General features: G+C 70.9%; 48 protein-coding genes, 1 tRNA gene and 1 other RNA gene (1 of these 50 cut by a window edge). 12 read left to right on the forward strand and 38 right to left on the reverse strand.

What is annotated here, in order from left to right; all coding sequences use genetic code 11:
- Positions 1–85: 85 nt before the first annotated feature.
- A complete protein-coding gene (locus B0675_RS05080; protein WP_081217531.1) occupies positions 86–1,888 on the reverse strand; it encodes a DEAD/DEAH box helicase in 1,803 nt (600 codons plus the stop codon).
- A gap of 264 nt (positions 1,889–2,152) precedes the next feature.
- On the reverse strand, positions 2,153–3,931 hold the full coding sequence (locus B0675_RS05085; protein WP_081217532.1) for an MFS transporter: 1,779 nt from the start codon (positions 3,929–3,931) through the stop codon (positions 2,153–2,155).
- 223 nt (positions 3,932–4,154) lie between these two features.
- On the opposite strand from B0675_RS05085, the gene B0675_RS05090 reads away from it, so the two are divergent.
- The 3 genes from B0675_RS05090 to B0675_RS05100 all read left to right on the forward strand — a co-directional run bounded on the left by B0675_RS05090 (position 4,155) and on the right by B0675_RS05100 (position 5,938).
- Positions 4,155–4,226, forward strand: a tRNA-Cys gene (locus B0675_RS05090).
- 188 nt (positions 4,227–4,414) lie between these two features.
- Complete coding sequence (locus B0675_RS41305; RefSeq protein ID WP_179165249.1) at positions 4,415–4,879, forward strand: hypothetical protein; 465 nt, start codon at positions 4,415–4,417, stop codon at positions 4,877–4,879.
- Positions 4,880–5,236: 357 nt separating this feature from the next.
- Positions 5,237–5,938, forward strand: a complete 702-nt coding sequence (locus B0675_RS05100) for a hypothetical protein (protein WP_081217534.1) — start codon at positions 5,237–5,239, stop codon at positions 5,936–5,938.
- 49 nt (positions 5,939–5,987) lie between these two features.
- On the opposite strand, the gene B0675_RS05105 is transcribed toward B0675_RS05100, so the two are convergent.
- From B0675_RS05105 to B0675_RS05160, 12 genes are all read right to left on the reverse strand, one after another.
- Positions 5,988–7,154: an SUKH-4 family immunity protein gene (locus tag B0675_RS05105; protein ID WP_081217535.1), complete on the reverse strand. Its 1,167-nt coding sequence runs from the start codon at positions 7,152–7,154 to the stop codon at positions 5,988–5,990.
- 392 nt (positions 7,155–7,546) lie between these two features.
- Positions 7,547–7,753: a hypothetical protein gene (locus B0675_RS40395; RefSeq protein ID WP_107482561.1), complete on the reverse strand. Its 207-nt coding sequence runs from the start codon at positions 7,751–7,753 to the stop codon at positions 7,547–7,549.
- Positions 7,750–10,059 carry a molybdopterin cofactor-binding domain-containing protein gene (locus tag B0675_RS05115; RefSeq protein WP_081217537.1) on the reverse strand — a complete coding sequence of 770 codons (2,310 nt, stop codon included), beginning with the start codon at positions 10,057–10,059 and terminating at the stop codon, positions 7,750–7,752. Before B0675_RS05115 ends, B0675_RS40395 begins: the two co-directional genes overlap by 4 nt.
- Positions 10,056–11,648: a (2Fe-2S)-binding protein gene (locus B0675_RS05120; RefSeq protein WP_107482562.1), complete on the reverse strand. Its 1,593-nt coding sequence runs from the start codon at positions 11,646–11,648 to the stop codon at positions 10,056–10,058. Before B0675_RS05120 ends, B0675_RS05115 begins: the two co-directional genes overlap by 4 nt.
- Positions 11,645–12,538 carry an FAD binding domain-containing protein gene (locus tag B0675_RS05125; protein ID WP_081217539.1) on the reverse strand — a complete coding sequence of 298 codons (894 nt, stop codon included), beginning with the start codon at positions 12,536–12,538 and terminating at the stop codon, positions 11,645–11,647. Before B0675_RS05125 ends, B0675_RS05120 begins: the two co-directional genes overlap by 4 nt.
- Positions 12,539–12,829: 291 nt before the next feature.
- Positions 12,830–14,479: a beta-N-acetylhexosaminidase gene (locus tag B0675_RS05130; RefSeq protein ID WP_081221596.1), complete on the reverse strand. Its 1,650-nt coding sequence runs from the start codon at positions 14,477–14,479 to the stop codon at positions 12,830–12,832.
- 8 nt (positions 14,480–14,487) lie between these two features.
- Positions 14,488–15,342, reverse strand: a complete 855-nt coding sequence (locus B0675_RS05135) for a carbohydrate ABC transporter permease (protein WP_081217540.1) — start codon at positions 15,340–15,342, stop codon at positions 14,488–14,490.
- The gene (locus tag B0675_RS05140; RefSeq protein ID WP_081217541.1) at positions 15,339–16,328 is read right to left on the reverse strand and encodes a sugar ABC transporter permease; all 990 of its coding nucleotides are present in this window, start codon (positions 16,326–16,328) and stop codon (positions 15,339–15,341) included. The genes B0675_RS05135 and B0675_RS05140 overlap by 4 nt, the downstream gene beginning before the upstream one ends.
- 4 nt (positions 16,329–16,332) lie before the next feature.
- Entirely contained in the window at positions 16,333–17,646 is a 1,314-nt protein-coding gene (locus B0675_RS05145) for an extracellular solute-binding protein (RefSeq protein ID WP_081217543.1), read from the reverse strand.
- A 149-nt stretch (positions 17,647–17,795) separates the two neighbouring features.
- Positions 17,796–18,305: a hypothetical protein gene (locus B0675_RS05150; RefSeq protein ID WP_081217544.1), complete on the reverse strand. Its 510-nt coding sequence runs from the start codon at positions 18,303–18,305 to the stop codon at positions 17,796–17,798.
- A 212-nt stretch (positions 18,306–18,517) separates the two neighbouring features.
- Positions 18,518–18,817: a DUF3039 domain-containing protein gene (locus B0675_RS05155; protein ID WP_081217546.1), complete on the reverse strand. Its 300-nt coding sequence runs from the start codon at positions 18,815–18,817 to the stop codon at positions 18,518–18,520.
- A gap of 85 nt (positions 18,818–18,902) precedes the next feature.
- On the reverse strand, positions 18,903–19,475 hold the full coding sequence (locus B0675_RS05160) for a YqgE/AlgH family protein (protein ID WP_081217547.1): 573 nt from the start codon (positions 19,473–19,475) through the stop codon (positions 18,903–18,905).
- Between the two features lie 281 nt (positions 19,476–19,756).
- Here B0675_RS05160 and murA point away from each other — a divergent pair, with 281 nt between their 5' ends.
- A complete protein-coding gene (gene murA / locus B0675_RS05165; protein WP_081217549.1) occupies positions 19,757–21,097 on the forward strand; it encodes a UDP-N-acetylglucosamine 1-carboxyvinyltransferase in 1,341 nt (446 codons plus the stop codon).
- A gap of 157 nt (positions 21,098–21,254) precedes the next feature.
- On the opposite strand, the gene B0675_RS05170 is transcribed toward murA, so the two are convergent.
- From B0675_RS05170 to B0675_RS05195, 6 genes are all read right to left on the reverse strand, one after another.
- On the reverse strand, positions 21,255–21,536 hold the full coding sequence (locus B0675_RS05170; protein WP_007382399.1) for an HU family DNA-binding protein: 282 nt from the start codon (positions 21,534–21,536) through the stop codon (positions 21,255–21,257).
- A gap of 375 nt (positions 21,537–21,911) precedes the next feature.
- Entirely contained in the window at positions 21,912–23,345 is a 1,434-nt protein-coding gene (locus tag B0675_RS05175; RefSeq protein ID WP_081217550.1) for an NAD-dependent malic enzyme, read from the reverse strand.
- A gap of 422 nt (positions 23,346–23,767) precedes the next feature.
- Positions 23,768–26,185: a UvrD-helicase domain-containing protein gene (locus tag B0675_RS05180; RefSeq protein ID WP_081217552.1), complete on the reverse strand. Its 2,418-nt coding sequence runs from the start codon at positions 26,183–26,185 to the stop codon at positions 23,768–23,770.
- An 84-nt stretch (positions 26,186–26,269) separates the two neighbouring features.
- Positions 26,270–27,052, reverse strand: a complete 783-nt coding sequence (locus tag B0675_RS05185) for a zf-HC2 domain-containing protein (RefSeq protein WP_081217554.1) — start codon at positions 27,050–27,052, stop codon at positions 26,270–26,272.
- 38 nt (positions 27,053–27,090) lie between these two features.
- On the reverse strand, positions 27,091–27,621 hold the full coding sequence (locus B0675_RS05190; RefSeq protein WP_037619265.1) for a sigma-70 family RNA polymerase sigma factor: 531 nt from the start codon (positions 27,619–27,621) through the stop codon (positions 27,091–27,093).
- Between the two features lie 225 nt (positions 27,622–27,846).
- Positions 27,847–28,434 carry an ABATE domain-containing protein gene (locus tag B0675_RS05195; RefSeq protein ID WP_081217556.1) on the reverse strand — a complete coding sequence of 196 codons (588 nt, stop codon included), beginning with the start codon at positions 28,432–28,434 and terminating at the stop codon, positions 27,847–27,849.
- 238 nt (positions 28,435–28,672) lie between these two features.
- On the opposite strand from B0675_RS05195, the gene B0675_RS05200 reads away from it, so the two are divergent.
- Positions 28,673–29,278 carry an anthrone oxygenase family protein gene (locus B0675_RS05200; RefSeq protein WP_347108071.1) on the forward strand — a complete coding sequence of 202 codons (606 nt, stop codon included), beginning with the start codon at positions 28,673–28,675 and terminating at the stop codon, positions 29,276–29,278.
- Here the strand turns inward: B0675_RS05200 and B0675_RS05205 are convergent.
- The 11 genes from B0675_RS05205 to B0675_RS05260 all read right to left on the reverse strand — a co-directional run bounded on the left by B0675_RS05205 (position 29,227) and on the right by B0675_RS05260 (position 43,694).
- Positions 29,227–30,396, reverse strand: coding sequence for a uroporphyrinogen-III synthase (locus B0675_RS05205; RefSeq protein ID WP_081217557.1), 1,170 nt, complete (start codon positions 30,394–30,396; stop codon positions 29,227–29,229). The genes B0675_RS05200 and B0675_RS05205 overlap by 52 nt on opposite strands.
- A 289-nt stretch (positions 30,397–30,685) precedes the next feature.
- Positions 30,686–31,702 (reverse strand): hypothetical protein, encoded by a 1,017-nt coding sequence (locus B0675_RS05210; RefSeq protein WP_081217558.1) that lies wholly within the window; start codon positions 31,700–31,702, stop codon positions 30,686–30,688.
- An 823-nt stretch (positions 31,703–32,525) separates the two neighbouring features.
- A complete protein-coding gene (locus B0675_RS05220; RefSeq protein ID WP_081217560.1) occupies positions 32,526–33,155 on the reverse strand; it encodes a hypothetical protein in 630 nt (209 codons plus the stop codon).
- A gap of 88 nt (positions 33,156–33,243) precedes the next feature.
- Positions 33,244–34,452, reverse strand: a complete 1,209-nt coding sequence (locus B0675_RS05225) for a hypothetical protein (RefSeq protein WP_241539698.1) — start codon at positions 34,450–34,452, stop codon at positions 33,244–33,246.
- Between the two features lie 128 nt (positions 34,453–34,580).
- Positions 34,581–34,859, reverse strand: coding sequence for a hypothetical protein (locus B0675_RS05230; protein ID WP_241539699.1), 279 nt, complete (start codon positions 34,857–34,859; stop codon positions 34,581–34,583).
- Between the two features lie 91 nt (positions 34,860–34,950).
- A complete protein-coding gene (locus B0675_RS05235) occupies positions 34,951–35,994 on the reverse strand; it encodes a hypothetical protein (protein ID WP_081217564.1) in 1,044 nt (347 codons plus the stop codon).
- Positions 35,982–36,638: a hypothetical protein gene (locus B0675_RS05240; RefSeq protein WP_081217565.1), complete on the reverse strand. Its 657-nt coding sequence runs from the start codon at positions 36,636–36,638 to the stop codon at positions 35,982–35,984. The genes B0675_RS05235 and B0675_RS05240 overlap by 13 nt, the downstream gene beginning before the upstream one ends.
- 273 nt (positions 36,639–36,911) lie before the next feature.
- Positions 36,912–38,336: an acyltransferase gene (locus B0675_RS05245; protein ID WP_241539700.1), complete on the reverse strand. Its 1,425-nt coding sequence runs from the start codon at positions 38,334–38,336 to the stop codon at positions 36,912–36,914.
- Positions 38,333–40,567 carry a glycosyltransferase gene (locus B0675_RS05250; RefSeq protein ID WP_081217569.1) on the reverse strand — a complete coding sequence of 745 codons (2,235 nt, stop codon included), beginning with the start codon at positions 40,565–40,567 and terminating at the stop codon, positions 38,333–38,335. Before B0675_RS05250 ends, B0675_RS05245 begins: the two co-directional genes overlap by 4 nt.
- Before the next feature lie 539 nt (positions 40,568–41,106).
- Complete coding sequence (locus B0675_RS41855) at positions 41,107–41,940, reverse strand: hypothetical protein (protein WP_241539701.1); 834 nt, start codon at positions 41,938–41,940, stop codon at positions 41,107–41,109.
- A 701-nt stretch (positions 41,941–42,641) separates the two neighbouring features.
- Positions 42,642–43,694: a LysR family transcriptional regulator gene (locus B0675_RS05260; RefSeq protein WP_081217571.1), complete on the reverse strand. Its 1,053-nt coding sequence runs from the start codon at positions 43,692–43,694 to the stop codon at positions 42,642–42,644.
- Positions 43,695–43,777: 83 nt separating this feature from the next.
- Between B0675_RS05260 and B0675_RS05265 the strand changes: the two genes are divergently transcribed.
- From B0675_RS05265 to B0675_RS05290, 6 genes are all read left to right on the forward strand, one after another.
- The gene (locus B0675_RS05265; RefSeq protein WP_241539702.1) at positions 43,778–45,127 is read left to right on the forward strand and encodes an MFS transporter; all 1,350 of its coding nucleotides are present in this window, start codon (positions 43,778–43,780) and stop codon (positions 45,125–45,127) included.
- 120 nt (positions 45,128–45,247) lie between these two features.
- The gene (locus B0675_RS05270; RefSeq protein ID WP_081217573.1) at positions 45,248–46,540 is read left to right on the forward strand and encodes an extracellular solute-binding protein; all 1,293 of its coding nucleotides are present in this window, start codon (positions 45,248–45,250) and stop codon (positions 46,538–46,540) included.
- Positions 46,537–47,505, forward strand: coding sequence for a sugar ABC transporter permease (locus tag B0675_RS05275; protein WP_081217574.1), 969 nt, complete (start codon positions 46,537–46,539; stop codon positions 47,503–47,505). Before B0675_RS05270 ends, B0675_RS05275 begins: the two co-directional genes overlap by 4 nt.
- Positions 47,502–48,323, forward strand: a complete 822-nt coding sequence (locus B0675_RS05280; protein ID WP_081217576.1) for a carbohydrate ABC transporter permease — start codon at positions 47,502–47,504, stop codon at positions 48,321–48,323. The genes B0675_RS05275 and B0675_RS05280 overlap by 4 nt, the downstream gene beginning before the upstream one ends.
- A gap of 11 nt (positions 48,324–48,334) precedes the next feature.
- Positions 48,335–50,590 (forward strand): alpha-xylosidase, encoded by a 2,256-nt coding sequence (gene yicI, locus B0675_RS05285; protein WP_081217579.1) that lies wholly within the window; start codon positions 48,335–48,337, stop codon positions 50,588–50,590.
- Positions 50,590–51,603, forward strand: coding sequence for a LacI family DNA-binding transcriptional regulator (locus B0675_RS05290; protein ID WP_179165250.1), 1,014 nt, complete (start codon positions 50,590–50,592; stop codon positions 51,601–51,603). Before yicI ends, B0675_RS05290 begins: the two co-directional genes overlap by 1 nt.
- A gap of 179 nt (positions 51,604–51,782) precedes the next feature.
- Here the strand turns inward: B0675_RS05290 and ssrA are convergent.
- The 5 genes from ssrA to ftsE all read right to left on the reverse strand — a co-directional run bounded on the left by ssrA (position 51,783) and on the right by ftsE (position 55,815).
- Positions 51,783–52,171: a transfer-messenger RNA gene (gene ssrA, locus B0675_RS05295) on the reverse strand.
- A gap of 154 nt (positions 52,172–52,325) precedes the next feature.
- Complete coding sequence (gene smpB, locus B0675_RS05300; protein ID WP_081217580.1) at positions 52,326–52,871, reverse strand: SsrA-binding protein SmpB; 546 nt, start codon at positions 52,869–52,871, stop codon at positions 52,326–52,328.
- A 69-nt stretch (positions 52,872–52,940) separates the two neighbouring features.
- Complete coding sequence (locus B0675_RS05305) at positions 52,941–54,107, reverse strand: S41 family peptidase (RefSeq protein WP_081217583.1); 1,167 nt, start codon at positions 54,105–54,107, stop codon at positions 52,941–52,943.
- Between the two features lie 67 nt (positions 54,108–54,174).
- Positions 54,175–55,092, reverse strand: a complete 918-nt coding sequence (gene ftsX / locus B0675_RS05310) for a permease-like cell division protein FtsX (RefSeq protein WP_081217586.1) — start codon at positions 55,090–55,092, stop codon at positions 54,175–54,177.
- A gap of 33 nt (positions 55,093–55,125) precedes the next feature.
- Positions 55,126–55,815 (reverse strand): cell division ATP-binding protein FtsE, encoded by a 690-nt coding sequence (gene ftsE, locus B0675_RS05315; protein ID WP_081217588.1) that lies wholly within the window; start codon positions 55,813–55,815, stop codon positions 55,126–55,128.
- A gap of 323 nt (positions 55,816–56,138) precedes the next feature.
- On the opposite strand from ftsE, the gene B0675_RS05320 reads away from it, so the two are divergent.
- On the forward strand, positions 56,139–56,330 hold the full coding sequence (locus tag B0675_RS05320; RefSeq protein ID WP_081217590.1) for a hypothetical protein: 192 nt from the start codon (positions 56,139–56,141) through the stop codon (positions 56,328–56,330).
- Positions 56,331–56,431: 101 nt separating this feature from the next.
- On the opposite strand, the gene B0675_RS05325 is transcribed toward B0675_RS05320, so the two are convergent.
- Both B0675_RS05325 and prfB read right to left on the reverse strand, forming a co-directional pair.
- Entirely contained in the window at positions 56,432–57,022 is a 591-nt protein-coding gene (locus B0675_RS05325; RefSeq protein ID WP_081217592.1) for a hypothetical protein, read from the reverse strand.
- 339 nt (positions 57,023–57,361) lie between these two features.
- Positions 57,362–57,671 carry the 3' portion of a peptide chain release factor 2 gene (gene prfB, locus B0675_RS05330; protein WP_081217594.1) on the reverse strand. 797 nt of this gene lie beyond the right edge of the window, so only the last 310 of its 1,107 coding nucleotides appear in the window; its start codon lies beyond the right edge, outside the window; its stop codon occupies positions 57,362–57,364.

Below are 57,671 nucleotides of genomic sequence, written 5' to 3' on the forward strand. Positions count from 1 at the left end.
CACGGGGGTCCGGTGTTCGGCGGCGCGGATGTCCGGTGTTCGGCGGCGCGGATGTCGGGTCTCCGGCGATCTCCGCGACCGCGGATCACCGCATCCGGGTGGCCCACTCCTGGACCTTGGCGATCCGCTGGCGCAGTTGCCCGGCCGTGGCCTCCGCGCTCGGCGGGCCGCCGCAGACGCGGCGCAGCTCGGTGTGGATCACACCGTGCGGCTTGCCGCTCTGGTGGACGTACGCGCCGACCATGGTGTTGAGCTGCTTGCGCAGTTCCAGCATCTCCTTGTGGGAGACCACCGGACGCCGCTCGGCGGGCAGTTCGAGGAGGTCCGCCTCGTCGTCCGGCTTCTTGCGGCTGTGCGCGATCTGGCGGGCCTGTCGCTTCTGGAGCAGCAACTGCACCTGGTCGGGTTCGAGGAGCCCGGGGATGCCGAGGTAGTCCTGCTCCTCCTCGCTGCCGGGGTGGGCCTGCATGCCGAACTCGGCGCCGTCGTAGAGGACACGGTCGAAGACGGCCTCGGACTCCAGCGCCTCGAAGGAGAACTGCTCCTGCTCGCCGGTGTCCTCGTCCTGCTCCTTGTTCGCCTCCTCCATCTCCTGCTCGGACTCGGCGTACGGGTCCTCCTCGCCCTCCTTCTTCGGCTTGTCGAGCGCGTGGTCGCGCTCGACCTCCATCTCGTTGGCGAAGGTGAGGAGGTCGGGAACGGTCGGCAGGAACACGGACGCGGTCTCGCCGCGCCGCCGGGACCGCACGAAACGGCCGACGGCCTGCGCGAAGAACAGCGGCGTCGAGATGGTGGTCGCGTACACGCCGACGGCGAGGCGCGGCACGTCGACGCCCTCGGACACCATGCGGACGGCGACCATCCACCGGTCCTCGCTCGCGGCGAAGTCGTCGATGCGTTTCGAGGCTCCGGTGTCGTCGGACAGGACGACGGTGGCCTTGGAGCCGGTGATCTCCCGGATCAGCTTGGCGTAGGCGCGGGCCGAGTCCTGGTCGGTGGCGATGACGAGGGCCCCGGCGTCCGGGATGCCCTTGCGGACCTCGGTGAGCCGCTGGTCGGCGGCGCGCAGCACGCTCGGCATCCACTCGCCGCGCGGGTCGAGCGCGGTGCGCCAGGCCTGGCTGATCGCGTCCTTGGTCATCGGCTCGCCGAGGCGCGCGGCGATCTCGTCGCCCGCCTTGGTGCGCCAGCGCATGTTGCCGCTGTAGGAGAGGAAGATGACGGGCCGCACGACCCCGTCCCCGAGCGCGGAACCGTATCCGTAGGTGTAGTCGGCGGAGGACCGGCGGATGCCGTCCCTCCCCTCCTCGTACGTGACGAAGGGGATGGGGTTGGTGTCGGAGCGGAACGGCGTACCGGTGAGCGCGAGCCGGCGGGTGGCGGGCTCGAACGCCTCCAGGCAGGCCTCGCCCCAGGACTTGCTGTCACCGGCGTGGTGGATCTCGTCGAGGATGACGAGGGTCTTGCGCTGCTCGGAGCGGTTGCGGTGCAGCATCGGCCGCACACCGACGCCCGCGTACGTCACCGCCACGCCGTGGTACTCCTTGCTGAGCGGCCCGGCGCTGTACTCGGGATCCAGCTTGATCCCTATCCGCGCGGCCGCCTCGGCCCACTGCTTCTTCAGGTGCTCGGTCGGCGCGACCACGGTCACCTGCTGGACCACGTGGTGGTGCAGCAGCCAGGACGCGAGCGTCAGCGCGAACGTCGTCTTGCCGGCGCCGGGGGTGGCGACGGCGAGGAAGTCGCGCGGCTGCTCCTGGATGTACCTCTCCATCGCCCCCTGCTGCCAGGCGCGCAGCTTGTTGGCGGTGCCCCAGGGGGCGCGGCCGGGGAAGGCGGGTGACAGGTGGTGCGAGTGCGAGGAGGCGCTGGCGGCGGTGGTAGTCACGGTCTCCGGTCTGGGTGGCGATGGGGAGCGTCCGGGTCCGCGCGCGACGCGTCGGTGTGGCGGTGACGGCAGACGGGCGGTCGGCTCGGCTCGGCTACGTATGACAACCGGGCCACCCTACCGGCGCCCGCGGCGTGTCACCGCGCGGACGACGCCGGGTCCGCCGTGGATGGGACTGACGTCACATGACGGTCCGCGGTCGCTCCCGCACCCGGCCCGCCGACGCCGCCGCGTGACGCGCGGCAGCCCCCGCGGGCCGCGGCCTCAGCCTTTCCGGCCGGTCCCGGCCGCGGGTCGCCGCTCCCTGACACGTGTCGTCACCCACGCCCCGACCAGCGCCACGGCGGCCATCGGAAGGAACACGGCCGCGAAGGCGGCCGGGTGGGACGCGGGGGCGCCGGAGGCCGTGCCGGCCGCCGCATGGGCCATCGCGCCGCCGCCGAGCGCCGCGAAGGCGGCTCCGCCGAAGGCGAGCAGCAGGACGTTGCACAGGGCGTCGGAGATCTGGAGGGCGGCCGAGTTCGTACCGGCCTCGTGCGGGGCCGAGAGCTGGAGCAGCAGCACGCTGGTGGAGGCGACCACGAGCCCCATCCCGAAGCAGCCGAAGGCCCAGGCGACGGCGACGGTCCACACGGGCACGGCCGGGAGGAGCACGCTGGGCGCGGTCGCGACGGCCGCCGCGACCAGCAGCATGCCGAGGAACATCAGCCGCTCCCGGTACGGCTCCACACCGGGCCGTGCCTGCAGCCAGGAGCCCAGCGCCCAGGTGGCACCGCCCACGGCGAGCGACAGCCCGGCGAGCGTCGGGGAGAGCCCCCGCTGGGTGACGAGCATCAGCGGCACGAAGGACTCGGCGGCGACGAAGGATCCGGCCGCGACGCCGCGCAGGAGCACGACGGACGGCAGCCCACGCGCGGCCCGCCAGGTGCCGCGCGGCAACAGCCCGCGCACGGCCGGGACGAGCAGGGCGACCCCGGCCAGAGCGGGCAGCAGCGACAGGAGCCGCAGATCCTGGGCCGCGTACTGCAACAGCCCGGCCCCGAACGCGATCCCGAACGCCAGCCGGATACGCCGCCGGTCGAGGGGGGCGCGACGGAGGGGTTCCGGGGGGAGCGTTTCGGCGGCGAGTGCCTCGACGGCAAGAGGCGCGCGGTCGAGGGGGCCGGCACCGAGGGGGTCGGGGGCGAGGGGGTCGGCGGGGGCGTGCTCGAAGGGGTGGGCGCCGGTGAACCCGTCGGTGCCGGGGCGGGGAGCCTTTTCGCTGCCGGTGCCGACGTGAGCACGTCCGTCGCCGTCGGTGCCGGTGCGGGCGAACCCGTCGGTGCCGGTGCCGACGTGAGCACGTCCGTCACCGTCGGTGCCGGTGCCGCCGACGAGGGGGGTGTCGGCGGGCTCCCCGGCCGTCGCGGGCCCCCCGGCCCGCCGGCGTATCTGGGGCAGGGCGAGGGCGAGGGGGACGCCGACGAGGGCCGGGATGCCGAGGAACACCCAGCGCCAGCCGAGGTGTTCGGTGACCGCTCCGGCGGCGAGGGGGCCGACGACGGACGGCACCACCCAGGCCGCCGCGAACGCCGCCATGATCGCGGGCCGCAGCCGCTCCGGGTAGGCCCGTCCGACGACGACGTAGAGCGCGACGATGACGAGCCCGCCGCCGAGCCCCTGGACGGCACGCCCGAGGACGAACAGCCACATGCCCCCGGCCGTCCCGGACAGCAGCAGCCCCCCGGCGAACGCGCCGATGCCGACGGTGAGGGACGCCAGCGGCCCGTCCCGGTCGGACCACTGTCCGGCGAGCACCATCCCGAACAGGCTGGTCGTGAAGTAGCCGGAGAAGGCGAACGCGTACAGCGCCACCCCGTCGAGTTCCCGGGCGGCGACGGGCATCGCCGTCCCCACGGCGGTCGCCTCGAAGGCGATGACCAGCACCACGGAGACGATCCCGATGCTCAGCGCGCGATACGCCCGCCCGAGCACACCGTCCTCACCGTCGCCCTCGACTTCGGGGGGAACGGTCGTGACGTCGGAGGTCTCCAGTGGTGCCATGGCCGTCAGCGTAAGGTGCGCAGCCCTCACTGACTCCTGTCGGAAGTCGGTGATCATCCGGTCCTTTGGTCCTACGACCACGCCCCGCGCCGCCACCTCCCGTTCATGAACGGCGTGTGGCAGTCCCGTTGCAGCGCCTCCGGCCCTCTTGAGCCGGCCACCCCACGGGCCTACGGTCGACCCATCAGGTTCGGAACGAGTGAGCCGTGCCGCACCTGAGAACGGCCGTGTGCCCGAGTGGTTCAGGGACTCGCCTGCAAAGCGAGTTACGCGGGTTCGATTCCCGCCACGGCCTCTGCCTGCCTGACCGGGCGCAGAAAGGGCGGCACCCCTTCGGGAGTGCCGCCCTTAAGTCGTCCGTCGCAGTTTCCGTCTCAGTTGACCCGCGCCGGCGCCTCAGCCGGACCTCTCACCAGAACCGTGCGCCCTGGAACCAGGATCGCCCCCTAGGCCCAGATCTACGGCGCCTCTACGATGTGCCCCGTGGACTGGGGGACTCTCGCGGGTACAGCAGTCGGCGCCGTTCTTGGCGTCAGCACAACCCTTCTTGGTGAACGATCACGATGGCGCCGGGAGAACACCTCTCGCGAGCGCGCCGCAAAGCAACAGCTCTACGGCGAATACCTCGCGGCACTCTGGCTCACGAGACACCGCTTGCGCGACCTAAAGAGGAGCATCGGGCTGAGCCGGGAGGAACGCATCAAGCAGGCTGGAGAAATCCTCGGTTCCGCCAACGCCTTTCAACTCCTCTATCAGATACACATCATGGCGCCCGCACCTCTAGGCGCCGTTGCCGATCAGACCTTCCTGAGACTCCGACACCTGCGGGACCGCTTCGATGAGCCTGACGTGAGCATCGATCCAGAGTGGTCAGCGACCCAAGGGGCACTAGGCGAGGCTCTGGAGGCTCTCCAGAGCGCAATGCGTTTGGACCTCAGGTCCCTCTGAGGGATCTCCCGACGGCCTGTGTCGAGCCTCCAGATGAGGCCGTCGATCTGCTTTGCGATGTCCGTCCGTACGACGTCCACCATGTGCTGATACCGAGCAGTCATGGCCGTGGCTGACCACCTACGGGTTCGACGAAAGCGTTGAGGAGGTGTGGCAGTCGGCACGTCCGAGCCCGTCGCCGACCGACTGGACCGGGCGAACCGGAGGGGCGGCACCGCGGATGCGGTGCCGCCCCTTCGGCGTATCTCCGTCACGGCTCCGCGGAGCAGGACGCACGGGGACGGAACCGCGGGGCTCGCGCGGTGCGTGTCCTCGTACGGATGAGCGATCGGCCGGGCGGGCTTCGCGGGGGGGATCATGCAGATCATCGAGGTGACCGGACATGCCGTCCGATCTGCTGTGATCACCATGCGGCGGACAGGGACCCCGCTCGAATTCGTGATCTTCCCGATGCTGCACGTGGCATCGCCGACCTTCTACTCACAGATCCGCGTCAGGCTCAGGGAGTGCGACCTCGTCGTCGTCGAGGGGATCCGGGGCCGGTCGGCGGGAGTGAGTGCCCTCACGCTCGCCTACCGGTTCGCCCCGCGCCGGCGGCGCAACGGTCTGCAGGAGCAGGGGGACGCACGGCTCCTGCCCGAAGGAGTCCCGGTCATCAACCCGGATGTGACCGCGGCGGAGGCGATCGCGGACCTGAGGGAGCTGCCGCGGTGGACCTACGCGCTGCTCATGGTGGCGGCGCCGGTGATGGGCCTGGTGTTCGCGCTGCGGGGGCCGCGCGCCTTCCTGGACGAGGATCTGGCGGTCGAGGATCTGCCGCCGACCCTGCGGGCCGAGTTGATGGCCGACGATCCTCTGGAGCACGCGCTCACCGACCGGCGGGACCGGCGCTTGCTCGACGCGCTCAGCGAGATCCACGCGGAGCGCGGCGACGAGCCGCTCCGGGTGGCCGTCGTCTACGGGGCCGGCCACGTGCCCGCGATCGTGCACGGGCTGCGCAACCGGCACGGTTACCGGCCGCGCGAGGCGGACTGGCTCACCGTCCTCGTCCCGGCGTAGGCCGTCGGGTGGACCGGCGCGCCCCGCGGGTACCGCTCGCGCCGGGGCGCTACGCGTACAGCGAGCCGCTCGCGCGGTCCTCGAATATCTCGGGCCAGTGGCGCAGGCCGTCGTCGCCCGGGAGGGTCGGGGTCCGGTCGCAGGCGACGGGGTCCACCGTGGCGAGGGTTTCCGTCAGGGTGGCCGCGAGGTGTTCGTAGGAGTCGCTCAGGCCGTGGACCGCGTCCAGGGTCCGCTCGCGGTGCAGGAGCCAGAGGGTGAAGGCGAGCGTGGAGATGTCCGCGTTGAGCGGGCGCAGGGTCAGGTCCGGTTCGCTCCAGGCGAGCACCGCGCCCGTGGCGCCGTCGACGACCAGGCTCGTGTCCTCCACGAGGCCGCCGAGGCGGATCAGACGGCAGGCGGTCACCGGGAGATGGCCGGCGGCGAACGCGTCGGGGCGCTCGTCCGCGTAGTACTCGGTGAGGGCCGGCAGCGGCACCTCCGTGTCCAGCTGGAAGAGGAGACCGTCCTCGGGCAGGCCCGTCTCGCGCAGGAAGCGGCGAGTCGGCTCGTGCGTCAGCGCGCGCGGGAAGTCGACGTCCTCGAAACGCATGATCCCGCCCGCCCCGAACTCCTCGTCGAGCAGCCGCTTCGGCAGACCGAGGACGAGTCCCTCGCCGGGTCCGGCGATCCGGGCCAGCGGGCGGATCAGCGCGGCCATCCGCCAGTACGGCGGCACGTCCGCGCCCGCGGTGTCCTCGAAGACCGCGCCCAGCCGGTCCGCCGTCTCCGCGACGGCCTTCGGGCCGAACGGGCCCGGACGGTCGGCGGGCGCCGTCAGTTCCTCGGTGGCCGCCGCGAAGCGCAGCAGGGCCTCCAGGGAGGGCGCCAGCGGTGACAGGTCCAGGTGCGCGGGATCCCGCGGGACGTGCGCCGAGGAGACCTCACCCGTCGTCCCGTCGAGGACGAGCGACTCCAGGTCCCGGTCCAGGTTCCGCAGGGCCCCGATGACGACCCGGTCGCGCAGCTCCTCGGCGAGCCTGTCGGCGCCGCCGGTCAGATCGGCCAGGGTGCGCAGGCCGTGCTCCCGCAACGCGTCGAACCCCAGCAGCGCGCTCGCGGCGGGCAGGCCGGCGCCCGTGAGGAGATGCCGGGTGGACGCGTGCGTGACGTACGGATCCAGCTCGTGGTCGGTCAGTGTGATCGCGCCGCCGACATCGGTGTCAGTCGTGCTCATGGCTCCCCCGCGCATGTGAACGCTTGTGCTTCCCCCGGTGAGAACGGCCGGTCGTGCCACGGCAGTTCCCCATTGAGCGAGAACCATACGCCGCCCCACTGACAACGCAGGGGGGTCTTGGGAACGGGTCCCCCGGGGACCGGGGACGGGCAGGTCAGCCCATGATCCGCACCGCGGGAGGAGGCCGGCTGGAGCGTTCCTCGAGTGATGCCGGGGCTGCTCGCGAGCGAGGTCCGAGGGGCGGGCGAGGCCCGAGGGGCCGGCGAGACTCTCTGCCTGCCGGTGTCCTGTCGGCGGGCCGTCGGTGAACTGCGGGAGGCCCACGGCTCACCCGGGGGGTCCTCGAGCTCGGGCTCCGCGGCCGCCGGGACCGACGCCCCGGGCTCCGAGTCTCAGGTGAAGTAGACGCCGCCCACGACGACGACCACCGCGGCCAGGACGAAGAGCAGCACCCAGAAGAACAACTTCCCGACGCTGGGCGGGGGTTCGTAGCGCGGCTGTTCGTCGGCGGTGGCCCGGGTGGCCGGGACTCCGGTGTCCGGTGCGGCGGGACCGGTGTCGGGTGCCGTGCCGTCGTGAGCGGGCTCGTGCGCGGTCACGACGCCGTCACCACCGCTGCCTGCGGGCGGATCGGTAGGCGGTTGACGGGGCGGCCGGTGGCGGCACGGACGGCGGACGCGACGGCCGCGGGGGACGTCACGACCGGCACCGCGCTGGCCGCCTTGGCCCCGAAGGGGGCGACGACGTCCCGCTCCTCGACCAGCTTGACGATGCGGATGTCGGGGGTGTCCAGGGCCGTCGGGAGGGCGTAGCCGGTGAGGTCGGGGTGGCGGACCAGGCCGCGGGCGGTGCGGAGGTTCTCGGTCAGCGCGGCGCCCACGCCCTGGGTGACGCCCGCCTCGATACGGGCCGTCAGCTGGGCCGGGTTGAGGATCCGGCCGACGTCCTGGGCGAGCGCCAGCTCCACGACCCGGACGGAGCCGAGTTCGATGTCGACGTCCACCACCGCGCGGATGGCGCAGAAGGCGAGGCCCACGAAGGCGTCGCCCTGACCGGCCTCGTCGAGCGGTTCGGTCGGGTGCGGGCGGCACTGCGCGGTCGCCCACAGCTCCTTGCCGTCCATCGCCTCGGTGACGGTGGTCGACAGGACCCCGTCGTACGAGGTGATCTTGCCGTCGGTGATCTGGAGGAGCTCGGTGGACATGCCGAACTTGTGCGCGAGCGGCTGGAGCAGCTGCGTACGGACCATCTTCGCGGCGCGTTCGACGGCTCCCCCGGAGACCCAGGTGTGCCGGCCGCGGCAACTGGGACCCGCCGGGGGCTGGTCGGTGTCGACGGGCGCCACGTGCACCTCGTCGATGCCGAGGGTCTCCTGGACGATCTGCCGGGCCAGTGTGGTGAAGCCCTGTCCGGTCTCCACGGCCGCGCAGAGCACGGTGGCGACGCCGTCGTGGACCTTCACGGTGGCGGTCGAGACCTCGTCGGCGCCCTCGGCTCCGAGCATGTGGACCATGCCGAGGGCGTAGCCGACGCCGCGGCGCACGGCGCCGGGCTCGCCGGCGCCCTCGGGACCGCCGGGCAGCAGCCACTCGTCCTCGGGGGTGTCCTTGGGGAGGGCGGGCAGCGGGAAGTCGCGTACGGCCTGGAGCAGTTCGGCGACGGGCGCCGGGCAGGTCACCGTCTGGCCGGTGGGCAGGACGTCCCCGGTGGCCATGACGTTGCGCAGCCGCAGTTCCGCGGGGTCGACGCCGAGCTTCTTGGCCAGTTTGTCCATCTGGGCCTCGTAGGCGGCGCAGACCTGGAGGGCGCCCTCGCCGCGCACGTGTCCGGAGGGGGGGTTGTTGGTGCGGACGGCCCAGCCCTCGATGAAGGCGTTCGGGACGACGTACGGGCCGCAGGCGAAGGAGACCGCGGCGGCGAGTGACTCGCCCGAGGTGTCGGCGTAGGCGCCCGCGTCGAGCAGGATCTGCGCCTCGACCTTGACCAGCTTGCCCTCGGCGTCGGCGTGGTGCCGGTAACGCAGCAGGGTCGGGTGCCGGTGGGCGTGGCCGAGGAAGGACTCCTCGCGCGTAGCGGTGAGTTTCACCGGGCAGCCGGTGGTCAGTGCGAGCAGGCCGAGCGGCAGCTGGAAGCCCTGGTCCTCGCGGTCGGCGGTGGCTCCGGGGACGCCGGTGACGACGACCTTCACGCGCGCGGGGTCGAGGCCGTAGCAGGCGGCGGCGGTGTCGCGGTCGGTGTGCGGGTCGGTGGAGGCGACGTAGAGCTCGACGCCGCCGTCGGGGCGGGGCACGGCGAGTCCGGCCTCGGCGCCGACGGGGGCGGGGTCCTGGCGGCCGATGCGGTACAGGCCCTCGACGACGATGTCGCCGACGGCGTCCGGGTCGCCGTGGCGCAGCGGGATGTGCCGGATCAGGTTGCCGTCGGGGTGCAGGGGTTCGGCCTCGAAGGCCTGCTCCGGGTCGGTGACCGGTTCGAGCACCTCGTACTCGACGATGACGGCGGCGGCGGCCATCCGGGCGGTGTCGGGGTGGTCTGCGGCGACGGCGGCGATGGGCTCGCCGTGGTGGCGTACGACCTCGGAGGCGAACACCGGCCGGTCGGCTCTTCCTCGGCCGTGCAGGGCGCTGCCGGGGACGTCCTCGTGGGTGATGACGGCGCGCACGCCGGGCATCTCGCGCGCGTGCCGGGTGTCGATGGAGACGATGCGCGCGTGCGGGTGGGGCGAGCGGAGCACGGCGGCCCACAGCAGTCCCTCGGCCCACAGGTCGGCCGCGTACGGGAAGGTGCCCTCGGTCTTGGCGCGGGCCTCCGCGGTCGGCAGGGAGACGCCCAGTCCGTGCGGCAGGGGCTCGGGGCCTGTCTCCGGCGACGCCGGTGTCGTCGCGGTCGCGGCTTGGTTGGTCACGCCTGGCCTCCGTCCTGGCCGTACGGCTGTTCGTGCGAGGCCTGGGAGCCGTAGGCGTCGCCGTCCTCGTAGGCGGACGGATGGACGCCGCCGGCGCCGGGGCCCGCCTGGTGCGGGATGCGGGCCTCGTCCGTGTCCGGGCCGTCGTCGGGTGCGGACGACGCGTGCTCGCGTTCGGCGACGACCTCGCGCACGGCGTCCAGGACACCGCGGTAGCCGGAGCAGCGGCACAGGTTGCCGCACAGCGCCTGGCGGGTCTCCAGTTCGGTGGGGGCGGGGTTGCCCTCCAGGAGGTCGTGGAGGGTCATCGCCATGCCGGGGATGCAGAAACCGCACTGCACGGCGCCGCACTTGGCCAGGGCGCGCTGGACGTCGGAGGGCTGTCCCTCGGTGGCCAGGCCCTCGACGGTGCGCACCTCGCTGCCGGCGGCGGTGACGCCGGGCACCAGGCAGGAGGCGACGAGCCGGCCGTCGACCTGGACGTTGCAGGCGCCGCACTCGCCCTGTGAGCAGCCGTCCTTGGCGCCGGCGAGGCCGAGCCGCTCGCGCAGGACGTAGAGCAGGGACTCGCCGATCCAGGCGTCGGTGACGGGCCGGTCGGCGCCGTTGACGCGCAGGACGTAGGAGGCGAGGGGGTGTTCGTCGTGCGGGGCGGTGGCCGGGTGGTCCGCGTCCGGGGTCTCGTCGTCGGCGTCCGCCACGAGAGCGTCGCCGTGCGTCTCCGGGCCGACGGGGGCGTGCGTCCCGGCGTCGTCGGACGGGTCGTCCCCGGCACCGTCGGACGTCTCGTAGGCCGGGTCCCGCTCCGGCGCCTCGGGCGCGTGGTCGGCCGCGGGTTCGGGGGCGGCGAACCCGGCCGCCTCGTGGGCGGGCTCGGCGGGCTGCTGGGGGGCCTGGGAGTGCGGGGGCGGAGGTGACTGCGGTTCGGGGTCCGCGGGGCCCTCAGAGGGCGCCTCGTGGGGTTCGGCGCTCCAGGCCTGGCCGATCTCGGCCTGGCCGATCTCGCTCGCCCAGGGCGCCGAGGCGCCGCCCGGCAGCGTGGCGGGCGGTGTGCCGCCCCACTGCTCGACGAGCGCCGATGTGGTGAACTCGCCCGATTCGTCCGGAAGATCACCTACGGCGACGGGGATCGACCACTGCCCGGTCACGTCGTGCCCGGCACCGTGTCCGCCCTCGTGGGCCGCGCCGCGTCCGTCGTCGTAGCCGGTGCCCTCGGGAGGGGTCTCGGCGTATTCGGCGTACTCCCACTGCCCGGTGGCGCCCGGCTGGTAGGCGAACCGGTCGTCGTGCGCGCCGGCCCCCTGCTGCGTGGCGTGCGGGTCGGGCCAGGAGCCGCCGCCCTGCGCGCCCCACGTCCCGCCGGCCGCCGGGTCACCGGCGTCGGACTGGGCGGGCGTCCCGTCGATCTGCGGGGGGACGTATCCGTGTCCGGGCGCCGCGAGCGGCTCCCGGGAGGCGAGGAGGGCCTCGATGCCGCCCTCAGGGAGCTTGACGAAGGCGGTCGCGCCGTCGTCGTAGTCGCCCTGGGGCAGCGGGTCCCAGCGGCCGCCGTTGCTGCGGGCGCCTTCCTCGTGCTGGTCGTCGGTCACGACAGCGCCCTCCCGAGTGCTCGTCGGGCCAGCGCGGCGACGGTGCGCCGCAGGTGCAGTACTGCGGGCGGAAGCGGTTGCACGGAGCCGTCCTCGGCGGGGACGGGGTCGGGGATGCAGGCCGCCGCGACGTACTCCCCGAACGCGGTCAGCGCCTCGGGGACGATCGTGCGGCTGTTGTCCCAGTCGATGAGCTGGGCCACCCACGCCTCGGCGTCCAGGGGCCGCAGCGGCATCGGCGCTATGGCGCCGACGGCACACCGCACCCCGCGCCGGGCCGGGTCGAGGACGAGCGCCACGGAGGCGATCGCCCGCCCGGGTCCGGTGCGTCCGGTGGCCTTCAGGAAGACCTGCGGGGCGTGCAGCAGCGGCACGCGCACGTAGCCGATGAGTTCGCCGCCGCGGAGCATGTCCACGCCCGCGAGCAGGTGCGACACCGGGATCTCGCGGCGGGCTCCGCCGGGCCCGGCGATGATCAACGTGGCTTCCAGGGCCGCCAGTACGGGCAGCGCGTCGCCGGTGGGCGCGGCCGAGGCGATGTTGCCGCCCAGGGTGCCGGCGTTGCGGATCTGGGGCGGTCCGGCCGCCCGGGCGGCGGCGGCGAGCGCCGGGATCAGGGCGGCGAAGTCGGGGCGGCCCATCCGGGCGTGGGTGAGTCCGGCGCCGAGCAGCGCGTGTCCGTCCTGGTACTGCCAGCCGCGGATCTCGCTGATCCGGCCGAGGCCGACCAGCGCGGCCGGCCTGAGCTGCCCGGAGTTGACCGCGGTCATCAGATCGGTGCCGCCGGCGACGGGAACGGCGGCGGGCATGGCGGACAGTGCCGCGACCGCCTCGTCCAGCGAGACGGGCAGCGTCACGGCCTGCGCCGCCTGCGGTGCGTGCGTGGTCAAACCGGCTGCCCCTTCCCGCTGCCCCACCTGGTCCCACCTGTGCTGCCGTACGGTACGTGCTGACAGGGCGGACGTGGCAACTCTGGCACATCTTCCCCGGCACTCGGCGCGGGGGTCCGCTAGGAGGCATTCGCCCCTGTCGTCAGCGAGATGGTCTGTTTTCGCACGGCATCACCGGTGAGCGCGCATTGCCACTCTTCGGTGACCCCTAGGGCCTTTCTCCTTTTGGGGTCACCGGCCCGAAGAAGGCGGGCGGGAGCGGGGAGCGGGGCATGCCGGTCCGCTGCCGCCTCACACGTTCGGAGGCGCTCCCTCGATCGGGCGTCCGAGGACCCCGGGCCGGCGCTGCCACGGCAGCGGTCCGGCCGGCGGCCGGTAGCCCACCCCGAGGGCGTCGAGGCGCGCGTAGTGGTCGGTCATCCGCTGCTCGAACCCGGCGAAGTCCCGTTCGGCGGACGCCGGGAGACGGCTCCAAGCGACCTCGGCGAACGCGGCGAGCCGCGGGAACGCCTGGTAGTCCACGCGGGTGTGGTCCTCCATCACCTCGGTCCACAGGTTGGCCTGCGTGCCGAGCACGTGCCGCGCCTCCGCCTCGGTGAGCTGCGAGGGAACGGGCTCGAAGCGGTAGACGTCCTCCAGGGTGCGTACGTACGCGATGGGGACCGGCTCGTCCTCCCCCGCGGCCTGGCGGTAGTCCAAGTACACGTGCTGCTCGGGGCACATGACGACGTCGTGGCCCGCGCGCGCGGCCGTGACCCCGCCCTGGTAGCCGCGCCACGAGGAGACCGCGGCGCCCGGCGCGAGCCCGCCCTCCAGGATCTCGTCCCAGCCGATGAGCCGACGCCCGCGCTCGGAGAGCCACGTGTCGAAGTGCCGGATGATCCAGGACTGCAGGGCGTTCTCGTCGGCGAGCCCGAGTTCCTTGATGCGGGCCTGCGCGGTGGGCGACTGCTTCCACTGGTCCTTGGGGCACTCGTCGCCGCCGACGTGGAAGAAGCCCGAGAACTCCGGGAAGCGCGCCGGGTCCGCGGGGAACAGGTCGAGGAGTTCCTCGAAGACCCCTTCGTAGAAGCGCAGGGTGTCGTCGGTGGGGGCGAGTACGTTTTCGGCGATGCCCCAGTTGTCCCAGACGGTCAGCGAGGCCGTGTCGACGACGTCGGTGTTGCCCAGTTCCGGATACGCGGCGATGGCCGCCTGCGAGTGCCCGGGGATGTCGATTTCCGGGACGACGGCGATATGCCGGTCGGCCGCGTAGGCGACGATCTCGCGGATGTCGTCCTGGGTGTAGAAGCCGCCGTGCGGCTTGTCGTCCCACAGCGGTGAGGCGCGGTGGCCGAATTTGGTGCGGGCCCGCCAGGAACCGACCTCCGTCAGCTTCGGGTAGCGCTTGATCTCGACACGCCACCCCTGGTCGTCGCTGAGGTGGAAGTGGAAGACGTTGAGTTTGTGGGCGGCCAGCAGGTCGAGGTAGCGCAGGACGCCTTCCTTCGGCATGAAGTGCCGTGCCACGTCGAGCATGAGACCGCGCCAGCGGAATCGGGGGGCGTCCTCGATGGTGCGGGCCGCGATTTCCCGGGACGCCACCGGGCCGACGGGGGCGCGGCGAAAGGCGTCGGGGCCGAGGAGCTGACGCAGCGTCTGCGCGCCCCAGAACACACCGGCCGCGTCGCCGCCCCGGATCTCGGCTCCGGCCTCCCCGACGTCGAGCCGGTACGCCTCCGCTCCGAGCGTGTCGTCGAGGAGCAGCCGCACCTCGCCGGGTGCGTCCTGCGGCGCAGGTCGCAGGGGCAGTCCGAGGGCGGCGCCGAGCGTCGAGCGCAGCCAGCGTTCGGTGCCCTCGGTGCCGGGGGCCGCGGACAGCGTGGTGTCCACGCCGAGGGTGAACGCCCCGCGCTCGCCGCCCTCGACGGCCAGGGGCGCCGGAATCAGGCCCGTTTCCATCATGTCCATCAGTCCTTTACCGCTCCGCCGAGGCCGGAGACGAGTCGTCGCTGTACGAGAACGAAGAAGATCAGCACCGGAATCGTCATCACCGTGGAAGCGGCCATCACACCGCCCCAGTCGGGTTCGTCCGGCTTGTAGAAGACGAGAAGAGCCATCGGCAGGGTGGACTGCGAGGTGTCGCTGATGATGAAGGACTTGGCGAACAGGAAGTCGTTCCAGGCCGAGATGAAGGAAAACACACTGGTGGCCACGAGGCCGGGGAGGACGAGCGGGAAAAGGATCTGCCAGAGGAATCGAGCGCGGCTCGCGCCGTCGATGGAGGCGGCCTCCTCCAGCGCCTCCGGAACGGCCTTCACGAAACCGCGCAGCATCCAGATCGCGAAGGGCAGCGAGAAGGCGATGTGCGGCAGGATCAGCGAGCCCAGGGTGTTGAGCTGGCCGGCGTCACGCATGACGAAGAACAGCGGGATCGTCAGGGCCTCGACGGGCACCATCTGGGCCACCAGGAACATGATCAGCAGGGTGGTCCGGAATCGGAAGCGGAATCGCGTGACGGCGGTCGCGGCGAGAAACGCGATGAGTGCCGACGCGATCACCACGGAGCCCGCCACGACGAGGCTGTTGAGGAAGTAGCGGCCGAATTCCTGCTGTCCGAAGACGCGGCGGAAGGAATCCAGGGTGGGCGAGGCCGTCCAGGGCCGGGGCGTGCTGGACTCGATCTCCCCGGCCGGCTTGAAGGCGCCGAGCACCATCCAGTAGAGGGGGAAGGCGACCACGACGGCGACGAGCAGGGCGGTCGTCTCGGCCGCGAGCCGCCAGGGACGCCGCGGGCGCCGGACAACACCCTTGAGCAGGCTCACAGTTCCTCCCCTTGTCGGCGCAGCAGCCGCAGGTAGACCAGCGTGACGGCGAGCAGCAGCACCAGCATGACGACGCCGATGGCCGAGCCGAGGCTGTACTGGGAGGCGGCGAACGCCTTCTGGTAGGCGTAGACGTTCAGGACGAGGTTCTGCCCGGCGATGCCGCCGCCGCCCGTCATGACGTAGATCTGGGTGAAGACCTTGAAGTCCCAGATGACCGACTGGATGGTGACGACGACCAGGATCGGCCGGAGCATCGGCGCGAGCACCGAGCGCCAGATCCGCCACGGCGAGGCTCCGTCCAGGGCGGCCGCCTCCAGGACCTCGGACGGTACGGCGCGGATGCCCGCGTAGACCGTGACCATCACGAACGGGAAGGAGCACCAGACCACTTCGAGCAGGACGAGGGCGAAGGCACTGAGGCGGCCGTAGGTCCAGGAGTGGTCGCCGAGTCCGAACACCCGGTTGACGGGGCCGAAGTCGGGGTCGAAGAGGAACAGCCAGACCGTGGACCCGGTGACCGCGGGGGTCGCCCAGGCGCCGAGGGCGGCCAGCATCAGCGCGAGCCGCGGCAGGGCCCGTACGCGGGTGAGCAGCACGGCGAGGGCGCATCCGGTGGCCAGGGTCGACACCACGCAGGCCGCGGCGAACAGCACGGTGGCGAGGAGCACCTGCCAGAACTGTTCGTCGGCGAAGAGTTCGGTGTAGTTGCCGAAGCCCACGAAGGTGGTCGGCTGTCCTCCGCTGACCTGGGCCTGTGTGTACTCCAGGAAGGAGATCAGGCCGAGTTGGTAGATGGGGTAGACGAGCAGGCCGCCGAGGACGACCAGGGCGGGCGCGAGGTAGAGCCAGGGGGTCAGGCCGGCCCGCCCGCGCGGGGAGGGGCCGGACGCGGGTCCGCGGCCACGGCGCCCGGCGGGGCGGGGGACGGCCGTGGTGGCCGCCCCCCGTCCGGGGCGCTCGGCGAGGGTGTCGGGCGTCGCCATCCGCTCAGCCCGCGGAGCTGAACGCGTCGTTCATCTTCTTCGCCGCGTCGTCGGAGGCCTTGGCCACGTCCTTCTTGCCGCTGACGATCTCCTGGAACATCGTCGGCAGGACCAGCGAGGCGTCGATCTGCGCCCAGGCGGGCGAGGCCGGCACGAACTTGGCGCCGGACGCGAGGGTCTTCACGAAGGGCGCGACGAAGGGCTCGCGGTCAGCGACCTGTTCGCGGACGTCGGTGTAGGTCGGCAGGAAGCCCATCGCGTCGAAGAGTTCGCTCTGTGTCTTCTTGGACGCGAGCTGTTCCATCAGGTCGACGGCGAGTGTGCGGTGCGCGGTGCTCTTGAGGACACCGAGGTTGTTGCCTCCCGCGAAGGCGGGCGCGACCGAGCCGGCCTTCACCCCGGGCAGCGGTACCACCGCGTACTTGCCCTTGACGGTTCCGGCCTCGACCGCCGCGTGGCTGAAGTCGCCGCCGATCGCCATCGCGGCCTTGCCCGAGGCGAAGGCGGTCACCGTGTCGTTGCCGCCCATGCCCGCGCACTTGGCGGCGGGACAGTTGGTGTCACCGAAGAGCGAGGTGTAGGCCTTGATGCCCTTCCGGGCCTCGGCGCTGTCGATGGCGGAGGCGTAGGAGCCGCCCTTGCCCTGGGCGAGTTCACCGCCGTTGGCCCAGATGAACGGCATCGCGCCGTACGTGTAGGCGCCGCCCACGGCGAGCCCGTACAGGCCGGGTTTCGCGGCGTGGATCGTGCGTGCGGTCTCGGCGAGTTCGGCCTGCGTCTTCGGGACGGGGAGGTCCAGTTCCTTGAAGACGTCCGTGCGGTAGTACAGGGCGCGGACGCCGACGAAGTACGGGGCGCCGTAGACCTTGCCGTCCACGGTGACCGACTGCCGTGCGGTCGGGTCGGTGTCCTTGGCCTCGTCCCATGCGGCGAACTCCCCGGAGATGTCGGCGAGTCCGCCGTCCTTCACGTATCCGGCCGTGTCCGTGTTGCCGTACTCGATGACGTCCGGGGCGCTCTTCGGGTCGTTGAAGGCGGCCTTGATGCGCTGGGCGCGGGTCTCCACGGGGATGTACTCGATGTTCACCCGCGCGCCCTTGTGGGCCTTCTCGAAGGCGGCGACGGCCGCGTGGACCACCTTCTCCTTGGGCTTGTTGCCGACCTCCTGGAAGAGCCAGACACGCAGGGTGCCGCTCTTCTCGTCCTTGCCGGACGAGGAGTTGTCGGAGGTCTGGGGAGCGCAGGCGGTGGCGACGACCAGGGCCGCGAGGGCGGCTGCCGTCCGGGCGGCGCGAATTCCGGGAGCAGAGAGTTTCATCGAGCGTCCTCCGGTGGGGGGTGCGCGCGTTGCAACATGCGCAATGGCGGTTTTGCTCTGCACAACACCCCGGAGGCTATGGAGTACATGAACATGCCCACAAGAGGTCTCAACCACTCTGTGACCACGCGACGCACTCCGTGCAACGCTCAGCCCTCGGCCCCCTCCACGTCGCCCGTCCTCTCGCGCTTCTCCTCACGGCCCTCGCGCAGGGTCCGCCCCGCGGCCCGCTTGCTCACCACGGACAACGCGCGGATCGACGCGACGAGCAGCCACGCGTGACCACCCAGCGACAGCACCCCCCACTGCCGCTCGGCCGCGGGTCCGGTCGCCAGCAGGACGGCCCCTGCGAACAGGGCGCCCGCGGCGGCGCACTCGAGCTTCACCAGCGGGTGCGGCAGCAGCACTTCCCTCAGGAACCGCTCCCCGTACCACCACCGGAGCAGGCCGCCGGCCCCGACGAACGCGAGGGAGGCGCACAGGGGCGCGGCGAGCACCACCGTCCACGTCGGCAGCGGGTGACCGGCCTCGCCCTGCCGCGCGAGCACGACGCCGCAGGCCCCGGTCACCGCCCCGCACAGCGCGACGGCCAGCTCGGCCAGGTTCTCGGCCTCCGGGCCCCGGTCGCCGTACACCCCGTCGTTGACGGCGCGCCTCACGGCGACCCGCCTCCGCAGACCGGGACCGCATCGCCCGGCCCTCGGGCCCTGGCCCCCTCTGCCGAGGGCCGCGCCCAGGACACGCAGCAGCAACTCCACACCCCACCCCTTCGCTCCGGCCTCGCGCACGACAAGGCCGCGGCGTCCCTCGTCAGGGACACCGCGGCCTCGCGCGGTCCACGCGGCGTACTGCGCCGGGGAGAGCCGTGGCGTTACTTCTTGTCGCCGCCGCCCTTGCCCTGGTCGCCGCCGGCGCCCATGGACTCGAAGATCTCCTTGCACATGGGGCACACGGGGTACTTCTTCGGGTCGCGGCCCGGCACCCACACCTTGCCGCACAGCGCCACGACGGGCGTGCCGTCCAGCGCGCTCGCCATGATCTTGTCCTTCTGGACGTAGTGGGCGAAGCGCTCGTGGTCCCCGTCGCCGTGCGACACCTGCGGCGTCGGCTCCACGAGGGTCCCCGTCCCCGTGCCTCGCTGGGGCTGGGTCTCAGGCTCAAGAGTGCTCATGCAGCCAAGGGTACTGGGGCCGGAGGCCATCGGTTGAGGGAAGGGTCGCGTGCCACTCCGAGGAGCCGCGGGGGCCCCGCCGGGGTCAGTTCAGGGAGGGGTCGTCCGGGTACGTCGCCACCATCGCCAGTTCACTGCGCTGGCGGCGCAGGACCTCGCGCCACAGCCCTTCCGGGGCCGGCGAGGAGACGTCCCCCGGCTCGGACTCCACGACGTACCAGGCGCCCTCGCCCAGCTCGTTCTCCAGCTGGCCCGGGCCCCAGCCGGCGTAACCGGCGAAGATGCGCAGGGAACCGAGCGCCGAGGCGAGCAGCTCCGGCGGGGCCTCCAGATCGACGAGACCGATCGCTCCGTGCACCCGCCGCCAGCCGAGCGGCGCCCGCTCGGCCGACGCCCCGCCCGGGATGACAGCGACGCCGAGCGCCGAGTCCAGCGAGACCGGGCCGCCCTGGAACACGACACCCGGCTCACCCGCGAGGCCGGCCCAGGCCTCCAGGATGTCCCCGACGCCCACGGGGGTCGGCCGGTTGAGGACGACGCCGAGGGAGCCCTCCTCGTCGTGGTCGAGGAGCAGCACCACCGCGCGGTCGAAGTTCGGGTCCGCCAGGGCGGGCGTGGCCACGAGCAGCCGCCCTGTGAGCGAGGACACCTCGGTCATGCGAGACATGATCCCGCACATTCCCGTCGCGTGGGGAGCCAATACCCGTACGCGAGTGAATGCAGCTCAGGGCGCAACGGAGCGCCGACCGCGCACGCCGGGAGCGGTGACCCCGTGTGCCCGTTTCGGAACGGTTCGTGTTGTGGCAAAGCTATGACGCACCTGAGGCGTCCGTGGGCTTACAGAGGGGGGGTGGGCGGCCATTACCCTTGCTGTTCGGCTCCCGTACGACCGGCCTGCCGACGACTCACACCTGCCCAACTCATCGGAACGCGAGATACATGACCGTCAACGACGATGTCCTGCTTGTCCACGGCGGAACCCCGCTTGAGGGCGAGATCCGTGTCCGCGGTGCGAAGAATCTCGTACCGAAGGCCATGGTCGCCGCCCTCCTGGGCAGTGGTCCGAGCCGGCTGCGCAACGTCCCCGACATCCGCGACGTGCGGGTCGTGCGCGGACTGCTGCAGCTGCACGGTGTGACCGTCCGTCCGGGTGAGGAACCCGGCGAGCTGGTCCTCGATCCGTCCCATGTCGAAAGCGCGAACGTCGCTGACATCGATGCCCACGCGGGCTCGTCGCGCATCCCGATCCTCTTCTGCGGCCCGCTGCTGCACCGTCTCGGCCACGCCTTCATCCCCGGTCTCGGCGGCTGCGACATCGGCGGCCGGCCGATCGACTTCCACTTCGAGGTGCTGCGCCAGTTCGGCGCGAAGATCGAGAAGCGGGAGGACGGCCAGTACCTGGAGGCCCCGCAGCGGCTGCGCGGCACCAAGATCCAGCTGCCCTACCCCTCGGTCGGCGCGACCGAGCAGGTGCTGCTCACCGCGGTGCTCGCGGAAGGCGTCACGGAGCTCTCGAACGCGGCGGTGGAGCCGGAGATCGAGGACCTGATCTGCGTCCTGCAGAAGATGGGCGCCATCATCGCGATGGACACCGACCGGACGATCCGCATCACCGGTGTGGACACGCTCGGCGGCTACACCCACGCGGCCCTCCCGGACCGCCTGGAGGCCGCCTCCTGGGCTTCCGCGGCCCTGGCGACCGAGGGCAACATCTACGTCCGCGGCGCCCAGCAGCGGTCGATGATGACGTTCCTGAACACCTACCGCAAGGTGGGCGGTGCCTTCGAGATCGACGACGAGGGCATCCGCTTCTGGCACCCGGGCTCGCAGCTCAAGTCCATCGCCCTGGAGACGGACGTCCACCCCGGCTTCCAGACGGACTGGCAGCAGCCGCTGGTCGTCGCCCTGACGCAGGCCACCGGCCTGTCGATCATCCACGAGACGGTGTACGAGTCCCGGCTGGGGTTCACCTCCGCGCTCAACCAGATGGGCGCGCACATCCAGCTCTACCGTGAGTGCCTCGGCGGCTCGAACTGCCGCTTCGGGCAGCGCAACTTCCTGCACTCCGCGGTCGTTTCGGGCCCGACGAAGCTCCAGGGCGCCGACCTGGTCATCCCCGACCTGCGCGGCGGCTTCTCGTACCTCATCGCGGCGCTGGCGGCCCAGGGCACCTCGCGGGTCCACGGCATCGACCTGATCAACCGCGGCTACGAGAACTTCATGGACAAGCTGGTGGAGCTCGGCGCGAAGGTCGAGCTCCCGGGCAAGGCGCTGGGCTGACCCAGCCTCCCGGCCCCCGGCCGGCTCGTGCGGCTGGGGGTCCGGGGGTCATCCCGGTGATACGTACGACGATGGGGCGGCCCCCCTGAAAGGGGCCGCCCCATCGGCGTTCCGCGCCTCGTACGTGTCCCGTCCTGCGGGACCGCACCGGCCAGGACTACTTGCCCTTGGCGGCTTCCTTGAGCTTGCTGCCCGCGGAGACCTTCACGCTGTAGCCGGCCGGGATCTGGATCGGGTCGCCGGTCTGCGGGTTGCGCGCGGTGCGAGCGGCACGGTGGGTGCGCTCGAAGGTCAGGAAGCCGGGGATGGTGACCTTCTCGTCGCCCTTGGCGACGATCTCGCCGACGGTCTCGGCGAAAGCGGCCAGAACGGCGTCGGCGTCCTTGCGGGTCACCTCGGCACGGTCGGCCAGCGCGGCCACCAGCTCACTGCGGTTCATGTCGTTACTCCCGTGTTCTTCTTGCTGTTGAGGCGTGCCACGCGGCGGAGCCGCATATCCGGCACAGTGAAGCCGATGCTGCCAGGGTCCTCGGTCGGCCCCCGGACCCGGGTCCGTAGCCAGACCGTCGCGCCCGAAGACGCATCCTGCCCCCACCTGCGGCGGGAAAGCCAATCCGGCACCCCTGGGAGTCACACGAACACCCTTGGGGGTCACACGGAAAGGCCTGCGAGGCCTGAGCCTGGCCGCCACCATAGAGGCGGCCACTGGCCCCGCGTTCCGCGACGCGCCGGGTTGCGGGCGGTCGTGGCGCCCGTCACAGGCGGGCCACCGGCCGCCTCCGGCCGGTTCTGCGGTCCGGCCCGGCCCGCTCGGCTACGCGGTCGTACTGGCCGCGTCCGTCACCCCCGCCGCCTTCGCGGCGTTGCGCACCGCTCCGGCGACCGCGCCCGCGACCTTGTCGTTGAAGACGCTGGGGATGATGTAGTTCGGGTTGAGCTCGTCCTCGGTCACCACGTCCGCGAGCGCGGCAGCGGCGGCGAGCATCATCTCCGTGTTGACGGTACGCGACTGGGCGTCCAGGAGGCCACGGAAGACGCCCGGGAACACCAGGACGTTGTTGATCTGGTTGGGGAAGTCGGAGCGGCCGGTGGCGACAACGGCCGCCGTCTGCCGGGCGATCGCCGGGTCGACCTCGGGGTCGGGGTTCGCGAGCGCGAACACGATGGCATTGTCGGCCATCCGGGCCACGTCGTCGCCGTCGATCACGTTCGGGGCCGACACGCCGATGAAGACGTCCGCCTCCCGGACGGCCTCCTTCAGCGTGCCGGTGAGGCCCTCGGGGTTGGTGTTGTCGGCGATCCAGCGCAGCGGCGAGTCGGGGGCCGCGGCGACGAGGTCGGAGCGGTCCGCGTGCACCACGCCGTGGATGTCGGCGACGACGGCGTTCTTCACACCGGCGGCGATCAGCAGCTTGAGGATGGCCGTGCCGGCCGCGCCCGCGCCGGACATGACGACACGGATGTCACCGATGGCCTTGCCCGCGACACGCAGGGCGTTCGTCAGCGCGGCGAGGACCACGATGGCCGTGCCGTGCTGGTCGTCGTGGAAGACGGGGATGTCGAGCGCCTCGCGCAGCCGGGCCTCGATCTCGAAGCAGCGCGGCGCGGAGATGTCCTCCAGGTTGATGCCCGCGAAGCCGGGGGCGATGGCCTTCACGATCTCGACGATCGCGTCGGTGTCCTGGGTGTCCAGGCACAGCGGCCAGGCGTCGATGCCGGCGAAGCGCTTGAAGAGGGCCGCCTTGCCCTCCATGACGGGCAGCGCGGCCTTGGGTCCGATGTTGCCCAGGCCCAGCACGGCGGAGCCGTCCGTCACGACCGCAACGGAGTTGCGCTTGATGGTGAGGCGGCGGGCGTCCTCGGGGTTCTCGGCGATCGCCATGCACACCCGCGCCACGCCCGGGGTGTAGATCATGGAGAGGTCGTCACGGTTGCGGATCGGGTGCTTGGACTGCATCTCGATCTTGCCGCCGAGGTGCATCAGGAACGTACGGTCGGAGACCTTGCCGAGGGTGACGCCCTCGATGTGGCGCAGCTGTTCGACGATCTCGTCGGCGTGCGCGGTGGAGGTCGCCGCGATGGTGACGTCGATCTGGAGCTTCTCGTGGCCGGATGCGGTCACGTCGAGGCCGGTCACCGAGCCTCCGTTGGACTCGACGGCCGTGGTGAGCTGGGAGACCGCCGTTCCGCTCGCGGGCACCTCCAGCCTGACCGTGTTCGAGTAGGAGACGCTGGGCGCCGTTGCCATGGCCGACTTCCTCTGCTTTCACCGTGTCACTGCGTTTGTGCCGTCCGATCGTCGCACCTACCCCTGAGTACGTGGTAGTCGCCCCGGATTGCGAACGTTTTGTTCGCGAGGGGCTCGCGGTTTCGGAAAACGGATTCCACCATACGAGAATCGGCCGGGCAACGAAAGAGGCCCACGTCACGGGGTGACGTGGGCCTCTTCAGGTCCTCCGGGGAGGACGACGTTCATGACACCGACCCGCCATGCTCGCCTCGCGGCAAGTGGTCGCTCGTAGCGACGAAGGTTGGGCCCGGGGGCTTGGATCGAGCCGGTGTCACGTCAAAGGTAACAAAGGATCCCCGTAAGGCAATTCCCGTCCCGGGAGTTCTTTTTCGGCGGGGCGTGGGGGCGGGCGCGGACCGGAGCGGTCGAAGCGGACGGGGTCAGTCCCTGAGCAGGTCGGGGACCCCGGACGCGTCGGGATCGTCGCGGTCGCTGGAGACGACGGTCAGTTGCTGGGTCGCCCGCGTCAGGGCGACGTACAGGACCCGCAGCCCGGCCGGCGACTCGTCCGCGATCTCCGCGGGCGACACGACCACGTTCGCGTCGTACTCCAGTCCCTTGGCCTCCAGGCTGCCGAGGGCCACCACGCGGTCCCCGAGCCCGGCGAGCCAGCGGGCGGCCTCCTCGCGCCGGTTCATGGCGACGACGACACCCACCGTGCCGTCGACCCGGTCGAGCAGCCGGGCCGCCTCGGCGCGCACGGTCTGGGCGAGGGACTCCCGGACGACGGCGAAGCGCGGCTCGACGCCCGTGGACCGGACCGCGGAGGGCGAGTCCGAGCCCGGCATCGCGAGTGCGAGGACCTTGGCGGCCAGCTCGGCGATCTCGGCCGGGTTGCGGTAGTTCACGGTGAGCGTGAAGCGGCGCCGGGGGCGGGTGCCGAGGGCTTCGTCGCGTGCCTCGGCGGCCTCGTCCGGGTCGGACCAGGACGACTGGGCCGGGTCGCCGACGACCGTCCAGGTGGCGTGCCGGCCACGACGGCCGACCATCCGCCACTGCATGGGCGTGAGGTCCTGCGCCTCGTCCACGATGACGTGGGCGTACTCGGTGCGCTCCTGGGCGAGCCGCTCGGCGCGCTCGCGCTGCGACTCCTCGCGCACCGGCATCAGCTCCTCCAGGCCGGTGAGCTGGTCCAGCGGCTCCAGGTCGCGGCGCTTCCTGGGCCGCGCGGGCATCCCGACGATCGCCTGGAGCTCGTCGAGCATCGCCACGTCGTGCACGGACAGCCCGTCCCGCTTCAGCGAGCGCGCCACCCGGCGCACCTCGCCCGGGTTGAGGATGCGCCGCGCCCAGCGTCCGAGCCGCCGCTCGTCGGCCATCGCGGTCAGCACGCCGCGCGGGGTCAGCTCGGGCCACCAGGCGTCCAGGAACGTCAGGAAGCTGTCCTCGGAGGTGACGTCCTCGTCGAACGAGGAGCGCAGTTCGGCCGCCAGTTCCGGGTCGGAGTGCCGGGTCCCGGCGCCCGACCGCGCCCACAGCGCGTCGAGCAGCAGTTTGCGGGCGCGCGGGCGCAGCAGGTTGACCGGAGCGGTCCCGCCGAGCGCGTTGTGCTTGATGCGGTCGAGTTCGGCGGACTCCAGCTCGATGCGGCGTCCGAAGGCCACGACCCGCAGCCGGGTGGGGGGTCCGGCGGGCGCGGTGTCGGGTTCGCCGAAGGCGAGCTGCCCGGAGTCCGCGTCACGGGAGCCGCCCGACCCGTTCCGGCCGTTCGCTCCGCCGGGCGTCTCCAGCGCCCCGCGGGCTGCCTTCCGCAGCACCTTCAGCATCCGGTACGACCCCTTGGCGCGGGCGACCGCGGGAGCGTCGTACAGCGTGGCGCTCACGCCGTCGACGAGTGAGCCGATCGCGCGGATGGCGACCTGGCCCTCCTCGCCGAGCGAGGGCAGGACGCCCTCGGTGTAGGCGACGAGCAGCGGGGTCGGCGAGACGATCAGGATGCCGCCCGCGTACCGGCGGCGGTCCTGGTAGAGGAGGTAGGCGGCCCGGTGCAGGGCCACCGCGGTCTTGCCGGTGCCGGGGCCGCCCTCGACGTAGGTCACGGAGGCGGCGGGGGCGCGGATCACCAGGTCCTGTTCGGCCTGGATCGACGCCACGATGTCGCGCATGGAGTGGCTGCGGGCCTGGCCGAGCGCGGCCATCAGCGCGCCGTCCCCGACGACGGAGAGCCGGCGGCCGTCCAGCGCGGCCGTCAGCTCGGGACGCATCAGGTCGTCCTCGACGCCGAGGACCTTGCGGCCCTTGGAGCGGATCACGCGGCGGCGTACGACCCGGCCCGGGTCGACCGGGGTCGAGCGGTAGAACGGGGCCGCGGCGGGCGCCCGCCAGTCGATGACGAGCGGCGAGTAGTCGGCGTCCAGGACGCCGATACGGCCGATGTGGAGCGTCTCGGCGATGTCGGCGGTGTTGTCCTCGCGGACCGCGCCCTCGGCGGGCTCGACCGCCGTGTACGCGCCGTCGGGGCCCTTCTTGCCGTCCTTCCCGAGCAGCAGGTCGATGCGGCCGAAGAGGAAGTCCTCGAACTCGTTGTTGAGCCGGTTGAGGTGGATTCCGGCGCGGAACACCTGGGCGTCGCGTTCCGCGAGCGCCCCGGGCGTGCCGACCTGACCGCGCTGGGCGGCGTCGTTCATCAGGAACTCGGCCTCATGGATCTTCTCCTCGAGGCGCCGGTAGACCCGGTCCAGATGGTGTTGTTCGACGCCGATCTCCCGGTCCCTCACGGAGTCGTCCTGGGCGGACTTCTCCGCTGCGGACGGACGGACCGAACCGACCGCGGATTCCTGCTGAGCCTGAGCGGCCACCGGGCCCCCTTCTGACGTGCTGGGCAGCCGTCAACCGTACGCGAAGGGGGGCCCGCCGGGCTACGTGCGCGCCCGGGGGTTCGCTCACGCGTCCACTTCGACGAGCCGCTTCCCGTCGAAGGTCATGACCTCGAAGTGGTCGATCTGGTTCGGCGTGAAGGCCGCGCCTCCGTGCACGTAGAGCGGCTGCTTCGCCTCCTCGGCCTTGGCATTGGGGATGCCGTAGCCCCACTTCGGGACCGCCCAGGTGGTGACCGTCTCGCGCTCGCCGTTCTTGCCGACGGCGATCAGGGAGCACTTGAGCGGGCCCTTGACGTTCTTGAGCTGGAGGACGGCGTGGGTGCCCCAGTCCTTCGGCTCGACGGCGACGACGGCGTTGACCTTGGTGGTCGGGTCCGTGGCCTGCGTCTTGTCCGTCATCACGTCGAAGGCGGCCTTGGCGGGGCTGGTCGCGTGCGCCTGCGGCACGGTCGTACCGCTGTCGCTGCCGCCGTTGACGGCCATGACGGTCAGCGGACCGCCGACGATCAGTGCGGCCGCGGCCGCCACCAGGTACATTCCACGCCTGCGCTTGTGGGCGCGGCGTGCCGCGACCTCGTCGACCAGTCGCTCCGCGAGCCGTGGGCTCGGGCGGGCCGAGAGGGACTCCGCGATGGCCGGGCTGCCCTGTGAGGCCGGCAGGTCCGCGAGCGCGGCGAGCATCGGCTCCATCCCGGCCAGCTCGTCGAGCTGCTGGGCGCACCACTCGCAGGTCGCCAGATGCTCCTCGAAAGCGCTTGCCTCGGCGTCGTCGAGGATGCCGAGCGCGTAGGCGCCGACGGTCTCGTGGATGTCTCCGGGGCCTTGCTGTCCCCGCGGACCCTGCATGGCTCCCGGACCACCTGTTCCGTAACCCCCGTACGTGTTCATGCCGTCACCCCCCGCTCCTCCAGAGCCAGCTTCATCGACCGCAGGGCGTAGAACACCCGGGAGCGCACGGTGCCGCTGGGGATGCCGAGCGTCTCGGCCGCCTCATTGACCGTACGCCCTTTGAAGTATGTTTCGACCAGTACCTCCCTGTGAGCAGGGGTCAGGTCGTCCAGCGCGTCCGACAGTGTCATCAGCCACAACGCCTTGTCGATCTCGTCCTCCGCGGGGATGACCTCCAGCGGCGACGGGTCGACCTCCTGCGGCCGGGCCTGCCGACTGCGGTGGCCGTCGATGACGATGCGTCGGGCGACCGTCACCAGCCAGGGGCGTACCGAACCGGTCGCTCGATTGAGCTGGCCGGCGTTCTTCCAGGCACGGATGAGTGTTTCCTGCACGACGTCCTCGGCACGCTGCCGGTCGCCTGCGACCAGGCGCAGCACGTACGCCAGCAAGGGCCCCGCGTGTTCCCGGTACAGCGCACGCATCAGCTCCTCGTCGGGTTCGGTCGACGAGGACTGCTGAGACATGCGATGTCGGGCCCTTGGCCTACGTTCGTCAGCCACGGCGGAATCCTTGCGCACGCCTACCTCCGGTGTCCGGGGGTTCCCCCAGTCGGTCGCTCATCACCGGGTACGTGTGCTGGTACGCGGGTGTTCAAAGTGCACAGGGTTTTTTCTGTTTGAGTTGTGAAGACAGCGAAAAGGAAGCGTATCGATCACCTCCGGTCACAGGAGGATCACGGACGGGTGTGGTCAGGCGCGGGCCAGGGCCGCCCTGCGGCGATGCCGGGCCACCCGCTCCCGATTGCCGCACACCTCGCTCGAACACCATCGTCGCCGCCGGCCACGCGAGGTGTCCAGATAGACGATCGGGCAGTTGTCACCTTCGCACTGTCGCAGACTCGCCCGCGCCGCAGGGTCGGTGAGCAGATCGAGGGCGTCCCGGGCCACCACGGCGAGCAGTTCGGCGCAGCCGGGCTCGGTGTGCAGCCGTCGGCGCAGCGAGCCGTCGTCGGTGCGGACGGCCCAGGGAGCGGGCGGCGCGGCCAGGGCCGCGGCGTTGACCCGGGCGAGGGCGCTGTCGGCGGGCCGGCCGTCCAGTTCGCCGCGCACCAACTGGGAGATGTGGCCGCGCAGTTCCCGGAAGCCGAGCAGCCAGAGGGTGTCCACCGAGTTCAGTGGGGTGCCCGCGGGCACCAGGCCCGACGCGACGACCCAGGCGCGCAACCGGCCCGCGGAGTCGAGCCGTTCGTCGGGATGGGTGGTGGCCGTCAGGTCCAGGCAGATCCGCCCGGAGTCGAACCGCAGGTCGTACGAGGCTGTGGCCGTGCCCGCTGCCATGCGCCTGTCACCGCCTTGGGGTCACCCGCCGTGGTCCCTCCTACAGTGCATGCCCGCACGCCGTGCCGGAAGACTCCGTACCACCCCGTACCGGACACGTTCACGACACCCGCGCACCGGCCGCGCCGCACGCCGTTCCGCGGCCCGGCTCCGCGCCGGCGAAACGGTGGACGCCCGCGTATGCGACCGCGCTCCTCGGCCATGTCACCCGCCGGACCGGACCGCTTGACTGACGGACATGACGACCGACGCGAACACCACGAACACCGAACATCCCACCGGCACGAACACCGGCACCGACCTGGTGCGGCGGCGCGGCACGGCGGCGGGCGTCCTGGGGGCGGCGACCGTCGCGATGGGCCTGATCGCCGGCGTGTTCTACATCTTCGCCTGCGCGATCATGCCCGCCCTGGCCCGCAGCGACGACCGCGTCTTCATCGAGGTCATGCAGAACGTCAACGACGTCATCCAGAACCCCGTGTTCTTCCTCGCCTTCCTGGGCGCACTCGTCCTGACAGCCGTCGCCGCCTGGCAGTCGCGCGGCGCCCCGCACCGGTGGTGGGTGTTCGCCGCCCTCGCCGCCTACGCGCTCGCCGTCGCCCTCACCGCGGCCGTGAACATCCCGCTCAACGACGACCTGGCCGCCGCGGGCGCCCCCACCCGGATCGCCGAACCCGCCGCCGTACGCGACCGTTTCGAGGACACCTGGGTGGCCTGGAACGTCGTACGCGCCGTGCTCTCGACCGTCGCCCTGGCCTGCCTCGCCCGCGCGCTGTACCTGTTCCGGCGCCCTCAGGCGTCGGCGTACTTGGAGTCCGCGGCCGGGTCGAGCGCGAGCCGGTAGCCGCGCTTGACCACGGTCTGGATCAGCCCGGGCGCGCCGAGTGCCGTCCGCAGCCGGGCCATCGCGGTCTCCACGGCGTGCTCGTCCCGCCCGGCTCCGGGCAGCGCGCGCAGCAGCTCCGCCCGCGCCACCACCCAGCCGGGCCGTCGCGCGAGGGACCGCAGCAGCGACATCCCGGCGGGCGGTACGGGCCGCAGCGCGCCGTCCACCAGCACCGCGTGCCCGCGGATCTCCATCCGGTGCCCCGCGACGGGCAACGTCCTCGCCCTGCCCGGCAGTTCCTGGCAGAGCACCTGCACGAGCGGCGCGAGCCGGAACCGCTCGGGCTGCACGGTCTCCACGCCCTCGGCCTGCAACGGCAGCGCGGTGACCGGGCCGACGCAGACGGGCAGCACGTCGTGGCGCAGGGCGGCGACGATGTCCGCGCGCAGTCCTCGGTCCCCGGCACGGGAGAGCAGGGACGCGGCGGCGGGCGCGCTGGTGAAGGTGACCGCGTCCAGGCCGCGGGTGAGGACGGCGTCGAGCAGCCGGTCGACCGGCCCGATGTCCTGCGGCGGCATCCACCGGTACACCGGCACGGGCACGACCTCGCCGCCGGCCGCGCGCAGCGACTCGACGAACCCGGGCAGCGGTTCACCGTGCAGCAGTACGGCGACACGGCGGCCCTCGACTCCCTGGTCGAGCAGCCGTCCCAGGACCTCGGACATCGACTCGGAGACGGGCGACCACGCCTCGGTCAGCCCCTGGGCCCGGATCGCGCCCTTCACCTTGGGTCCCCGGGCCAGCAATTCGGCCTCTCCCAGCCGCGCGAGCAACTCCGCGCCGAGACCCCACCCATGGGCGGCCTCGACCCACCCCCGGAACCCGACGGCGGTGCTGGCCACCACGAGATCGGGCCCACGCTCGACCAACTCCCGCGTCACCGAGCGCAGTTCCCCGTCATCACCGAGCGGCACGATCCGCAGGGCGGGCCCGTGCACGACGGCGGCCCCGCGCCTGCGCAGCAATGCGCCGAGCTCCTCGGCCCGCCGCGCGGCGGTCACCCCCACGGTGAACCCGGAAAGAGGCCCGGGCACACCCCCCGCCCCTCGATCCGACCCCTGCAGTTCGTCGTACATAGACCGGCGCTCGCCTCGCACTCGTCGAGTCGTGGTCCGGCACCGAAGACGTCGGCCACCGGGAAGGGGGTTCTCATAGGTCCGCGAATGACCGGGAGCCTGTCAACGCCCCATGACAACCAGGGTTCCCCCCGATGTCGGAGCTGTTACGGGCGACGTGAAGGGCGCGCGGACGGGGCGCGGGACGAAGGGGAGGACGAGCGGGGGCGAGGGGTGAGGCGGGGGAAAGGTATACGGCTCGTGCGGGGGTGGTGGGCAGAGAGGGAAAGGGCAGGGTGGCTGGTCCGGGTCAGGACCGGGCCGGCGGCTGGGACTGCGGCTGCGGCTGGGCGTGGCTGGTGTACGGGTTGGGGCCGGGATGCCGTGCCGGTGCGGGGGCGGACGGATTGTAGGGACCGGGGGCGGCGGGGGCGGCCGGGGCCTGGGCTCCGTAGGGACTCTGCCCCTGGGTGGGGGGCTGGGCGTAGGGGCCCGGCTGAACGTGGGCCGAGGGAGCGGTCGGCTGGGCGTAGGGGCCCGGCGGGGTGGACTGGGCCGACGCGGTGGGCTGCGTCGGCGCAGCGAGGGGCATCTGTGGGGCCTGAGGGGGCTGTGGGGAGGAGGCGCCGTATGGACCGACCGGACCGTACGGGCCGTACGGGCCGGGGGTCTGCCCTCCGTATCCGGCGCCGGGTGGGCCGCCGTGCCCCCCGTAACCGGCGTATCCGCCGTACCCGGCCGTCGGCGGCAGGTACCGCACGCGCCCGCCCTCTTCCGTCACGGGAGCGAATCCGGCCGCTTGCAGCCGGGCCGCGAACTTGGCGTTGCGCTTGCGCGTGACGACGATTCCGATGCCGAGGACGACCATGAGAACGGCCCACAGGACTCCGGCGACGGTCCAGGCGACGGAGTCGCCGCCGGTCCGTACGCCGAGGACCACACAGGCGACGGTGAGGCCGACGAACCCGTACCGCATCCGCTTCTCGGCGTTCTTGCCGGTGAGGTCGAAGTTGATCCGGGCCTTGAGGAGTTCAAGGGCGTCGGGGACGACGGGAGGGAGGGAGACGCCGTCTCCGGCCTTCGGATACTGGGCCCAGTTCTGCGCGGCGCGCGCCTGGGCCTGCGGGGCGGGGTCGGGGACGATGAGCATGGTGAGCGCGTTGTTGCGACCGCTGCCCTGCCGTACGTCCGCGTACTCGTACCCGAACTGCTGCGCCGTGAAGGCGAGTCGGGCGAGCTTCTTCACGGAGGCCATGGGGCTGGTGAGCTGCACGGGCTCCCCCGAGGCCATCAACCGGAACATCTGCCGAACCTGCCGCTTACCCATCCCGCCCCCAACTCCCCGCACTTCAGCCACGTTCACAGCAGCAACGGGGGTCAGCTTTTCATGGGGGTGGGGGTACGTAGGAGCGAGGTGGGGGCGGTTTACCAGGGCTTGACCGGCCCTGTTCAGCCGCCCGCCACTTCCAGAGGGCTGTCGAAACACACGGTGGACGCCACCTGGCGGAGGATCGCTCGGTACTGCTCGTGACGTGCGACAGCCGTGGTGCTCAGGGTGCAGACCGCGAGTCGCTTGCAGTCCGGGTGCGGCAGGTGAGCGTGGAACTGGATCAGAGGCACCTGCGGCAGACCGCAACCCGCCCTGGGTGTACGGAGCGTCTCACTGAAAGTTGCCGGACCGCAGGCGAGTTCGGCGCACTCGATCCTCGTGCTTCCTACGGGGCCACCTACCGCGCGAGCTGCTGTCACGGCACGCGGTGACACTGCGGTCGGCACCCAGGAGACGGTGAGGAATGACAGCAGCGGTCTGCTCCCACCCGGAGTCGTCTCGTCTACGTCATCGCGATGCAGGCCGACCGAGCAATGGACGATTCCCGCTTCACTCAAGCCTCTGAGCAACTCCTGGCCCTGGGCGAGCTGGGCGATGAACTGCTGCCGGGCCATCTCGTCCGGCGCTGCACGGAGAACGGGCGCCAGAGCCGAACGCAGCTCTCCGGCCGACGGTGAGTCCGGCGACGGGAGCAACGCAGTGAGTGGGAGGGCGGTGAAACCCGCCGGCTCCGCGAACCAGATCTCTGCTTCCGGGTCTTCGGCCGAGTCCGCGACAGTGAAGGTGGGGGCTGTGGTCATCAGGTCCTGCCGGGTGCGAGTCAGCGCGGGTGTACGTGGGGGTGGGGGCTCACGGGCGCGGGAACGTGGGCTCCGGAACGACGGGCGCGTTCCAGGGCCTCGGGGCCCGCGTCCCAGTCGATCGGCGCGACACCGCGGCGGCCCGTCGCGGTGATCTGGTAGAGAAGGTGCAGCCTCCTGGGCGTTGTGCCACCGCGGCTGCCGGCTGCGATCACTGCGATGAAGCGAGGGTCACCGGCGAACCACAAAGGCTCGATCTGCGCCTTCAGCTCAGGCTTCGTGCGGGCGGTACCGAACCGTCGCATCCACCAGAAGGTGCGCATGCCCGACAGAAAAAGCAGGGGGATCTGCTCCTCCGGCCGCTCCGGATTGGGCAACTCCAGCCACATCTCGTCCTCTTGGACCGCCGGGTGCTTGTTGCGACCACGAGGAACTCCGGTCAACAGCTTCCAGGGATACTGCTGGAGAACACGCCGGATGTAGAGCGAGGGGCGAATATAGGCGAGTTGGAGGACGGCTCGGAAGGTCGCGTAGCCCAGCAACGGCACAAAGAGTGGGGTGAATCCCGGAGACAGATACACCACAAGAACGCCCAGGGACACAATCCACATGCCAACCCAACCGATCAGTCTGAGCGCGATTAACCCCATGTGCTGTGTCCATGACCGCCTGGTCGGAGGGTGGTCCCACGCAGTGAAGTAGTCAGCCGGTCGCATACAGCGGTCCCTCTGTTCGGTCTCAAAAAACATGCCGCGCAACGTCCACGAGCCCTCCGACGTCAAGGCCTAGCCTCGCTCCATCGATACTCGCCACTGACCCGTCCTTGATCCTGTCATCGTCCGTGTCCACAGCTGTCGCAGCCAGGCCGAAGACCGCGGTACCCACGCCGATCGAAGCTGACGTCACCTCGACCGTTTTAGTGATGTGGGCCGCCCGAGCACCGCGAATCGTGTATCCAAGAAGTGCATTGTCCAAGTTGGAGATAGCTCTTGCGTGCTCCATGGTGCTACCTCCGGTACGGATAAATCGCTGCCCCAAAGAAAGCACCTCCCCCGCCTTACCTGTGGCCCGAAGGCCGACAGACGCACCCTTGCCCACCGCGCTGATCCCGGGCACCATCCCCAGAGCATCGCCCCCCACCGTCACGAGATTGCTCCAGAAGTCGGCATCGATTTCACCTTTGCCAAATCCATCCCGCATCGAGGCCCACACCTCAGGGTGCTCGGAGAGACGAGTGGCCAAAGACCCCGCGCTCAATGCTGACGCAGCAAGTAGCAAGACGGCCGCCAGGGTGCCACCCGACACGACAAACAACGCCACCAGCCCAATCACCGCCCCCACCGTGCTCAAGATGTCCGGCAGGTTCTCTGCCAGCCAGTCGAGTGCCGAGTCGAACCAGCCCGGTTCGTGCGGAGCCAGTTTCTTCGTTGCGTCGCGGATCTTGGCGGCCCGACGTTGGGCTTGGTCCTCGTGTTCGGAGGCGAGTTCGCGAGCCTTGGCTCGGATCTTCTCCAAGGCGCCTTCTGCGTCGTCCACAGCCCGATTCGCCTTGGCCAAAGCCTTCTTGGCATCGGCGTGATCGGCGTTCTTCTTGTCCAGCTCTGGATTGTCGCCGGCCTGTGCGGCATGTCCCTTCGCACGGTCAGCCGCGTCCTGGGCGTCCTTCGCGTCTCGCTCCAGCCTCGTGGCCCGGCGTTGAAAGTCGTCGAGTTCGCCTTCCCAACGATCGAGTTGCCGGGCTGCCTTGCGGATGGAGTGGGCGGCGTTCTTCAAGTTGAGGGGCAGCGGACCGCCGTCCAACTGCTCACGGAAGGCAACCGCTGCGTCGCCCTCCCAATAGCTGCCGTCCATCAGCCTGGTGACAAGATCGTGTGTCTCTTCCAGGACCTTCGCGCACCCCATGAGCTTCTTGCACAGCCCCCGCACGGTGTCCGTGCTGCCGGGCACCGGATTGAACCCGAGGTGGGGAAAGTCGGGGTTCGGGATGGGCGGCGCGGACTTGAGACCCTGCGGCCGTGAGCGGTCGGCGCGGGATCGCGGATCGAGTGCCGCTCCCGTCTCCCCAGGCGGGTACGTCACTGCGTACCCCCGCCCGGGGCATGCCCACTCCTGCCGTGCGCCAAGGCCTGTTCCAGGGCCTTGTCCACCTCGCGGTAGCTGTCCCTGCTCTTTCCGACGATCTTCGCCAGGTCCTCGGTCTGTTCACCGATCTGGTCCGCTCCGAACTTCCAGTTGTCCTGGAAGTCCTCGCAGGCTCGATCGAGGTCGTCCGTGCCCAGGCCCGTGACCGTGGCGTCCTCCAACGCCCTGCGCAGACCCTTCAGCGAGTCGGTCGACTTCCTGAGCATCTTCATGAAGTGCGACAGCTCATCGCCGTCAACGGCTAACCGCTCCGCCACGCCCTGTGCCTCTTCCGGATCTCTCAGCGAGTCCGGAGAGCCGGACTCAGCGATTAACCGATTGGATTTCCTGCACGACCACATCTTGTTCGGCGCCGAACGTGCCATCGGGCAGATCCTGCGCGGCGGCAACGCCCGTGCCAGTCCAGTGGATCTTCCACGTGATGGTCGCTCGCAACTTGAACGAGCCGTCCCCCGACGAGCGCAGATACTTCACCCCACAGGGTGGTGTCTGCTTCGCCTTGCCCTTGGCGTAGGCCTCACCGATGCGGTCGCCGACTATCTCGCAGACTCCCGACGCCGGATACGTCGTCGCGTCCGCCGTCCCCGCCTCGATCTTCAGAGAGACCGGCTCGGCGGTGGTCGTCGCCGACACTCTCAGCAGCGGTACCGAAGCCGTCACCGACACCGGCTTGAACTTCGCCGTGTCCAGCCATGCCCAGGTCGGCAGGTTCACCTTCGTCGTCCCCGCAGGGGCCAGGTCGACCTTGGTCGACGGGACCCGTATCTCCGCATACGCGAGCTGGGCCAGGATCTCAGGCGTGATCGCCTGCCGGATTCTCGCCGGCGGCGCATCCCCCGTGTCCACCCAGAAGATGTCCTCACTGCAGTCGGTCGCGCCGGGGTCGCCTTCCCGGCCTGCGGTGACATACGAGTCCCACCAGTAGCCCTTACCGGCCTTGTCCTTGTTGAAGTCCTTGTAGGGATGGCCGTCCACATAGGTGTCGCGCTGCTTCGCATCCCACTCGTAGCCCGTCGAATCCACCCCCCAGATGGACTCCTTGTACTTTTCCAATTGGTCGGGCGTGTACTTCGGGGCGTAGTAGCAGGCGGGCGGCGTCCAGTTACTCGAGGCGGAGGTCACCCGGCCTGTTGACCCACCAGAGCCGTTCTTGGAACGGTCGAAAACGACAGCTCCGGCCGTCGCGGACAGCTTGCCGTCGTCCGTAGCGTTTCCGCTCGGCGTGGGTGTGGTCTCATTTCCCTCGCCACCACGGCCACCGGCGTACGAAGGCTGAGGACTGAGCGCCGCAAGGCAGAGCAACGCCACGAATGTCGCTGAGTAGGTGGCACGCTTCACGGCTGGCACTGGTCAGCTCCCCGCTTCGAGATCACGTTAGTGGTCTGCCACACGCCATCCGCATTCTTGACCAGCTTGGTGTTGTAGAGCACGTAGCTGTCAGCCGAGGTGGGCGTGTTGTCTCGCTTGTTCGTCTTCCGATCCTTGAGGAACGACTTGCTTTCGTCCGAGCAATAGATGACGACCGCGCTGCCATCGTTCCGGAAGGTGACCTTGCGGTCGAAGTACCGCGTGGTGCCCGTCCACGAGTGCTTGTGCTTCAGGTAACCCTGAATGAACGACCTCGCACTGTCCAAAGCACCCTGCGCGCTATAGAAGCCCAGGGCCTCGGTGTCCACCCGTCCTCGGAAGATCGCGTCATCCACGGAGTTGATGCGTTCGGCATTGTCCGCCAGCACGGCATCCTTCTTGGCATCCCCGGACTTCTGATCCTCGAACACGTTCCGGGCGTCAGACGGGAAGACAATCTTCGGCCGCCCCGCCGTCTCCGACGCACTCGCACTCGGAGAAGCCGAAGCCGAGCCCCCCGTGTCCGCCCCGGCGATCTTGTCGTTGCCCTTGGACTCGTCGTCACCGCCGCCGCACGCGGTCAGGAGCAGCGCGGCTGTCGCGCCGGCGGCGGCTGTGGCAAGCAGGCGGGGGCGGCGGTTCACGGCGGGCTCCTGTGCGGCGTGGGGTGCGGAAGGGCAGCAACACGCTATCGGGGGCCGGCGGGACGACACCAGAGCGAACGGTATCAAGCACGCAACAGCAGGTGGGCAAAGACCGGCAAAGGGTGATCAACCTGCCCTGCGGAACCTTCGAATGAGTGACAGGACGGCGTGCAATGCGTCACCACGTTGGCCACCGCAAAGCCCCGGCGGTGGCCAACTGTGGTGGGAGGGAGGGGAGTCGAGGAGCGGCGGGTTCACCGGCGGCTCCGGCTCTCAGCCTCTTCCCCTGCGTCCCTCCCGCTTCCTGCCGGCCCCGTTCGGCCACAGCCGCGGTGCCCGCTTCGCCGCGATGTCCTCGATCCAGCCGAAGGCGACGATGGCCAGGCCGATCAGCGGCCAGACCAGGACGAACATCCAGAGCGAGTACGTCTCGTCGAGGGCGGCGCCGGCGCGTTCGCTGTCCATGAAGGGGAGGGCGTACATCTGGTCGAGGATCGGGACCGTCGCCATGATGAGCATGTTGTGCCAGAGGTAGATCGTGACCGCGCGGTTGTTGGACAGCGTCACCAGCTTGTCCCACTTGGCCAGGCGGCCCGGCAGTTCCTTCCAGGAGGGGCTGTACTGGAGCAGGATCACCACGAACCCGAAGGACCACAGCGCGTCGGCCAGCGGGATGTCGTTCATGTCCCAGCCCTCGGGGCCCAGGTGGCCCGACGCCCACCACAGGGCGAAGCCCATCACCAGGGCCGAGCAGGAGATCGCGACGTAGCGCGGGATCTCGGCCAGTTTGCCCTCGTGGTGGGCGAAGCCCAGGACCCAGCAGCCGCCGTAGACGGCGAAGTCCGTGACGGCGTTGCCCGTTTCACCGGGGATGGTGACCAGTCCCGTGCCGACGACCGCCGTCAGCGCGAGCGGCGCCAGCAGGGTCGCCCACGGAACGCGGCGGAACGCCCACAGCAGGACCGGTGACGCCACGACGAACCACAGGTATGCCCGCAGGTACCACAACGGGCCCGCGCCCTGCTCCGCCCAGGTGGCCTCCAGCAGGCCGGACTCCGAGCCGATGTGCGCGGGGTAGGGCGGAGCCCCCACGGGGACGATGTAGTTGAGGACGTCGATGACGCCCCACGCGCCGCCGCCGGTGTCCGGGTCGTGCGCGGGGTTCCAGCCGCCGGCGAACATCAGGGCGAGTGCCACCGCGCTGAAGGCCCACAGCGGAGGCAGCAGGCGCCGGACGCGTCCCCGGATCACGCTCCATGCCGGCCGGCTGAGCGAGCGCGCCATCAGCGAGCCCGCCAGTGCGAACATCACGCCCATGGAAGGGAAGAGGACCGACAGCCACGCCCACCCGAAGAGGTGGTAGACGACCACGCGCACCAGGGCGATGGAGCGCAGCAGGTCCAGATACCGGTCGCGGCCCGGGTGGCGGGGCGCGGACGGGGGTTGTCCCGCCGCCGAGCGATCGGCGGACGGTCGGCCGGCGGACGGCTGGTCGGCGGAGGGGTGTCCCGTGCGCCGGTGCGCCGCGCCGCGGCCGGGCTCCGGCACCCCTCCCCCGTGGCGTCGGGGCCCCGGGTCAGGCGGTGAGTCCGTCCCCGGACCGGGGTGCGCGCCCGCCCCTTCCGGCTGCCGGGGGACTCCCACCCTCGGTGATCCCAGCGGTGGTGTGGACCCCACCGGGTACTCGTGCGTGGTCATCCGACCGGCCTCCGTTCGTTCCCGTCCTGCGGCTCCCGCTGACGCGGGGCCGATCCCGGTGCCCCCACCACGCCCGTGCGGCGCAGTTTCTGCCAGCGCAGCCGGCCGCCGGTGAGGGCGGTGATCCAGGACTGCAGCAGGACGACGTACATCAACTGCCGGTACAGGACCTGCTGGAGGGGGAGCGAGATCAGGTGGGTCATGCGTTCCTTGTCCAGGCGGAAGGCGTAGGCCGCGCACACCGCCTGGATGGTGAGGACTCCGAGCCAGGCGACGACCGTCTTCTGCGTCGGGCCGAAGACGACCCCGTAGAGAAGGAAGATGTCGATCAGGGGTGCCAGCAGTGGGGCGAGCACCATGAAGAGGGAGACCAGGGGGAGGCCGACGCGGCCGAAGCGGCCCGAGGGTCCCCGTTCGATGAGGGCACGGCGGTGCTTCCAGATGGCCTGCATGGTTCCGTAGCACCAGCGGTAGCGCTGGGACCACAGTTGCTGGACGGACTCCGGGGCCTCGGTCCAGGCGCGCGCGTTCTCCGCGTAGACCACCCGCCAGCCGTCGCGGTGCAGGGCCATGGTGATGTCGGTGTCCTCCGCGAGCGTGTCGTCGCTCATGCCGCCGACGCGCTCGAGTGCCGTGCGGCGGAAGGCCCCCACGGCGCCGGGGATGGTCGGCATGCAGCGGAGCAGGTCGTACATGCGGCGGTCGAGGTTGAAGCCCATCACGTACTCGATGTGCTGCCATGCTCCGATGAGGGAGTCGCGGTTGCCGACCTTGGCGTTGCCCGCGACGGCGCCGACGCGCGGGTCGGCGAAGGGCTGGACGAGTTCGCGGACGGTCGCCGGTTCGAAGACGGTGTCGCCGTCCATCATCACGATGATGTCGTGACTGGCGTTCGCCAGGCCCCTGTTGAGGGCGGCGGGTTTGCCCGCGTTGAGCTGGCGCACGACGCGTACGTTCGGCAGGGCCAGGTCCTCGACGATGCGGGCGGTGCCGTCGCTCGACCCGTCGTCGACGACGAGGATCTCGATGGGGTGTTCGCTCTCCATGAGGGAGTGGACGGTGTTCTCGATGCACTTGGCCTCGTTGTAGGCGGGCACCAGCACCGACACCGGTTCGGTGATCGGGTTCCGTCCCCAACGGAAGCCCGCCCGGCGGACCTTGCGCGCGTGCGTGGCGGAGAGCAGCAGCATCAGGCCGAACCGGGTGAACACGAGGACGCCGATGACGGCGATGCCGACGACCAGGACGTCGGTGGTCTTCTCCGAGGCCTGGACGAGGAAGATCCAGGCGCGGCCCTTCCACAGGTCGAGGCCGGTGACCGGGGTGTGCGCGCTCGGCGCGTCGAGTGCCTCGGTGAGGTTCTCGAAGTCGTAGCCCCGCTGCCGGAGTTCGGGGATGAAGGTGTCCAGCGCCTGCACGGTCTGGTGGCGGTCGCCGCCGGAGTCGTGCATCAGGACGATGGCGCCCTTGCCGCCCTTGGGCGTGGCCCGGCGGACGATCTCGGCGACGCCGGGCTTCTGCCAGTCCTCACTGTCGGTGTTGTTGACGACGGTGATGTAGCCGCGGGTGCCGATGTACTTCGTGACGGGCCAGGACTGGTTGTCCATGGCGTCGGCGAAGGAGGAGTACGGCGGCCGGAACAGTGAGGTGCGGATGCCGGCCGCGCCCTCCAGGGCGAGCTGGCTCTGCGAGAGCTCCCAGTCGATGCGGCTCTTCGACTGGTACGACAGGTCGGGGTGGTTGAAGGTGTGCAGTCCGACCTCGTGGCCCTCCCGCACCATGCGTTCGACCAGGTCCGGGTAGCGCGAGGCCATGGTGCCGGTGACGAAGAAGACGGCGTGCGCGTGGTGCGCCTTGAGGACGTCGAGGACCTTGGGCGTCCAGGTCGGGTCGGGGCCGTCGTCGAACGTGAGGACGAGGCGGTGGTCGGGGATGCCGAGGCTGGTCGTGCGGCCGCCGCGGGTGTCGATGACGGGGCCGCCGTCGAGGATCTTCTCCGGCACCTTGTCGGTGGCGGCCTCGGGCTGGATGCGGTGGTCGGCGAGGATCTCGCTGTGCACGTAGCCGCGCAGCATCAGCATCGCCATCATCGCGAGCAGGATGAACATCGGCAGCAGGAAGCGCATCGGCAGTCGCCGGCGCCGGGCGTCACGATGACGTTTCGTGGTGGTGCGTGAGCCACGCCCCGGCGCCTTGGGCGCCGGACCGTGACGGCTGGTACGGGAAGCCATCAGAGAGGGTTCTCCGGGAACGAGTGATGAGTGACGAGTGAGGTGTACGGGGGGCTCGGGACACCCGCCGCCCGGACGGAACCGGCGCGGCGCGGTGACCGGTCCCGAGGGACCGCGTGCGGTTCGGCGCGACACCGACGAGGTCGCCCCCGGCCGTGGTGACGGCCGGGGTCGCGGGTGTACCGGTCGAGGGGCGTCCGCGTGCGATCCCGTACGACGGATGCCGGAGTTCGGCCACGTGCGGCCCCGAAGGGCGAGTGCCGGTGCGCCCGCCCGGAGTTGGGCGGGCGGACGGCCGGCGGTGTGTCGCCTGCGGCTCTGTGGCCCCCGGTGTACGGCAGCCCGCCGGCCGGGGCCGGTATCGGCCGCCCGCCGGCGACGCGGTGGGCGTCGGCCCCGCGGACCGCGGCCCCGCCCCGCACGGTGTCGGCCGGTCGACCGCATGCCGTCGGGTGGCGAGGTGCGTGCGGCCCGTGAGCCGTTCCGCCCGGCGGGTGCCGGTGGAGCGTGTGCGGAACGGCACCGCGGATCCCTGGTGACTACACGCCGCTCGGCGCGGCGGACGCCGACGAGCTCGTGTCGCTCGGGGCGGGTGCCGAGGGGGTGAAGCCCGCCGGCTGGGCGCCGGTTCCGCCGCCCGCGTCCCCACCGCCGGTGGCCGGCGGCTCCGAGGCCGGGGGTGTCGTGGGCGGGGTCGTCGACGGGGTCGGTGACGCGGGCGGGTCGACGACCGGGTTCGACGGTTTGGGGTCCGGGCCCTTGGAGGTGACGCCGGGCTTCGGCTTCTTCGTCGTCGAGGCGCTCGGCTTCGGCTCGCCCGACGCCTCGGGCGCCTTGGACTTGCCGGAGGCCTTGGCCTTCGGGGTCTTCCCGGGTGCGGGCGTCGAGCCGTCCGCTGCCGTCTCCACCGTGCCGGGCGCGGCGGCCTCCCCCGGGGCCGTCGGGTCCACGGCCTTGGAGGGCAGCGGCGAGGTGTCGACCTTGCCCGCGGGCTGGTCCTTCTTCTGGCCCGGCACCGGCAGCCAGGGCGCGTTCGAGTTCCCGGACAGGAGGGTGGCGACGATGACGACGGCGTAGACCGCGCAGGCCGCGGCGACGAAGATGCCGAGCCGGCGGTAGCGGCGGCTGCGGCGGCCGGACTCGTCGACGAAGACCGGGCCGTCCGACTCCTGGCCCGCCGCGCCGCCCTCGGTCTGCTTGACCAGCCGGTCGTCCAGCCGCCGTCCCGTGCCGTCGAGTTGGACGGTGACCTCGTGCGGGTCGTGGTTGTGCCCGGGGACGTCGGGCTGTTCCCAGGACGGCGGCACCGGACGCGCGCCGGCCGCGATGGATTCCGGGTCCGGTCCGGGTGTCCCGACGGGTCCGGTGAGCACCTCGGTCGGCGGTTCCGATCCGGCGGTGTCGGCGGCCGGCGGGTCGGCGAAGAAGGGCCGGCTCCTGGCCCGTCGGCCGCGGGAGGACGTCCCGCCCTCCCCGGAACCGCCGAAGCGGAGGCGTGACCGGCCCGCACGACCGGACCGGGAACGCCCGGCCGACGGTCTCACCTCGGTGTCGGCGCCTCCGGACACGGCTTCGCCGCCGGACGCACGGTCGGTCAGGAGACCGGTGTCCCCCGCGGCACCGGAGAGCGGGCCGCCGTCGGAAGCGCGACCGTGGAGCGGCGCCGTGTCGGGTTCCGGGGTTCGTTCGGAACGTCCGCCGAAGCCGCCGACGGCGCTGTCGGCGCGTTCCCCACGCTCAGGACTGATGCCAACTCCCCTGCTCGGCCACGATGCCGTTCTGCCGCCGGCCTCCGGCCAGACGACCGGATCCGCGACTCCTGGGCCCGGGGACGGTTCGGCTGTCCGCCCGTCCCGCTGATCGACGGATCGTCGATTCGGTTGAGCGTCATTTCGCCAGTTCTCCACGCGCACGTGCTTCCCCCCACGGGACTGTTCACGGGGTGCGCGACGACTCCGGGCCTACATCTCTTCGTCGTCCGGACCGGGCCCCCACCCGGTCAAAGCGCCCCCAAATATCACACTGCGCCCGGAGGAAGGAATGTAGCGCCGTGAGGGACTCGTGGGGTTACGTCTCATGCATGGGTCATCAGGACGAGTGATTCCCTGGCGGGAACCCACCCTTCCAGGTGACTCATGAGCCATCCTTCCTCGCCCGCAAGTTCGGTGGCAGCACGCCTGAGAGCGTCGATCCCGGGATGCGCGAGTCCCTTGCGCCACACCAGGGACACCGGTGACAGCGGGACGGGGTCGACCAGCGGTCTGAGCACCGTTCCGGCCAGGGCGGGGAAGTCCACCACGGCGAGGACGGGGGTACGGGTCTTCGCCATCACCCGCTGGAACTCCTCGGGCCCGACGGCCACCGGCGCGGGTGACGCGAGGTCGATCCCCCGTCCCTCGAACAGGTGACGTGCCAGATCGGTCCACTCCAGCGTCCGGGGATTGCCGGCCCCCGCGTACACGGTCTCGCCGGCGAGGGCGGCCAGCGGCACCTCGTCCAGTTCCGCGAGCCGATGGCCCTCCGGCAGGACGACCGCCATGGGTTCGTAGCGTACGAAGTGCTGCTCCAGCCGGGCCCGCACGGCCGGGTCGAGTCCGGCGAACCGGCCGAACGAGGCGTCGAGGCGTCCGGCGAGCAGTTCCGTCGCGGCGCCGGTGAGCCCGCTCTCGTAGCGGGCCATCAGTTCGCAGGCGGGGGCGAGTTCGCGGGCCCTTTCGAGGATGCGGCCGGTGACCAGGCCGGGTGTGTTGACGTCGACGAGGAGCGGACGGTCGGCGCCGCCCGGGTGCACGAAGGCCGCGAGCAGGGCGTCGTGCGCTTCGAGGACGCGGCGCGCGTACGGCAGCAGCCGCTCGGCGTCGGCCGTGGGCGTCACCTGCCGGGTCGTGCGGACGAACAGCTCGGCCCCCAGCTCCCGCTCCAGTCGGCGGATGTCCCGGCTCAGCGCCTGCTGGGCGACGTACATCCGGGCGGCGGCCCGGGTGAAGTGCAGTTCCTCGGCGACGGCCACGAAGGCGCGCAGCAGACGAGGGTCCAGGTGCCCGGGAAGAGGCCCCGGGAGGGATCCGGGGAAAGCTCCGGAGAGTGGTCCGCGGGGAGGTCCGGGGACGGGGCTTCGGCCAGGCATCACGTGAACCTACAACCCAGGTGCGTCAATCGCCACGGAACAGGTGTTGGACCGCCCGCGGAGTGCCGGGCGAGGGTTGCCGCATGTCACCCCTGACCCCCTACCGCCGGCTGTTCGCGCGCCCGGGCACCCGTGCCTTCACCCTCGGCAACCTCGTCGCACGGCTGCCCATGGGCATGTTCGGCGTGAGCGCCGTGGTCATGATCGCGAGTGTCCGGGGCTCGTACGCGCTCGCGGGCGCGGTCACCGCCACCGGTCTGGTGGCGACGGCGGTGGTCGCTCCGTGGACCGCGCGCCTGGTGGACCGGCACGGGCAGGCCCGGGTGGCGGTGCCCGCGACGGCCTGCGCGCTGCTCGGCGGGATCGGACTCGTGCTGTGCGTGCGGTTCGGCGCTCCGGACTGGACGCTGTTCGCCGCGTACGCCGCGACGGCCACCACCCCGAACACCGGCGGCATGTCCCGGGCGCGCTGGGCCCACCTGCTCGCGGACGACCCGGCGGCGCTGCACACGGCGAACTCCTTCGAACAGGCCGCTGACGAGCTGTGCTTCATGCTCGGCCCGGTGCTCGCGGCCTTCCTGTCCGGGACGCTGTTCCCGGAGGCGGGCATGCTCGTGGCGTCGGCCCTGCTGATGACGGGTGTCCTGCTGTTCGCGGCCCACCGGTCGACGGAGCCGCCGCTCCGGCCGCGGACGGTGTCCCGGTCGCCCGTGCGCGCGCCCGGGATGCCCCCGCTGTTGTTCACCTTCCTCGCGACGGGCGCGGTGTTCGGGGCCATGGAGGTGGTGACGATCGCGTTCGCGGACGAGCGGGGGCACCGGTCAGCGGCGGGTGCGGTGCTCGCGCTGCAGGCGGCGGGGTCGTGCGCGGCGGGGCTGTTGTACGGCTCCGTGGGAGTGGGCGGGGGCGCTCCCGCGTCCCTCGCCGAACGGCGCTTCCCGCGCTGTGTCGCCGCCATGGCCGTCCTGCTGACGCTGCCGCTGTTCGCCGTCGTGCTGACGGGTTCGCTTTCGCTGCTCGCGGGCGCGTTGCTGGTGGCGGGCATGGCGACCGCTCCGACGATGGTGACCGGGATGACGCTGGTCCAGCGGCGCACGCCCGAGGGGCGGCTGAACGAGGGCATGACCCTTGCGGTGACCGGTCTGCTGGGCGGAATGGCCGCCGGTTCGGCGGCCGGGGGCTGGGTGGTGGAGCACGTGTCCCCCGAGTCGGGGTACGGGGTTCCGGTCCTGGCGGCGACGCTGGCGTTCACGGTGGCCGCGCGGGGCGTGCGACCGGGTGTCCCCCGGCGGATCCCGGCCGCCGTCGGCCTCGGCGTGACGCGGCGGGGGCCGCGGACGGAGCCCGGGGACCGGAGCACGGGTGTCCGTGCCACGGCCGCCGTGGCGTCCGACCCGTCGAACCCGTGCGGCAATTCCCGCGCAGCCCATTGACGGGCTCTCCTCCCCCACCTACCTTCCCCCGTCGAAGCGCTTCGACGTCACGCATCGAAACGATTCGACGATCGCCGCGTGACGCTCCCGATACCCATCCAACTCCCCTGGAGGCAGTGGATGTTGACGAAAAGAAGGCGTGCGGCGGTGGCCGCCGTGGCCCTGGCGGGCGCCCTGCTGGCCACGTCGTGCGGCAGCTCGGACAGCGGCTCCTCGGACGGCCGGACACTGCGGCTGTGGCACTACGAAGGGCCGGACAGTGCGATGGGGGTGGCCTGGAAGGAGGCCATCAAGGAGTTCGAGGCGCAGCACCCGGGCGTGAAGGTGAAGTTCGAGGAGAAGGGCTTCGAGCAGATCCAGAAGACGGCGCCCATGGTCCTCAACTCGAACGACGCGCCGGACCTGATGGAGTACAACAAGGGCAACGCGACCGCGGGCCTGCTGTCGAAGCAGGGGCTGCTCACCGATCTCACGCCCGAGGTGACCCGGCGCGGCTGGGACAAGAAGATCACCGGCGGGGTGCGGACCATCAGCCGGTACGACACCGACGGCGTGATGGGCTCGGGCAAGTGGTACGGCGTGCCCGACTACGCCGAGTACACGATGGTGTTCTACAACAAGGACCTCTTCAAGAAGTACGGGATCGCGCGGCCCACCTCCGTCGACGAACTCACGGCGGCGATGGACACGTTCGTGAAGAAGGGCATCACCCCGCTCGCCAACGCGGGCGCCGAGTACGTCGCCCAGCAGTACCTCTATCAGCTGGCTCTCTCCAAGGCCGACCGTTCCTGGGTCGACCGCTACGAGCTGTACAAGGGCCGCACCGACTTCCACGACGCCGCCTGGACGTACGCGGCCGAGACCTTCGCCGACTGGGTGAAGAAGGGGTACATCGGCAAGAAGTCCACGGGGCTCAAGGCCGAGGACGCCGGGGTCTCCTTCATCCAGGGGAAGAACCCGATCCTGTTCAGCGGGAGTTGGTGGTACGGCCGCTTCAAGGCGGAGAACAAGTTCGACTGGGGCACCTTCCTGTGGCCCGGGAGCGACCTCACCCTCGGCTCCGGCGGCAACCTGTGGGTCGTCCCCAAGGGCGCGAAGAACAAGGAACTCGCCTACGACTTCATCGACATCACCCTGTCGAAGAAGATCCAGAACCTGCTGGGCAACCAGGGCGGTGTCCCCGTGGCGGCCGACCCGGCCGCCGTGACCGACCCGCGCGCCAAGTCGCTGATCGCCGATTTCAACTCCGTGTCCGGCAAGGACGGTCTCGCCTTCTATCCGGACTGGCCCGTCGCCGGTTTCTACGACGTCCTCGTCTCGGAGACGCAGAAGCTGATCACCGGGAGCGAGAAGCCGGCCGCCTACCTGTCGGCGTTGCAGAAGGCGTACGACAAGGGCGTACCGAAGACATGACGGCCACCGTCGAGCGGAGTGTGCGGGTGGCGCGCGGGCGGCGCGGTGGAGTGTCGCGCCCGCGCCGCCCGGGCTCCTCCTACGCCCTGTTCCTGGTCCCTGGGTTCGCCGGGTTCCTCGTGGTGGTCGTCGCGCCGTTCCTGATGAACACCGGGGTGAGCTTCACCGACTGGCAGGGGGTGGGCACCCCGCATTTCACGGGGCTCGCCAACTACCGGGAACTGATGGGCGACGCGGAGTTCTGGGCGTCGTTCCGGCACAGCCTGTTCATGGTCGTCGCGATGGCCGTCGTACCGACCGCGCTCGGACTCGTGCTGGCGGCCGCCCTGTTCGACTTCGTCGGCAAGCATTTCGGTTCGCGGACGGCCTCCGTGCTGCGTGCCTGTTTCTATCTCCCGCAGGTCCTGCCGATCGCGGTCGCCGGCATCGTGTGGAGCTGGATTCTGGCGCCCGACAGGGGCTCGCTCAACGACCTGCTGAAGGCGGTCGGCCTCGGGTCCTGGCAGCAGGACTGGCTGGGCGATCCGGACATCGCGCTGTACAGCGTCATGGGCGTGATGGTGTGGGTGCAGATCGGCTTCCCGCTCGTCGTCTTCATGGCGGGCCTGCAGCGCGTGGACCCGCAGTTGTACGAGGCCGCCGAACTGGACGGCGCGGGCTGGTGGCGACGCTTCCGGCACATCACCCTGCCGCAGATCCGCCCGGAGATCTCCGTCGTGCTGCTGTGGTGCACGATCGCGGCGCTCAAGGTGTTCGGTGCGGTGTACGTGCTGACCAAGGGGGGTCCGGGCGGCGCCACCGACGTGCCGTCCTACTTCTCCTTCACGACGTTCTTCGAGAAGACCCAGGTGGGCTACGGCGCCGCGATCTCCACCGTTCTGACCGTCGTCATCCTCGCCCTCGCGCTGGTCGCGCTGGGGTTCCAGTCGCGGGCCGAGGACGCCGAGGAAGGGGGCGGCCGATGACCGCGCTGCGCAGGTATCCGGTGCTGCTGGCGCTCGTCGTCGGTGCCCTGTTCATGGTGCTGCCGTTCGTCGTCGTCGCGCTCAACGCGGTCAAGTCGCCCGCGGAGTACGCCGAGCACGGCCCGCTGAGTCTCCCGCACGGCCTCTACCTCGACGGCCTGAAGGACTTCTGGGCGCGCGTCGACTTCGGGCGCAAGCTTCTCAACTCCGTGCTGATCTCGGGCTCGGTGGCGGCGGGTGCCGCCGTGCTGTCCGTCCTGAACGCGTACGCGATCGGCATCGGGCGGATCAGGGGCCGCACCTGGGTGCTGGCGTTCTTCGTCCTCGCGAACACGCTGCCGCAGGAGGCGCTGGTCTACCCGGTGTACTACCTGAGCAAGCAGGCCGGCCTCTACGACACCCGGCTCAGCGTGATCATCGTGTTCACGGTGATCCAGGCGGCGTTCGGCACGTATCTCCTCTCCTCGGTGCTCGGGCGGTTCCCGCGCGAGATCATCGAGGCCGCCCGGATCGACGGGGCGAACCGGTGGCAGGTGCTGTGGCGGATCGTGGTGCCGGTCAGCCGTCCGACGATCGGCGTGCTCCTCGTCTTCTTCTTCATCTGGACATGGAACGAGTTCCTGCTGCCGCTGGTCATGCTGATCTCGAACGACAACCAGACGGTGTCGGTGGCCCTCGGTGTCCTCCAGGGGCAGCGCCTGATGGACGCCACGATGACGAACGCGGCCGCCCTGCTGGGCGTCCTGCCCGCCATCGTCTTCTTCCTCCTCTTCCAGCGGACCCTGACCCGCGGTATCGCCGTCGGCGCAGTCAAGTAAGGGGTACGAGAGTGAAGTTCACGGACGGCTACTGGCTGCTGCGCGACGGTGTCACCGCCGCTCACCCGGTCGAGGTCCTCGACGTGACCGCGGGTCCGGACGGCCTGGAGATCCACGCACCCACGCAGCCCATCCGGCACCGGGGGGACCTGCTGAAGGGACCGGTCGTGACGATCAGCGCGCACGCGCCGATGCCCGACGTCATCGGCGTCACGTTCACCCACTTCCAGGGCGAGCGGTCGCGGGGGCCTCATTTCGAGGTGCGGACGGGCGAGTTCGAACCGCTGGTGGAGTACGACGACACGCACGCGACACTCACCGCGGGCGCGCTGTCCGTCCGGGTGGACCGCACGGCTCCCTGGCACGTCGACTTCCGCGCGAACGGCCGCACGCTCACCAGCAGCGGCCCCAAGGGCATGGGCATCATGCGGGACGCGGACGGCGCCCACTATCTGCGCGAGCAGCTGAACCTCGGGGTCGGCACCCAGGTCTTCGGCCTCGGCGAACGATTCGGTCCCCTGGCCAAGAACGGCCAGGTCGTGGACATGTGGAACGCGGACGGCGGCACGGCCACCGAACAGGCCTACAAGAACGTGCCGTTCTATCTGACGGACGCGGGCTACGGCGTGTTCGTGGACCACCCGGGCCGGGTCTCCTTCGAGGTCGGCTCCGAGGCGGTCTCCCGGGTCCAGTTCAGCGCGGAGACGCAGCAGTTGACGTACTACGTCATCCACGGCCCGACGCCGAAGGACATCCTGCGCCGGTACACGGAGCTGACCGGCCGGCCGGCGCTCCCGCCGCCCTGGTCGTTCGGGCTGTGGCTCTCGACGTCGTTCACCACCTCCTACGACGAGGCGACCGTCACCTCCTTCATCGACGGCATGCGCGACCGTGAACTGCCGCTCTCGGTCTTCCACTTCGACTGCTTCTGGATGCGCGAGTTCAACTGGTGCGACTTCCGCTGGGACCCGCGGGTGTTCCCGGACCCGGAGGCGATGCTGGCGCGGCTGAAGGACAAGGGGCTGCGGATCAGCGTCTGGATCAACCCCTACATCGCCCAGCGCTCACCGCTGTTCGCGGAGGGCCGCGAACTCGGGCACCTGCTCCGCAGGCCCGACGGGAGCGTCTGGCAGTGGGACCTGTGGCAGCCGGGCATGGCCCTGGTCGACTTCACCAGCGCGGGCGCCCGCGCGTGGTACGCCTCGAAACTGGAGGCGCTGCTCGCCCAGGGCGTGGACTGCTTCAAGACCGACTTCGGCGAACGGGTCCCGGTCGACGTGGCGTACGCCGACGGCGCCGACCCGGAGCGGATGCACAACTACTACACGTACCTCTACAACCGGACCGTGTTCGACGTGCTCCGCAAGCACCGGGGGGAGCACGAGGCCGTGGTCTTCGCCCGGTCGGCGACCGCGGGGAGCCAGCAGTTCCCGGTGCACTGGGGCGGCGACTGCGAGGCCACATACGCGTCGATGGCCGAGTCCCTGCGCGGTGGGCTCAGCCTCGGCATGTCGGGGTTCGGGTTCTGGAGCCACGACATCGGCGGATTCGAGGGGACGCCGTCGCCCGCGCTGTTCAAGCGGTGGATCGCGTTCGGACTGCTGTCCTCGCACAGCCGTCTGCACGGATCGTCGTCGTACCGGGTGCCGTGGCTCTTCGACGAGGAGGCCGTGGACGTGCTGCGGCTGTTCACCCGGCTCAAGCTCCGCCTCATGCCGTATCTGTACGGCGCCGCCCGCACCGCCCACACTGAGGGGGTGCCGATGATGCGGGCGATGGTCCTGGAGTTCCCGGACGATCCGGGGTGCGCGCATCTGGAGCGGCAGTACATGCTCGGCTCCGACCTGCTGGTCGCCCCGGTCTTCAGCGACGAGGGCGAGGTCACCTACTACGTCCCCGAGGGCGTCTGGACGCACCTCCTCACCGGCCGGACGGTGACCGGACCGCGCTGGGTCCGCGAGCGGCACGACTTCACCAGCGTTCCGCTGCTCGTCCGGCCGGGTGCGGTGATCCCGGTGGGGTCGGTGGAGGACCGGCCGGACTACGACCACGCGGACGGGGTCACCCTGCACGTGTACCGGCCGGAGCGGGGCATGCGGGTGACCGTTCCGGTCGGCGGGGTGACCTTCACCGTCGTCCGCGAGGGGAACACCCTGCGCGCGTCCTGTTCGGATCCGGCGGCCCCCTGGGGACTGGCGGTGGACGGGCGCGAGGTGCGGGCCGGCGCGGGCACGGGCTTCCTGTCCCTGGAGGTGGAGTCCGCCTGATGGTCAAGATCACCGATGTGGCCCGGCACGCCGGGGTCTCCCCCAGCACGGTCTCCTACGCGCTCAGCGGCAAACGGCCGATCTCCGAGGAGACCCGGCGCCGCGTCGAGGAGAGCATCCGCCACCTCGGCTACCGGCCGCACGCGGGCGCCCGGGCCCTCGCGAGCAGCCGCTCGAACGTCCTGGCGCTGGTCGTGCCGCTGCGGGCGGGCATCCATGTGCCGGTCGTGATGCAGTTCGCGGTGTCGGTGGTGACGGAGGCGCGGCGGCACGACCACGACGTGCTGCTGCTCACGCAGGAGGAGGGGGAGGAGGGGCTGCGCCGGGTCGCGGACACGGCGCTGGTGGACGCGCTGATCGTGATGGACGTCCAACTGCACGATCCCCGGCTGTCGTTGCTGCGGGCGCTGGACCGGCCGTCGGTGCTGATCGGTTTCCCGGCCGCGGCCGAGGGCCTGACCTGCATCGACCTGGACTTCAGGGCGGCCGGCGAACTCTGCGTGGACCGCCTCGCGGAGCTCGGGCACCGGGTCGTCGCCCTGGTCGGCTCGCCGCCCGAGGTGTACGTGCGGGGCACGGCGTTCGCGCAACGGGTCGTGGAGGGGTTCACGGCCGCCGCCGACCGGGCCGGCCTGGTGTCGTCCGTCCACCCCTGCGAGGCCTCCCCCGCCGCGGCACGCCGGACGGCCGAGCAACTCCTGCGGGAGCAGCCGGGTCTGACGGGCGTGGTCGTCCACAACGAGCCCGTGCTGGAACCGTTGATCGACGCCTTCGCCCACCTCGGCCTGCGGGTGCCGGCCGATCTGTCGGTCACGGCGATCTGCCCGGACGAACTCGCCGAGAACCTCCCCGTCCCGGTCACGTCCATCGCCATCCCGTCGGCGGAGGTGGGCGCGCAGGCGGTCGAGCTGCTGATGCGGAAACTGGCGGGCACACCGGTCGCGGAGGCGACCTTGTTGGCGCCTCGGCTGGTGGAGAGGGGAAGTACGGGGGTGCGGACGCCGAGCCCCTGAAGCGGCGCGCGACGACGAGCGCCCGCGTGGCCAGTCCGTCTCGACCGGGTGGTCCATGTCGGACACGGGGAACTCGCCGTATCCGAAACGCTCGCCGGTGCCGGCGACCGCGGAACGCGGACGCGACATGACTCGGGCCCCGCCGCTCGAAAGCGACGGGGCCCGGGCCCACATGGGATGAGTGGAGATGGCGGGAATCGAACCCGCGTCCAACGGTGCAAAATCAGGGCTTCTCCGTGTGCAGTTCGCTGTGATTTTCTCAGCCCCGGCGATCACGCGAACAAGTCGCCGACGGGCTCAGTCACTGTTTGATTTCCCAGCGAACCCCGTGACCGGGCTCGATGGTTTAGTCCCCTAGATTATGCCAGGATCCGGGTCGGGAACACTCCCGGGCTGACACCCATTAAGGGTCCTTCACTCACTGCTTATTAGGCAGCGAGGGCGAAGGACTGGGAATCGCTCTTGGAATTGGCGATTATTTTTTGCGACATATGGTTAACGAGATCATTGCCGCTTCCTCGACACGCTTCCCCTGCTTCAACAGCCGCTGTCGAAACCGATCATCCCCATGTTGATTTATCAATGCGTCTGCGGTGGCCGCCTTAACCGACCAGCCTGTGACGCCCGGCCCTCCGAAGAGGAACCCACACCCACGGTGGGGTGCGTTGCCATCGTACGTGACCAACGTACGACGGTGCCAGCCTATTCCGCCGGGGCCGCTCTCACTGGCCACGCTGCTTGCGCTTGGCCGCCGCGATCGCGCGGTCCGACTCGCGCCGGTCCTGCTTCTCCCGCAGGGTCTGCCGCTTGTCGTACTCCTTCTTGCCGCGGGCGAGCGCGATCTCCGCCTTCGCCCGGCCGTCCTTGAAGTACAGGGCGAGCGGAACGATGGTGTGACCCGTCTCCTGGGTCTTCGCCTCCAGCTTGTCGATCTCCTCGCGGTGCAGGAGGAGCTTCCGCTTGCGGCGGACGGTGTGGTTGGTCCAGGTGCCCTGGCTGTACTCGGGGATGTGGGCGTTGTGCAGCCACGCCTCGTTCCCGTCGATCTGGACGAAGCCGTCCGTCAGCGAGGCCCGCCCCTGCCGCAGCGACTTCACCTCGGTGCCGGTCAGGACGAGCCCGGCCTCGTAGGTGTCGACGATCGCGTAGTCGTGCCGTGCCTTCTTGTTCTGCGCGACGATCTTGCGCTTGCCGTCCTTGGCCTTGCCGGAGGCCTGGCCTCCCTGCTTGGGCTGGGACTCCTTCGGTACGTACATTCCCTTGCTCATAGTGCTGGCCATTTTCGCACTACCGGGGGCCTCGGGGGAAAGCCGATTACCGGGAGGGGGCCCGGCGCGTCACGAAGGGTCGCCCAGACCGCTCAGAACGGTCTCGGCCCGCTCCAGGGGCTTCTTGTCCGCCTCCAGGTCGGGCGTGATGCCCCGGCCGTCGACGGAGCGGCCCGCCGGGGTGCGGTAGTGCCCGACGGTCAGCTCGGCGACGGAGCCGTCGGGCAGCCGGCTCGGCATCTGGACCGAGCCCTTCCCGAAGGTCCTGGACCCGACCACGACGGCGCGCCCGCGGTCCTGGAGGGCTCCGGTGAGCAGCTCGGCGGCGCTCATCGTGCCGCCGTCGACGAGGGTGACGAGGGGCCGGGCGGTGTCGCCGCCGGAGTCGGCGTGCAGGGCGCGCTGGGCGCCGTTCACGTCGTACGTGGCGACGAGGCCGCCGTCGAGGAAGGCGGAGGCGGCGGTGACGGCCTCGGTGACCAGGCCTCCGGAGTTGCCGCGCAGGTCGAGGACGATCCCGCCGCCCCGGGGAGCCCGGTCGACGGCGGTCCGTACGGCGTGGCCCACTCCCTTGGTGAAGGCGGCGACCTTGATCACGGTGGCGTCGTCGGGGAGCCGGCCGACGGTCACGGAGTCCGTGGAGAGCGTGGCCCGGCGCAGGGTGCGGCTCCAGTTGCGCGAGCCGCGCTCCAGGCCGAGGGAGACCTGGGTGCCGGCGTCGGCGTCGTCCGCCTCGCCGCGCAGTAAGGCGACGACCTCGGTGACGGGCCGGCCGTCCACCCGGGTGCCGTCGACGGAGCGCAGCAGGTCGCCCTCGTGGATGCCGGCCGCGGCGGCGGGCGAGCCGGAGGCGACCCGGGTGACCTCGATCCGTCCGTCCCGCTCACGGCGGGCCCAGAGGCCGACGCCGGTGTACCGGCCGTCGAGCGCTTCCTCGAACTCCTCGTACTCGCCCTGCGAGTAGACCGCGCCCCAGCGGTCGCCGCTGCGGCTGACGGCGCGTTCGGCGGCCTCCATGGGGGACTTGCCGTCCGCCATCGCCTCGGCGGCGGCCCGGGTGACGGTCTCCTGGTGGCGGGCCCGGGTCGGACGGGGCGCGTCCGCCGCGGCCTTGGGCGCGTCGCCGGTGAAGGATCCGGTCGCGGCTCCGGCGGCGAGGACGCTCGCGAACACCAACGTCAGGGCCGCCCCGCGGCACACGCGGCGGGGTTCGCAGAACGGGTCACGGCCTGACATGCCGGTGAGTCTAGGACAACGCGAAGGGCCGCACCGCCGGTTGACGGTACGGCCCTCTTGGCATGTGTCACACCTTCAGGTACTTGCGCAACGCGAAGAACGCGGCCAGCGCCGGCATCAGGAGGCTCGTCGCGAGGATGAGCGGCAACTTGGTCAACACCGCGTCCCAGCCGATGAAGTTGATCAGGTTCAGCTTCTCGGACAGGGCGAGTCCGTGGTCGATGATGAAGTACCGGGCGATCAGCAGGAACCCGCAGGCGACACCGCCGCCGATGAGTCCGGCGACCGCGGCCTCCATGATGAACGGCGCCTGGATGTAGAAGCCGGAGGCCCCGACGAGGCGCATGATGCCGGTCTCGCGGCGCCGGCTGAACGCCGAGACGCGGACCGTGTTGACGATCAGCATCAGCGCGACGACGAGCATCATCGCCATCACCGCGCGCGCGGCCCAGTTCATGCCGTTGAGGAGCCCGAAGAGGTTGTCCAGGATGCCCTTCTGGTCCTGCACGGACTGCACGCCGTCCCGGCCGTCGAAGGCGGTCGCGATGACCTGGTACTTCTCCGGGTCCTTCAGCTTGATCCGGTACGACTCCTGCATCTGGTCCGGCGTGAGGCTGCTGGCCAGCGGGGAGTCGCCGAACTGCTCCTTGTAGTGCTTGTACGCCTGGTCCGAGGACTCGTACGCGACCTTCTGGACGACGGTCATCTTGTCCAGGTCGGCGAGGATCTGCTTCTTCTGGTCGGCGGTCACCGCGCCTTTGGCGCAGTTGGGGTCGGACTCGGCGTCGCTCTTGTTGCAGAGGAAGATCGAGACGTTGACCTTGTCGTACCAGTAGCCCTTCATGGTGTTCACCTGGTCGCTCATCAGGAGCGACCCGCCGAACAGGGCGAGCGAGAGGGCGACCGAGACGACGACCGCGAAGGTCATGGTCAGGTTGCGGCGGAGACCGACACCGATCTCCGACAGAACGAACTGCGCGCGCATGGCGTCTTCCTCAGACCTTTCCGTGGTCGATGATCAGTGCTGGTAGCCGTAGACGCCGCGTGCCTGGTCGCGGACGAGTCGGCCCTGCTCCAGCTCGATGACGCGCTTGCGCATCTGGTCCACGATGTTCTGGTCGTGGGTCGCCATCACCACGGTGGTGCCCGTCCGGTTGATCCGGTCGAGCAGCTTCATGATGCCGACGGAGGTCTGCGGGTCGAGGTTTCCGGTCGGCTCGTCCGCGATGAGGAGCTTGGGCCGGTTCACGAAGGCTCTCGCGATGGCCACACGCTGCTGCTCACCACCGGACAGCTCGCCGGGCATCCGGTCCTCCTTGCCGCCCAGGCCGACGAGGTCGAGCACCTGGGGGACGGACTTGCGGATCTCGCCGCGGGACTTGCCGATGACCTCCTGGGCGAAGGCCACGTTCTCGGCGACCGTCTTGTTGGGCAGGAGGCGGAAGTCCTGGAACACGGTCCCCAGCTGGCGGCGCATCTGCGGCACCTTCCAGTTGGAGATGCGCGCGAGGTCCTTGCCCAGGACGTGCACCTGACCGTGGCTGCACCGCTCCTCGCGGAGGATCAGCCGCAGGAAGGTGGACTTTCCGGAGCCGGAGGAGCCCACGAGGAACACGAATTCTCCGCGCTCGACCTCCAGGGAGACATCCCTGAGGGCGGGGCGGGTCTGCTTGGGGTAGACCTTGGAGACGTTGTCGAATCGGATCACGGATGCACCACGGGTCGCCGGGGGTAGGTGTGCGTGACCATACGCGAACCGGGTGTGCGAGCGCAGTCGGCGTACGGGGTTGCGCGCCGCTTGCGCGTTTTGTCACGGATCTGAGGCCCGATTCTCCCTTGATCTCCCCGGATCTTTCCTGGATCGGAGCGGCTGGCGGACTTCTCGGCGGGGCAGGATAAGGCGAGCCGCGCCGAAATCCGCGGAACCTGGCACAGTGGAAGGGGAACGGTTGCGTTCCCCGCAGCGTTAAGAGAGCGACGCGCCCGCAGGAGTCGGTGCGGCGCGGAAGACAGCGCAAGGAGGGCCGGCGCATGACGTACGACCGATTGGTGTGCGCTAACTGTGCGGGGCCTGTCAGCGAGGGCCGCTGCCGCGTCTGCCGCGCGAACCGTGAGCGGCTCCAGCAGGAGAGCCCCTTCGCGGGCATGAACCCGATGGCGCTGATCGCCCTGCTCGCGGTGCTGGTCGCCGCGCTGGCCCTGGTGGCCCACCAGACGGTCTGAGCCTCTCGCGGCCGATCACGGCCCGAGGGTGATGACCTGCCCCTGACATGACGAAGGGCCCGGAGCGAGCTGCTCCGGGCCCTTCGTGGTGCGCGTGTGCGTCAGGCTGCGGTGGTGCCGCGGCCGCCCGCGAGACGCGGGAGCATCCGGAAGCCGATGCCGCCGGCGATCATCGTGGCGGCGCCGATCAGCAGGAAGGTCGTCTGACCCGCACCGGTCTCGGCGAGCTCGCCGTCGTTCTTGCCCTGCGGGGCGGTGTCCGAGCCGGTGTCGGTGAGGGCGGAGGAGCCCTCGTCCTGGGCGGAGGAGCCGCCGTTGGGGTCGGCGTCGTTGCCGCCGGTGCCCGAGCCGCCGCCCTGGGTCGGAGTCGAGGTCGGGTCGCTCGGCTCGTCCGTCGGTTGAGTCGGCTCCTCCGTGGGCTCGGTCGGCTCCTCGGTGGGCTCCGTGGGCTCCTCCGTGGGCTCGGTCGGCTCCTCGGTGGGCTCCGTGGGCTCCTCGGTCGGTTCCGTCGGCTCCTCGGTGGGAATGACCGTCTCGGTCGGAGTGGGCGTCGGGTCGTCGGCGGTGGTCGCGCCGATGCCGACATTCAGGTCGAGCGCCGAAGCGGCACCCGCAGCGGTGAGCGAAGCACCGGCGGCAATCACCGCACCGGCGGCTATCCGCGCCACGCGGATCCGCGTCTTCTTGGTCATCTGCCTGCTACCCCCAGTAGCTGATCGTCAGTGGAGCAGCGCCCGGGGCCACGGCGTCACAGGTGGCCTCTCTCGGCCTCCCGGTTCACATGCGCCCCAGAGATACGCATGCCACGCGTCACCCTTCCCAGTTTTCACAGCAACGTCAAGGTCGTTGCGTACGCGATGTCCGGAACGGCGTCATTTGCCTGTCGTGAGGACATGTGACTGTGACGTAAAACCCAGACAACCCCCACAACAAAGGCAACTGCCGTCCGGTGGACGGCAGTTGCCTTGTCGACAAAGCGGCCGCCGCAGCGGGTCAAGAATTCCCGTCCCCGGCGCGGCCGTTCGCGCGGGTTATTTCTCCTGCTGCTTGCGCCAGCGAATTCCGGCCTCCAGGAAGCCGTCGATCTCGCCACCGAACACGGCCTCGGGGTTGCCGACTTCGAACTCGGTGCGCAGGTCCTTGACCATCTGGTACGGGTGCAGGACGTACGAACGCATCTGGTTGCCCCAGGAGTTGCCGCCGTCGCCCTTGAGGGCGTCCATCCTGGCCTGCTCCTCCTGACGGCGCCGCTCCAGCAGCTTGGCCTGCAGAACGTTCATGGCCGAGGCCTTGTTCTGGATCTGCGACCGCTCGTTCTGGCAGGAGACGACGATGCCGGTG

The sequence above is a fragment of the Streptomyces sp. M41(2017) genome, assembly GCF_002078175.1.
In the GTDB taxonomy this organism is placed as follows: Bacteria; Actinomycetota; Actinomycetes; order Streptomycetales; family Streptomycetaceae; genus Streptomyces.

Coding starts and splice junctions, on each gene's coding strand:
- B0675_RS05155 (WP_081217546.1), bottom strand. CDS start 18,817: ATGAGCACTCTTGAGCCTGAGACCCAGCCCCAGCGAGGCACGGGGACG.
- B0675_RS05325 (WP_081217592.1), bottom strand. CDS start 57,022: ATGACCAAGAAGACGCGGATCCGCGTGGCGCGGATAGCCGCCGGTGCG.
- B0675_RS05160 (WP_081217547.1), bottom strand. CDS start 19,475: ATGACCGAGGTGTCCTCGCTCACAGGGCGGCTGCTCGTGGCCACGCCC.
- B0675_RS05100 (WP_081217534.1), top strand. CDS start 5,237: ATGCAGATCATCGAGGTGACCGGACATGCCGTCCGATCTGCTGTGATC.
- B0675_RS05230 (WP_241539699.1), bottom strand. CDS start 34,859: ATGAAGATGCTCAGGAAGTCGACCGACTCGCTGAAGGGTCTGCGCAGG.
- smpB (WP_081217580.1), bottom strand. CDS start 52,871: ATGAGCAAGGGAATGTACGTACCGAAGGAGTCCCAGCCCAAGCAGGGA.
- B0675_RS05130 (WP_081221596.1), bottom strand. CDS start 14,479: ATGGAAACGGGCCTGATTCCGGCGCCCCTGGCCGTCGAGGGCGGCGAG.
- B0675_RS05210 (WP_081217558.1), bottom strand. CDS start 31,702: ATGGGTAAGCGGCAGGTTCGGCAGATGTTCCGGTTGATGGCCTCGGGG.
- murA (WP_081217549.1), top strand. CDS start 19,757: ATGACCGTCAACGACGATGTCCTGCTTGTCCACGGCGGAACCCCGCTT.
- B0675_RS05105 (WP_081217535.1), bottom strand. CDS start 7,154: ATGAGCACGACTGACACCGATGTCGGCGGCGCGATCACACTGACCGAC.
- B0675_RS05145 (WP_081217543.1), bottom strand. CDS start 17,646: ATGAAACTCTCTGCTCCCGGAATTCGCGCCGCCCGGACGGCAGCCGCC.
- B0675_RS05185 (WP_081217554.1), bottom strand. CDS start 27,052: ATGCAGGGTCCGCGGGGACAGCAAGGCCCCGGAGACATCCACGAGACC.
- B0675_RS05280 (WP_081217576.1), top strand. CDS start 47,502: ATGACCGCGCTGCGCAGGTATCCGGTGCTGCTGGCGCTCGTCGTCGGT.
- B0675_RS05290 (WP_179165250.1), top strand. CDS start 50,590: ATGGTCAAGATCACCGATGTGGCCCGGCACGCCGGGGTCTCCCCCAGC.
- B0675_RS05320 (WP_081217590.1), top strand. CDS start 56,139: ATGACGTACGACCGATTGGTGTGCGCTAACTGTGCGGGGCCTGTCAGC.
- B0675_RS05250 (WP_081217569.1), bottom strand. CDS start 40,567: ATGGCTTCCCGTACCAGCCGTCACGGTCCGGCGCCCAAGGCGCCGGGG.
- ftsX (WP_081217586.1), bottom strand. CDS start 55,092: ATGCGCGCGCAGTTCGTTCTGTCGGAGATCGGTGTCGGTCTCCGCCGC.
- B0675_RS05190 (WP_037619265.1), bottom strand. CDS start 27,621: ATGTCTCAGCAGTCCTCGTCGACCGAACCCGACGAGGAGCTGATGCGT.
- B0675_RS05270 (WP_081217573.1), top strand. CDS start 45,248: ATGTTGACGAAAAGAAGGCGTGCGGCGGTGGCCGCCGTGGCCCTGGCG.
- B0675_RS05220 (WP_081217560.1), bottom strand. CDS start 33,155: ATGGGGTTAATCGCGCTCAGACTGATCGGTTGGGTTGGCATGTGGATT.
- B0675_RS05195 (WP_081217556.1), bottom strand. CDS start 28,434: ATGGCAGCGGGCACGGCCACAGCCTCGTACGACCTGCGGTTCGACTCC.
- B0675_RS05305 (WP_081217583.1), bottom strand. CDS start 54,107: ATGTCAGGCCGTGACCCGTTCTGCGAACCCCGCCGCGTGTGCCGCGGG.
- B0675_RS05200 (WP_347108071.1), top strand. CDS start 28,673: ATGACGACCGACGCGAACACCACGAACACCGAACATCCCACCGGCACG.
- B0675_RS05260 (WP_081217571.1), bottom strand. CDS start 43,694: ATGCCTGGCCGAAGCCCCGTCCCCGGACCTCCCCGCGGACCACTCTCC.
- B0675_RS05085 (WP_081217532.1), bottom strand. CDS start 3,931: ATGGCACCACTGGAGACCTCCGACGTCACGACCGTTCCCCCCGAAGTC.
- B0675_RS05205 (WP_081217557.1), bottom strand. CDS start 30,396: ATGTACGACGAACTGCAGGGGTCGGATCGAGGGGCGGGGGGTGTGCCC.
- B0675_RS05170 (WP_007382399.1), bottom strand. CDS start 21,536: ATGAACCGCAGTGAGCTGGTGGCCGCGCTGGCCGACCGTGCCGAGGTG.
- B0675_RS05265 (WP_241539702.1), top strand. CDS start 43,778: ATGTCACCCCTGACCCCCTACCGCCGGCTGTTCGCGCGCCCGGGCACC.
- B0675_RS05245 (WP_241539700.1), bottom strand. CDS start 38,336: ATGACCACGCACGAGTACCCGGTGGGGTCCACACCACCGCTGGGATCA.
- B0675_RS05175 (WP_081217550.1), bottom strand. CDS start 23,345: ATGGCAACGGCGCCCAGCGTCTCCTACTCGAACACGGTCAGGCTGGAG.
- B0675_RS05275 (WP_081217574.1), top strand. CDS start 46,537: ATGACGGCCACCGTCGAGCGGAGTGTGCGGGTGGCGCGCGGGCGGCGC.
- B0675_RS05140 (WP_081217541.1), bottom strand. CDS start 16,328: ATGGCGACGCCCGACACCCTCGCCGAGCGCCCCGGACGGGGGGCGGCC.